This window comes from Paenarthrobacter sp. NPDC089988 (assembly GCF_044748465.1).
Classification (GTDB): Bacteria; Actinomycetota; Actinomycetes; order Actinomycetales; family Micrococcaceae; genus Arthrobacter.
Genome location: NZ_JBIVGD010000015.1, coordinates 55,460 through 113,130, shown reverse-complemented (window position 1 = coordinate 113,130; position 57,671 = coordinate 55,460). Strand labels below are relative to the sequence as shown.

At 61.1% G+C, this 57,671-nt stretch carries 44 protein-coding genes (1 of these 44 cut by a window edge); 18 read left to right on the top strand and 26 right to left on the bottom strand.

Going from position 1 to position 57,671, the window contains the following annotated elements; all coding sequences use genetic code 11:
• From ACIPV6_RS17445 to ACIPV6_RS17435, 3 genes are all read left to right on the top strand, one after another.
• Positions 1-2,450, top strand: the 3' portion of a protein-coding gene (locus ACIPV6_RS17445) for a heparinase II/III family protein (protein ID WP_400272081.1). It extends 496 nt beyond the left edge of the window; the window shows 2,450 of its 2,946 coding nt (coding positions 497-2,946); its start codon lies beyond the left edge, outside the window; its stop codon occupies positions 2,448-2,450.
• Positions 2,451-2,654: 204 nt separating this feature from the next.
• Positions 2,655-4,583 (top strand): glycosyltransferase, encoded by a 1,929-nt coding sequence (locus ACIPV6_RS17440; protein WP_400272080.1) that lies wholly within the window; start codon positions 2,655-2,657, stop codon positions 4,581-4,583.
• On the top strand, positions 4,567-6,318 hold the full coding sequence (locus tag ACIPV6_RS17435; RefSeq protein WP_400272079.1) for a heparinase II/III family protein: 1,752 nt from the start codon (positions 4,567-4,569) through the stop codon (positions 6,316-6,318). Before ACIPV6_RS17440 ends, ACIPV6_RS17435 begins: the two co-directional genes overlap by 17 nt.
• Here the strand turns inward: ACIPV6_RS17435 and ACIPV6_RS17430 are convergent.
• From ACIPV6_RS17430 to ACIPV6_RS17390, 9 genes are all read right to left on the bottom strand, one after another.
• Positions 6,311-9,001 (bottom strand): glycosyltransferase, encoded by a 2,691-nt coding sequence (locus ACIPV6_RS17430; RefSeq protein WP_400272078.1) that lies wholly within the window; start codon positions 8,999-9,001, stop codon positions 6,311-6,313. The two genes, ACIPV6_RS17435 and ACIPV6_RS17430, sit on opposite strands and share 8 nt — an antisense overlap.
• Before the next feature lie 11 nt (positions 9,002-9,012).
• Entirely contained in the window at positions 9,013-9,414 is a 402-nt protein-coding gene (locus tag ACIPV6_RS17425; protein WP_400272077.1) for a hypothetical protein, read from the bottom strand.
• 39 nt (positions 9,415-9,453) lie between these two features.
• Positions 9,454-10,749 carry a UDP-N-acetyl-D-mannosamine dehydrogenase gene (gene wecC, locus ACIPV6_RS17420; RefSeq protein WP_400272076.1) on the bottom strand — a complete coding sequence of 432 codons (1,296 nt, stop codon included), beginning with the start codon at positions 10,747-10,749 and terminating at the stop codon, positions 9,454-9,456.
• A gap of 15 nt (positions 10,750-10,764) precedes the next feature.
• Positions 10,765-12,447: a glycosyltransferase gene (locus ACIPV6_RS17415; RefSeq protein WP_400272075.1), complete on the bottom strand. Its 1,683-nt coding sequence runs from the start codon at positions 12,445-12,447 to the stop codon at positions 10,765-10,767.
• 219 nt (positions 12,448-12,666) lie between these two features.
• A complete protein-coding gene (locus ACIPV6_RS17410) occupies positions 12,667-13,512 on the bottom strand; it encodes an ABC transporter ATP-binding protein (protein ID WP_400272074.1) in 846 nt (281 codons plus the stop codon).
• 31 nt (positions 13,513-13,543) lie between these two features.
• Complete coding sequence (locus ACIPV6_RS17405) at positions 13,544-14,431, bottom strand: ABC transporter permease (RefSeq protein WP_400272073.1); 888 nt, start codon at positions 14,429-14,431, stop codon at positions 13,544-13,546.
• The gene (locus ACIPV6_RS17400; protein WP_400272072.1) at positions 14,431-16,182 is read right to left on the bottom strand and encodes a glycosyltransferase family 4 protein; all 1,752 of its coding nucleotides are present in this window, start codon (positions 16,180-16,182) and stop codon (positions 14,431-14,433) included. The genes ACIPV6_RS17405 and ACIPV6_RS17400 overlap by 1 nt, the downstream gene beginning before the upstream one ends.
• The gene (locus ACIPV6_RS17395; protein ID WP_400272071.1) at positions 16,179-17,396 is read right to left on the bottom strand and encodes a glycosyltransferase family 4 protein; all 1,218 of its coding nucleotides are present in this window, start codon (positions 17,394-17,396) and stop codon (positions 16,179-16,181) included. The genes ACIPV6_RS17400 and ACIPV6_RS17395 overlap by 4 nt, the downstream gene beginning before the upstream one ends.
• A 66-nt stretch (positions 17,397-17,462) precedes the next feature.
• Complete coding sequence (locus ACIPV6_RS17390; RefSeq protein ID WP_400272070.1) at positions 17,463-17,903, bottom strand: hypothetical protein; 441 nt, start codon at positions 17,901-17,903, stop codon at positions 17,463-17,465.
• A 439-nt stretch (positions 17,904-18,342) separates the two neighbouring features.
• Here ACIPV6_RS17390 and ACIPV6_RS17385 point away from each other — a divergent pair, with 439 nt between their 5' ends.
• Both ACIPV6_RS17385 and ACIPV6_RS17380 read left to right on the top strand, forming a co-directional pair.
• A complete protein-coding gene (locus tag ACIPV6_RS17385) occupies positions 18,343-20,031 on the top strand; it encodes a hypothetical protein (RefSeq protein WP_400272069.1) in 1,689 nt (562 codons plus the stop codon).
• A 71-nt stretch (positions 20,032-20,102) separates the two neighbouring features.
• A complete protein-coding gene (locus ACIPV6_RS17380; RefSeq protein WP_400272068.1) occupies positions 20,103-21,179 on the top strand; it encodes an LCP family protein in 1,077 nt (358 codons plus the stop codon).
• 62 nt (positions 21,180-21,241) lie between these two features.
• Here the strand turns inward: ACIPV6_RS17380 and ACIPV6_RS17375 are convergent, their stop codons facing one another.
• Complete coding sequence (locus ACIPV6_RS17375; RefSeq protein WP_400272067.1) at positions 21,242-22,069, bottom strand: alpha/beta fold hydrolase; 828 nt, start codon at positions 22,067-22,069, stop codon at positions 21,242-21,244.
• A gap of 280 nt (positions 22,070-22,349) precedes the next feature.
• Between ACIPV6_RS17375 and ACIPV6_RS17370 the strand changes: the two genes are divergently transcribed.
• On the top strand, positions 22,350-22,868 hold the full coding sequence (locus ACIPV6_RS17370; protein WP_400272066.1) for a hypothetical protein: 519 nt from the start codon (positions 22,350-22,352) through the stop codon (positions 22,866-22,868).
• A 341-nt stretch (positions 22,869-23,209) separates the two neighbouring features.
• On the top strand, positions 23,210-24,718 hold the full coding sequence (locus tag ACIPV6_RS17365) for a sugar transferase (protein ID WP_400272065.1): 1,509 nt from the start codon (positions 23,210-23,212) through the stop codon (positions 24,716-24,718).
• Here ACIPV6_RS17365 and ACIPV6_RS17360 read toward each other — a convergent pair.
• Together ACIPV6_RS17360 and ACIPV6_RS17355 are read right to left on the bottom strand one after the other, a co-directional pair.
• On the bottom strand, positions 24,712-26,037 hold the full coding sequence (locus ACIPV6_RS17360) for an O-antigen ligase family protein (protein WP_400272064.1): 1,326 nt from the start codon (positions 26,035-26,037) through the stop codon (positions 24,712-24,714). The genes ACIPV6_RS17365 and ACIPV6_RS17360 overlap by 7 nt on opposite strands.
• Positions 26,038-26,110: 73 nt before the next feature.
• Positions 26,111-27,208: a nucleotidyltransferase family protein gene (locus tag ACIPV6_RS17355; RefSeq protein WP_400272063.1), complete on the bottom strand. Its 1,098-nt coding sequence runs from the start codon at positions 27,206-27,208 to the stop codon at positions 26,111-26,113.
• A 378-nt stretch (positions 27,209-27,586) separates the two neighbouring features.
• Here ACIPV6_RS17355 and ACIPV6_RS17350 point away from each other — a divergent pair, with 378 nt between their 5' ends.
• From ACIPV6_RS17350 to ACIPV6_RS17335, 4 genes are read left to right on the top strand one after another with little or no spacing between them, the layout of a single operon-like run.
• Entirely contained in the window at positions 27,587-28,621 is a 1,035-nt protein-coding gene (locus ACIPV6_RS17350) for a glycosyltransferase family 4 protein (protein WP_400272062.1), read from the top strand.
• A 14-nt stretch (positions 28,622-28,635) separates the two neighbouring features.
• The gene (locus ACIPV6_RS17345) at positions 28,636-29,661 is read left to right on the top strand and encodes a glycosyltransferase family 4 protein (RefSeq protein ID WP_400272061.1); all 1,026 of its coding nucleotides are present in this window, start codon (positions 28,636-28,638) and stop codon (positions 29,659-29,661) included.
• Positions 29,658-30,716 (top strand): polysaccharide pyruvyl transferase family protein, encoded by a 1,059-nt coding sequence (locus ACIPV6_RS17340; protein WP_400272060.1) that lies wholly within the window; start codon positions 29,658-29,660, stop codon positions 30,714-30,716. Before ACIPV6_RS17345 ends, ACIPV6_RS17340 begins: the two co-directional genes overlap by 4 nt.
• Complete coding sequence (locus ACIPV6_RS17335) at positions 30,713-31,858, top strand: hypothetical protein (RefSeq protein WP_400272059.1); 1,146 nt, start codon at positions 30,713-30,715, stop codon at positions 31,856-31,858. Before ACIPV6_RS17340 ends, ACIPV6_RS17335 begins: the two co-directional genes overlap by 4 nt.
• Before the next feature lie 2 nt (positions 31,859-31,860).
• On the opposite strand, the gene lepB is transcribed toward ACIPV6_RS17335, so the two are convergent.
• The 4 genes from lepB to ACIPV6_RS17315 all read right to left on the bottom strand — a co-directional run bounded on the left by lepB (position 31,861) and on the right by ACIPV6_RS17315 (position 35,574).
• Positions 31,861-32,574, bottom strand: coding sequence for a signal peptidase I (lepB, locus tag ACIPV6_RS17330; RefSeq protein ID WP_400272058.1), 714 nt, complete (start codon positions 32,572-32,574; stop codon positions 31,861-31,863).
• A complete protein-coding gene (locus tag ACIPV6_RS17325) occupies positions 32,571-33,698 on the bottom strand; it encodes a hypothetical protein (RefSeq protein WP_400272057.1) in 1,128 nt (375 codons plus the stop codon). Before ACIPV6_RS17325 ends, lepB begins: the two co-directional genes overlap by 4 nt.
• Positions 33,699-33,846: 148 nt before the next feature.
• Entirely contained in the window at positions 33,847-34,491 is a 645-nt protein-coding gene (locus ACIPV6_RS17320; RefSeq protein WP_400272056.1) for a hypothetical protein, read from the bottom strand.
• Positions 34,492-34,677: 186 nt separating this feature from the next.
• Positions 34,678-35,574: a helix-turn-helix domain-containing protein gene (locus ACIPV6_RS17315; RefSeq protein ID WP_400272055.1), complete on the bottom strand. Its 897-nt coding sequence runs from the start codon at positions 35,572-35,574 to the stop codon at positions 34,678-34,680.
• 126 nt (positions 35,575-35,700) lie between these two features.
• Between ACIPV6_RS17315 and ACIPV6_RS17310 the strand changes: the two genes are divergently transcribed.
• On the top strand, positions 35,701-37,233 hold the full coding sequence (locus ACIPV6_RS17310; protein WP_400272054.1) for a polysaccharide biosynthesis tyrosine autokinase: 1,533 nt from the start codon (positions 35,701-35,703) through the stop codon (positions 37,231-37,233).
• Positions 37,233-37,853, top strand: a complete 621-nt coding sequence (locus tag ACIPV6_RS17305) for a low molecular weight phosphatase family protein (RefSeq protein WP_400272053.1) — start codon at positions 37,233-37,235, stop codon at positions 37,851-37,853. Before ACIPV6_RS17310 ends, ACIPV6_RS17305 begins: the two co-directional genes overlap by 1 nt.
• Here ACIPV6_RS17305 and ACIPV6_RS17300 read toward each other — a convergent pair.
• The gene (locus ACIPV6_RS17300) at positions 37,850-38,287 is read right to left on the bottom strand and encodes a VanZ family protein (protein WP_400272052.1); all 438 of its coding nucleotides are present in this window, start codon (positions 38,285-38,287) and stop codon (positions 37,850-37,852) included. The two genes, ACIPV6_RS17305 and ACIPV6_RS17300, sit on opposite strands and share 4 nt — an antisense overlap.
• Positions 38,288-38,954: 667 nt before the next feature.
• Here ACIPV6_RS17300 and ACIPV6_RS17295 point away from each other — a divergent pair.
• A complete protein-coding gene (locus ACIPV6_RS17295; RefSeq protein ID WP_400272051.1) occupies positions 38,955-40,646 on the top strand; it encodes an FG-GAP-like repeat-containing protein in 1,692 nt (563 codons plus the stop codon).
• Positions 40,647-40,674: 28 nt separating this feature from the next.
• Here ACIPV6_RS17295 and ACIPV6_RS17290 read toward each other — a convergent pair whose 3' ends face one another.
• Positions 40,675-41,610 carry a lipid kinase gene (locus ACIPV6_RS17290; RefSeq protein ID WP_400272050.1) on the bottom strand — a complete coding sequence of 312 codons (936 nt, stop codon included), beginning with the start codon at positions 41,608-41,610 and terminating at the stop codon, positions 40,675-40,677.
• A 245-nt stretch (positions 41,611-41,855) separates the two neighbouring features.
• On the opposite strand from ACIPV6_RS17290, the gene ACIPV6_RS17285 reads away from it, so the two are divergent.
• Complete coding sequence (locus tag ACIPV6_RS17285) at positions 41,856-43,403, top strand: hypothetical protein (RefSeq protein ID WP_400272049.1); 1,548 nt, start codon at positions 41,856-41,858, stop codon at positions 43,401-43,403.
• A gap of 55 nt (positions 43,404-43,458) precedes the next feature.
• Here the strand turns inward: ACIPV6_RS17285 and ACIPV6_RS17280 are convergent, their stop codons facing one another.
• The 8 genes from ACIPV6_RS17280 to ACIPV6_RS17245 form a co-directional block, all read right to left on the bottom strand.
• Entirely contained in the window at positions 43,459-43,746 is a 288-nt protein-coding gene (locus tag ACIPV6_RS17280) for a hypothetical protein (RefSeq protein WP_400272048.1), read from the bottom strand.
• Between the two features lie 88 nt (positions 43,747-43,834).
• Positions 43,835-44,614: an enoyl-CoA hydratase/isomerase family protein gene (locus tag ACIPV6_RS17275; protein ID WP_400272047.1), complete on the bottom strand. Its 780-nt coding sequence runs from the start codon at positions 44,612-44,614 to the stop codon at positions 43,835-43,837.
• Positions 44,615-44,623: 9 nt separating this feature from the next.
• Positions 44,624-45,829: a 1,2-phenylacetyl-CoA epoxidase subunit PaaE gene (paaE, locus tag ACIPV6_RS17270; RefSeq protein ID WP_400272046.1), complete on the bottom strand. Its 1,206-nt coding sequence runs from the start codon at positions 45,827-45,829 to the stop codon at positions 44,624-44,626.
• A gap of 8 nt (positions 45,830-45,837) precedes the next feature.
• Positions 45,838-46,386 (bottom strand): 1,2-phenylacetyl-CoA epoxidase subunit PaaD, encoded by a 549-nt coding sequence (gene paaD / locus ACIPV6_RS17265; RefSeq protein WP_400272045.1) that lies wholly within the window; start codon positions 46,384-46,386, stop codon positions 45,838-45,840.
• Between the two features lie 5 nt (positions 46,387-46,391).
• Positions 46,392-47,315 (bottom strand): 1,2-phenylacetyl-CoA epoxidase subunit PaaC, encoded by a 924-nt coding sequence (gene paaC, locus ACIPV6_RS17260; RefSeq protein WP_400272044.1) that lies wholly within the window; start codon positions 47,313-47,315, stop codon positions 46,392-46,394.
• On the bottom strand, positions 47,312-47,710 hold the full coding sequence (gene paaB / locus ACIPV6_RS17255; protein WP_397325503.1) for a 1,2-phenylacetyl-CoA epoxidase subunit PaaB: 399 nt from the start codon (positions 47,708-47,710) through the stop codon (positions 47,312-47,314). The genes paaC and paaB overlap by 4 nt, the downstream gene beginning before the upstream one ends.
• Positions 47,710-48,705 carry a 1,2-phenylacetyl-CoA epoxidase subunit PaaA gene (gene paaA, locus ACIPV6_RS17250; RefSeq protein ID WP_397325502.1) on the bottom strand — a complete coding sequence of 332 codons (996 nt, stop codon included), beginning with the start codon at positions 48,703-48,705 and terminating at the stop codon, positions 47,710-47,712. Before paaA ends, paaB begins: the two co-directional genes overlap by 1 nt.
• A 202-nt stretch (positions 48,706-48,907) precedes the next feature.
• Positions 48,908-51,268 (bottom strand): glycosyltransferase family 2 protein, encoded by a 2,361-nt coding sequence (locus ACIPV6_RS17245; RefSeq protein WP_400272043.1) that lies wholly within the window; start codon positions 51,266-51,268, stop codon positions 48,908-48,910.
• Between the two features lie 221 nt (positions 51,269-51,489).
• On the opposite strand from ACIPV6_RS17245, the gene ACIPV6_RS17240 reads away from it, so the two are divergent.
• From ACIPV6_RS17240 to ACIPV6_RS17230, 3 genes are all read left to right on the top strand, one after another.
• Complete coding sequence (locus ACIPV6_RS17240; protein ID WP_400272042.1) at positions 51,490-53,052, top strand: chitinase; 1,563 nt, start codon at positions 51,490-51,492, stop codon at positions 53,050-53,052.
• Between the two features lie 137 nt (positions 53,053-53,189).
• The gene (locus ACIPV6_RS17235; RefSeq protein WP_400272041.1) at positions 53,190-56,702 is read left to right on the top strand and encodes a response regulator; all 3,513 of its coding nucleotides are present in this window, start codon (positions 53,190-53,192) and stop codon (positions 56,700-56,702) included.
• Complete coding sequence (locus ACIPV6_RS17230; RefSeq protein ID WP_400272040.1) at positions 56,699-57,622, top strand: diguanylate cyclase; 924 nt, start codon at positions 56,699-56,701, stop codon at positions 57,620-57,622. Before ACIPV6_RS17235 ends, ACIPV6_RS17230 begins: the two co-directional genes overlap by 4 nt.
• Positions 57,623-57,671: the final 49 nt, after the last annotated feature.

Here is a 57,671-nt window from a genome sequence, read left to right as displayed (position 1 = left end):
TTGGTCATTCGAACCACGCTTTGCACCAACATCAAGCGCTTTTTGTTGTCGGTTCAGTATTCGGCAATGGGGACTGGACGGAACTGGCCGTCGAGAGGCTGGCCTCCCTGTTCGAACAAAACTATGACGACCAGGGCGTCAATGTGGAAGGTGCCATCGGCTACCACAAGAACAACCTTTTGTGGTGGGAACAAGCGTTCAAGCGACTCGACGCAGAAGGTATCCAGAGGCCCGAATCCGCCGCCAGGCTGGAGCTTGCCTACTTGGAGCTCGCCCACGCCACCAAACCCGACGGCACGTTTGAACTTATCGGCGACACGGAAGCCACCACTCCTGGCGCCCTGTCCTCACCTGAGCTCGACTACGTCAAGTCCGAGGGTGCCACCGGCCAACCCCCTGCAGAGCTGACAAAGATCTACAACCAAGGCTATGTTTTCGGCCGGAGCGGATGGGGTGACCACGAACGGGCTTTCGACAAGGAAACGTTCTATTCCCTTTCCTTCGGTAAGGCAGACCGGGTTCATGGCCACCAGGATGGGGCGTCCCTGACGCTGCACTCAAATGGGCAGCCCTGGTTGGTAGATGCTGGAAAGTACGCGTACAAAAAAGACGCAATGCGCGAGTTCTGCTTGTCCCGTCTGGGCCACAACGTGGTGGACATCGAGGGCAAGGCCTACAACCCCAAGTCCAAAGTTGTGCTGACGCGGTCCTCAACCAGCGATGAAATCGATGACTTCACGTTCACGGATTCCGGTTACGAGGGCGTCACACTGAAGAGGCGTGTCATCTACTGCCGTGGAGGCGACTTCTTCGTCGTTGTTGACAACGTTTTCAGCACGGAGGATGTGACGGCCAGGCAGCGCTGGCACCTTGATGCCGAGACGGGTTTGGAAGAGATTCCCGGAGGCATCCGGTTGGAACGCGAAGGCAAACAGTCGTTCATCCTCTGGAAAGGCAATCTTCCCGCCATCTCCACGACCAAGGGTTCGGAGGAACCCTTCGATGGCTGGATGGCCAGGAAGTGGATGGAGAAAACCCCGGGCACCGTAGTCTCTGCAACGCAGTCCGGGCAGAGGTTCAGATTCATCACTATTCTTGCCGCCCCCCAATCGGGAAGCTTCTCCGTCAAGAAACTCGATGCTACCGGCGGCCGCATGGCCCTGAGTGCCATGTCAGGACGGTACCAGTTCAACCTGGCCGTCGAGGAAGAGCGCGTATCTGTGACCCTGGGTGAGGTCGGCAGCAATTCCTCCGAACTGGAGGACATCAGGTCGGCCTGGCTCAAGACCATGGAGCTTTGCCGGGGGGCGGAAGTTCAGTGGTCGGCCCCCAAACCAGCCAACGGCACCTTCAGCACCAGGTACTGGGGGTCGCTCAAGTCCTGGGTAACCCATCAGCCTGATGTTCGAAAAGCCCGTCTTGAGGCGTTGAGCATTCTGTTGGATCTCGTCCTCGACGCAATCGACGGCTCGGGTGACGATCAAGGGTTGCGGACCGGCATCGTCGACCTCCTCTCCAATGACCTCACCGAAGTCATCGGCCTGAACAACAGCGCACTTGGCGTCATGCGGGAGCCACTTGTTGCCTGGGGCGGGCTGGACCTTCGCTCCAAGACCTACGGCCGCCAAATCCAGACAATCCGCACTCCGGAAGAGATCGGATTCGGGCACGGCGAAACGTCCAAGATCTACTCTGCCAACTTGGGGGGCTTGGTACTGCCCTTCGCCGTGGGCCGAGGGGATTCCGATCTGTTGTCCGTCAGATTCCACGGGGCAATCAACAGGACCAAGACCACGCTGCCATTTTTCCAAGGGCTAACTTCCGAGCTCATGGAAGGAGGGAACCACGCTGTTTTTCAAGATCCGGCACTGGACCTCAACAAGAACATGACTCTGTCGTGGTACCTCGGAGACGGCAGTACCAACGTCCATCGCTTCATGGCCGAGTGCATTCGCAAACTGCAGAACGAAACCGGAGCCAAGCGCATTCTGCTGTCCGGTAGTTCGGGTGGCGGATTCACTGCGCTTCAAGTCGCGGCCTATCTGCCAGATTCCGTGGCTTTGGTGTTCAACCCGCAAACAGACGTCAAGGAATACTTCCGGACGAGCGCCGATGTGGCCTTGTCCACGTGCTTGAAATCCGACGCCAGCACAGAAGAAGCACGATCGTTCAGACTCTCCACTTCCGTGGTGGAGACGTACGCCATGCTCAACGACCTTCCCAGGGTTCTCTACGTTCAGAACCTCGGTGACACGCATCACGTAACGAAGCATCGTGATCCATTCCGGCTAATGCTGGAATCCGAACACACCGGGCACAAAGACCGGATCGAATTTGTGGACGTCGAGTGGGGTGCCGGCCACGTGGCCGCAACCGCTGAACTGTATGCCCAGTTCCGTACCGCAGCCCTGGACCGCTTCAAGGCAAGTGCAAGTTCATGCAGCAGCTAATGCAACACATCACACTGACCAGATTCTTGTTGACTAGGAAAATCGTTGCAGACTAATAGAACACTCAGTTCCGATAAAGCCATTGGCCTTTCCGCGGTGGCGGGTGTGGGCGCCGTTTTCAGTGGCTCCCTCTTGGCGTTGTTGCCACATGCGGATTCGTCTGCAAACGCCGTAATTATCATTATCTTGTATGTGGTGGGGATCGTGGCCTCGAGCATTGCAGCCACCGCCTTCATAGCGAGGATGAAGGACAGCCGGCGTTTACAACGCGAGTCACAGGCTTCGATCAAGAAGTACATGCTGACTTTGCAACGGCAATTGGCGGAGCTGAAAGAGACCCAGGATGCCTCCACGGAGCAGCTGTCCGAACTGTTTCAGAACTCGCTGGCACCGGCGCCCGCACCGAACGCTGAAGACGACGATGCGGAAGCAGAGGCCGAAAATGAGCGCCTCCTGAAGCTGGTCGAAGACCTCAAGTCTGACCACGACGAACAAGTCAAGAAACTGGAAAAGCGCCACCTGGTCCGGCAGTTCGAGCTCGTGGCTATTGACGGCAACAACTGGGGCTCCTTCACTGCCTCCGAACTCAAGAAACTTGCAGAGGCCCAGTACAAGACCAGACCACTTGCTGTCTACGAGATGCTGGACGATCAGTCCCTTTTCGAAAAGATTAATACTGCTGCTCTTCGCGGCCTTGCCAATGAATTGCGCAAGCTCGGTTACACCATTAAGAGCCAGAACGTACTGCGGGTGGTGTTTGACAGGAATCCCAATGAAAAGTTGGCCAGTGCCATCGAGCTGCGGGATGAAGAAGTCAAAATCTACTCAGGCACTTTCAAGCCGCAGGTTCAGGGACCCTTCGAACTTTTCGAACCCACCCCGAACCGTGTCCTCCACGTAGTGGGCAAGGTTCTTCCAACCACGCAGTCCGGCTATACACTGCGCACGCACTACACGGCCTTGGCTCAAATCAAGTCAGGTTTGGAAGTGCACGTGTGCAATCAGGTGGGCGATGCGGTGAACAATGATGCGGCCGCACATGTAGATCTCGATGGTGTCTCCTACCACATGCCCACCGGTCCCATTCGCGTGAACACGGCGTTGACAACCTGGCTCAGTTCCAACGTTGAAGAACTCGCGCGGGTGGTAGCCGAGGTACGCCCAGCTGTGCTGCACGCGCATTCGGACTTCTTCAACGCTCTCTCAGCGAGGGCCGTCGGTGACTACTTCGGAATCCCAGTGATTTACGAATCCCGCGGCTTCTGGGAAGAATCCTGGCTCTCCCGCATGGCTCAGGCGAATGGCATCGAAGACATCGAGTCGTTCAGCGAACGCTGGGGCAGCCCGGACACCTACGCATGGCGTCGGGAGCGCGAGCATGACTGCAGGGATGCTGCGGACCATGTCTTCACCCTGGCCGAGGTCATGAAGCGCCGCATCACGGCGGAAGGCTGCCCTGAGGACAAAACGTCCGTTGTGCCGAACGCAGTCAGTGGCGAGCAGTTCCCGATTCAAACCCGCAACGCCGGTTTGGCTGCCAAGCTCGGTATCGAAAGTGACGAGATTGTCATTGGATACATCTCCTCCTTGGTCGAGTACGAGGGTGTACCTGTACTTATCGAGGCGTTCAGCCAATTGCGCCAACGCCTGAACGTTCCGATACGGCTTCTCGTGGTAGGTGACGGGCCAGTCCTGGACTCCCTCAAGGACACCGCCAAGTCGCTGGGACTCGATGACGCCCTGTTCACCGGGCGTGTGCCCCACGACGACATCCTGGACTACTACGGTCTCATCGACATCTTCGTTGTGCCTCGCACGCCGGCCGCGGTTTGCCAGCTCGTAACGCCGCTCAAGCCGTTCGAAGCCTTTGCCACAGGACGTGCCATTGTCATGTCAGATGTCGATGCACTGAAAGAAATTGCCGAAGCCAGCGGCTCCGCTGCGCTCTTCCAAGCCGGAAACAGCACCTCGCTGGCGGATGTGCTTTCGGACCTAGTCTCCCACCCGGAAACGCGCGGCCAGATGTCCGTGGACGGCGCAGCATGGGTTCGTGAAAGCCGTTCGTGGGAAGCCAACGCCGCTGTTTACAACCACCAGTATGCAAACCTCGCTGCGAATGCAATACGCGTCTGACGCCCTGTTCCAGCATTTTACGGACGGTGACCTTGAAACGCTCCGGCAACAGATCGTTACGAGCCACCGGCCGGACCTGTCCAGCGGTGTGTGGTTCGACAGCCTGGTAAGTGATTCCGCTGATGTGGTCACCAGCGACGGGTGGAAGGCCGGCGACTACGACAGGCTGGACCTCTCGTTGCCACTCGCCTGGGACGCCCTCTGTGCAGAAGACAGGAGTTGGGGTTCCCAACTGCACGGCTGGAAGTTCATGGATAAACCCATCCAGGAGTTCATTCGGACGGGTGAACGGAAGTACCTGCAATGGTGCCTTGACCGTGCCGTCTCCTGGTCGGAGAGATATTGCGAGCAGGAGACAGCCAACGCAATCGTTTGGTACAACATGGCCCTCGGTCAACGTGCCCTTCGCCTGGCAGGTCTTATCTATCTGGGTGCCAGGAACGGCATAACCGACGCGGATTTTCGTTCGCTCCTCCATGCCGTGGACAGGCACAGGGTCGAGTTCACGTTGGACAGCTCGTTCAACCCCCGCACCAACCACGGCTACTTTGTAGCGATCGGACAGACGGTACTAGGCAGGACCCTCGAGGCCGTGCCGGGGATGCTGGGAATGGCGGAGGATGGGTGCGACCGCCTGGCCATCATGATCCGCACCCAGTTCCTTACCGATGGCGGTCACAGCGAGCACTCCCCTGAATACCACCGGATGCTCATGTATTCGTTCCAGCTGGCCGTAGACAACGGCCTCATAGCGGATTCGGAACTGACCGGCCGACTGAGGAAAGCTGCAGATTTGCTCGGCTGGATGATCCAGCCGAACGGTTCGCTGGTCCCTCTGGGCGACACCCCTCACGTTCAAATGGTTGGCGCAGGCCATCCTCCTACCCTCAGCCCTGAAACGAACTTCCTGATGTCAGGTGGTTCCACCGGAAAAGCCAACCCGGATGAGCTGGGTGTGTTTCCTGAGACAGGTTACGCCTTCGTCAGGTCGCCCCAGCCCCAAGGGCGGGGTCCACAGCCCGGAGCCACCTACCTCGCCTTCACGGCAGCTTTTCATGGCCGGGCACATAAACATGCCGACGATCTAAATTTTGTTTGGTACGACCACGGACAGGAAATACTGGTCGAGGGCGGCCGCTATGGTTACGGCGCCCAATTGCCCACAGATTCGCCGTTGCGCGCCGAAGGCTTCTATTATGCCGATCCTTTCAGGCAGTACGTCGAGTCCACGCCGGCCCACAATACCGTTGCCGCCAACCACCAGAACCACAACCGCCGTCGAACCGCTCCGGGATCCGGACTAGGCACGTGCGAGCAAAAGGAGGGCCTGTTTGTCCTGCGCGGCACCATGGACCATGGGGAATGGATCCACCGGCGCACCATCGAGTTGGTGCCTGGCGTGAGTCTCACGGTCACTGATGACGTCCAGTCCATGGATGCGGTCAAGCGTGACTTTCAGATCTGGTACAACATCGCCGGTGCGCTTGAATTCACAAAGGAATCCCCAGCCATGGGGCCTTCCTGGATACTGCCGGGGGGCGTATGGAGCCTCGAACTGGAGCCGGATAACGGTCTCCAGGTCCAAGGCCCCACGCGCGAGTCCGAAGAGCCCCTACGGGGATGGCGTTCCGTTGAGGACGGTACGCGCGAGGGCGTTTGGTCGCTCTGCCTGGCGGCGGACAGAACCCGCCACCAGGTCTTTACGAACAGATTCAGCTTCGGCCGGATCAGTTAGTGCCCAGCGGCACGCTGGCCGGCTCACTATGGAGTAGAGAGGTGTCGCCGGCCATTACTGCCACTACTTCCGCGTCCTCCCACGTTATGGGTTCGTAGAGGCGCCCCAACTGCTGGATGAGCTCAACGCATTCTGCGACGTCCGACTCCGGGACCAGCTTCAGTTTACGGACGAACCAATGCTTCATGTAGGTTTGGGCACGCGTCGCCTTGTAGTCTGCCATCAGCCCCACTTCCTCAAGCCAGGCAGCCCTGGCCGCCTCGAGTGGGAGGTACTTCCGGAAGAACCGAGGGCCGAGCGAGTTCACCACGGAATTCTGCACCGCACCGTAGTAGATGTGGATGGGTACTTCCAGCACATCGATCTTGCGTGCATAGTGAACCATCTGTTGAAAGAAGAACGAGTCCTGGCCGAGCGCGCCTACCGGCTGCTCTAGGCCCTGGTCCTTCAACCAAGCAGTGTTCATGACAGCGGCTTGAATGCTCATGGGATAAAAGTCCAGGCGCGTCAGGAGACTGTCGGACGATTCTTGTGCGCGTTCAGGCGTGACATTCAATTTTTGACTGAGCTTGCGTGAATTGCGGAAGGTCCTGATGCCGTCCGAATACCTGACCATGTCTCCAACGGCCATATCCAGCGATCCGTCCTCAGCAAGTCGCACAAGCTTGGCGTAACCGTCGCATATCGCTTCGTTGTCCGGGTCCAGATAGGTCACCCAAGGTGCCGTTGCGAGTTCCAGGCCCTTGTTCCTTGGCCTGGACGCACTCCCCGAGCCGGTATCCCCAAACCGGAAAACTGTGATTTGGCTATGGCGTTCCTCCAGCTCATCAAGTATCTGCTGAGTCCGAAGGTCAGTGGAGCCGTCGTCAACCAGGATGACCTCCATCCGGGAAAAGATCGAGGACCGCTCCAGGGATCTAACGCACTTGTTGAGGAGGAATGGGCCGTTGTTATGCACCGGTACGACGACGGAAAGAACTGCTTCGGGGGGCGGCGGAGTTTCAGTATCCGCCAGCGACAGTGAATCTTCACGTCGGGCTATCCCCAAGGGATCAAGCGCGTACCCGTTGCCCTCTATCAGCGCACCCTCCAGATAGGCGTCGCCGGCATCCGAGTCGAGCCAAACGGCTCCCACTGAAGGATCGGGCATCGTTGAGAAAGTCTCATGCTCGGGAACCAGGCCAGCCACGCCCGCCTGCTGCACTGACTTCATGACGAAATCGACGTCCGCATATTTGAAGCCGTTGACCAGATCCTCAAGATATGTCGGTGCGTAGGTGAACCGATCCGAGAGGGGAACTGTGACGTCAAATTCAAGGCGTCGTGCCTGCAGCTCCTGTTGAGTCAGGATCTCCACGTTGTTGAGTGTCTGCCGCTGTACGGTCTCCTCTAGCGCCGCCGAGCGTGAATCGAGGACCGCGCAGACGCGGATCGCGGAAGCCGCGCCCATCGTCCCCGCAGTCTGAAGAATGTCAGCCATCCGGTCGTGGGCAAGGTGGTCCGAGAAAGCGCGCCGCAGACCCTCCATCTGGACTCCGTACAGGTCCCTCTTCGACATTCCGTCGAGAGTGGCGCGCACATCCTCACTCGTCTGGGCCGTGAGAACGTTGGGAAACCTGTTGTTGACCCCCAAGTTGTAGTTCGACAACACCATGGACCCCATGGCTTGCAGCTCGACCACCCTGTTCGCGTACATGGAAGAGCTGGAAATGACCGAATTCAGGTTGATATTGAAGTCGGACATCCGCTGGAGCTTCAAAAGCAGATCATGCTGGATGCTTGGCACGACATTCGGCAGATACTCTTCCGGAAAGAAGTAGCGGCTGTTCTCCAAAGACCAGTTTCGATCGATGATCACAAGGTTCCGTGATGATTCGAGGACGCCGTCGAAGATGGTCTTCGCAGCGGACCTGCGTGACTGATACCGCTGGGTATGCCACGAACCGGCGAAGAGCACATCGGGGAGACGGTGCCTGCGTGAGAAGACTGGTGAGTGGTGGTGGGGGTTGACCCCGAAACTCAGAACCCGGATCGAAGCAGCGTCAGGGCAATCCCGCGCATAATCTGCAACGCTTTCCGCGGCGCAGGTGAAAACATGGTCGGCGGACTGGGCAATGCTGAGGAATTGGCTGTAGTTCGGCGGATCCTCTTTTGAATAGAAAGCAACGGGCATGCCTTTGGCCCTGAAGTAGGGGACAACCTCTTCGAGCAAAAACTTCCGCTTTTTCGATTCCGGTGTGGCGAGCCCCTTCCATTCACCGCCGAGTCCCCGCCACGTGCTTGCAATCAGCAACAGCCCGGCCCCGTGGGCCACTTCCTGGTAATTCTTTGGGGTCACGTAAGCAAGACGCGCCGTTGAGTCGAAGCTCTTGTAGAGGAATTCGTCCGCGATGATGGCTACGTCAACCGGATGGGCGCGGAGGCTCCTCGAACCCAAAGACTCCGGGACAGCATCCAGCATGGGACGAAGGTCCTCGATGTAGCCTTGGAGATGCGACGCGTTTCGGCGGGCCAAGTATTTCTTTTTTGTTGTGGAGGGCATGACAGGTTTGCCTGCCAGCACAGAATCCACATAATAGCTTGAACTATAGAAGCCCTGCCGTGAATCTGCTGCCGTATGGCAATATTCCAGCTCTTCCAGCCGCTTTTTGGCGCGCCAGAGGCGATCTTTCTGGTGATTCACCGGTTCCCCCATTAGGACTTCCCCCGTCCGAGGCGCCGGCGTCGGCGCCAATACATCAGTTGCAGTGCGCCCAACATGGACTCAGACAGCGCACTGAGCTTTTTCTGCGCTTCTGCCAGGGTGCGCGAAAGGTCGTTCAGTTGTTCATCGCGCTCGGCCAGCAGCTTTCGTGCGCTGATCAGTTCCGCCTCACTGGTGGCAAATTTCTGACGGTACATGTCCAGCTTGAGGCGGGCAGTGAACAGTTCCTGGCTGAACTGCCGCCGTTCGGCTACCACAGAGGCCATCTCGACTTCCTGCTGATACGCGTCGCGCAGCTCAGCCTGGAGCTTCGTGATCTGGGCATCGTGGGCCAGGGCCGCGAGGCTGATCCCATGCCGGACTTGCTCAATATCCGGGATCTTATGGTCCATGAAAGTAGTGAATCTTCCTCTGTGGTAGCCGATGTGCCGTTAGTTTGCGACGGGGACTGCAGCGGCCGTCTCTGCAACTGCGTCAGGACCCCAGATACCCCGGGAGTCAATCACAGTCTTGCCCGCGTAGGCCGCAGGAGAGATGGCCTTGAATTCGTCATGGTCCACCAGGACCACAATGACGTCCGCCTTGGCGATAGCCTCCTCGGTGGCTACGAGTTGGACGTTCGCCCGGTCACGAAGGGCCGCCGGAAGGGCCTCCACGTGAGGTTCCACAACAAGGAGTTTGGCAGTGGGGAGTTGTTCTGCGAGTTCAGCGGCGATGCCGATTGACGGCGACTCACGGAGGTCATCGATGTTCGCCTTGAAGGCCAGACCAAGCGTAGCGATGACGGGTGTCGCGCCGGCTTCTTCAGCGGCCTTGCGAGCCTTTGCCACAACCCATTCCGGCTTGGAGTCGTTGGTTACGCGGGCCTGACGAATGAGCTGGGCTTCCTCCGGAGCCGCGGCCACGATGAACCACGGGTCCACGGCGATGCAGTGTCCGCCTACACCGGGGCCCGGCTGCAGGATGTTGACACGCGGGTGGTGGTTGGCGAGCCGGATCAGTTCCCACACGTCAATTCCGAGTTTGTCGCTGATGATGGACAGTTCGTTGGCAAAGGCGATGTTGACGTCACGGTAGGAGTTCTCCACCAGCTTCGCCATCTCAGCCGTGACATCATCCGTGACCAGGATTTCACCCTGGCAGAAGACTGCGTACAGGTCCTTGGCCAGTTCTGCAGCAATCGGCGTCACGCCACCAACGATTCGGTCGTTCGTGACAAGTTCGATCATGACGCGGCCAGGGAGAACTCGCTCCGGGCAGTGGGCGAAATGGATAACGGGTGCCCCATTGGCGCCGTCAACCGACAGGTCGGGGCGGAGGGCCAGGATATAGTCGGCCAGGTGACGGGTTGCGCGCGGCGGCGAGGTGGACTCAAGGATGACCAGTTCGTCACCCTTCAACTGGGGAGCGATACCACGCGCGGCGGCTTCGATGTAGCTCAGGTCTGCCGAGTGGTCCGCACGGAACGGGGTTGGGACAGCGACGATGTAGGCCTCTGCCGCGGGAGTTTCGGTTGTGGCGCGCAGGTGTCCCTGACTCACGGCGCCGGCTACGTGCACTCCAAGATCAGGCTCCACAAAGGGAACCTCTCCGCGGTTCACTGCGTCAACGGTGTTTTGGTTTACGTCGACGCCCACAACGTCAATGCCGTTGGTGGCAAGGATCGCCGCAGTCGGCAAACCGATGTACCCAAGGCCGATAACGGCCACAGTCTTGATGCTCGTCATTATTTCCCCTTTTAGTTAAACAGTGATGTGTTCTTTGGGGTCCCCAAAGAATTTTATTTCGCCGGAAGCGGCCAGCTCTTCGTCAGAGACATCCCAGGTGTGTCCGTCACCTTTTCGGTACTGGCAAAAATTGAATCGGTCTCCCGAGTAGATCAAACCGCCCGCAGTGGAAACGGCCTTGAGGAAGGCAGTGTCCTCTCCCCTGTTCAGCGCTTCGAAAGGATGTGATTCGAACACCTCCCGGCGAGCGGTTATGGTGGGCCCCATAACAAACCGCGTTGTGCGGTGTTCCATATGCGGAATCCTCAGCATGGTCGCGTTGGTCGCCGCAAAGTACATGTAATGTGCCTGCTTGCCCACAACATCCGCCTTCGAATAATCGAGGGCGTGGAGGAGGTCCACCAAATACCTTGGACCGTAGTAGTCGTCGTCGTCCATCTTGGTCAAGACTTCACTCGTTGATGCGGCAACGCACAAATTGAGGCACTCACCGAGGGTGACATCCCTGGACGCTGTCAACAACTTGAAGCGGTTCACGCCGTGCTTCACTGCGAGCTCATTCACTTCGCTTTCCGGCACTTCAAAGCCATGTGTCAGCAGGACCAGTTCCACATCGACATCTGCCTGGCTGCCAACCGTTGAGAAGACATGCTCCAGCTGATGCGGACGGATTGTGGGAACCAGCGCGCTGACTGTGGGCACCTCAAGCGGCTGGAAACGGTCAGGGAGAACCGAGGCCACCACCGACTCGGCGCGGTGGGCGTACGTGTGTTCGCTCCAGATCCGCCTCTGCCCGCGGTGGACCACCCTGTCATTGAGTTCCGAGCTACGGGCGAGCATACGGATCTGGCTCTCTGCCTGCTGGCGCGAGCCGGCAACAAAAACCTGGTCCGCATCAAAGAAATGGCTGATTGCCGCACTGGGAGTTGAAACTACAGGCGTGCCAGAGGCAGTAATCTCGAATATCCTCCGGGCGCACATGCTGGGAGAATCCACCACAGAGTTGACATTGAGGAACACTTTGTAGGCCCGGTAAGCGGTCAACATCTTGGCATAGTCAAGGGTGCCGACCACATGTTCGTTGAACGGCACCGGGAACTGATAGTTCGAATCGCCACCCAACTGGCGGGAGAAGATTTCAAGTTTCGGTCCCGACTGTGCCGAGGCATCGCGTGCCGCAGACAGCAGTACATCCATTTGTTGCCGGCGTTCGGGATACTTGTGCGCAAAATACATGCCTGCAAATGCGACCCCGCGTGCGTGGTGGCCCTGACCCACCCGGATGGGATTGTGAATGGCCGGTTGCGCGCCAAATGGGAGCGCCGCCACGCGGTCATGGCCCAGGTCCTCGCGGTAGGACGAGATGCGGTCTGAGTCACTGGTGAAGACGACATCGAACTCCCGGGCGGCCGGAAGGAAGTCGTCGTAATGGGGCGGATCTTCCTTGTTCCAGAAGACCGTCGGGATTCCTTGGTCACGGCACCAAGCCATGAGGTCCAGGAAGTCCTGTTTGGGTCCGGAGGTTCCCATGAGCTGGTACTTCCAGGAGCCTTGGTTTCCGTTCCATGCAGACTCCACGAAAAGGAAGTCAATACTGGTCTCTTCGAGCTGCTGACGCCACGTGTCCTTCCGCAACTGCAGCAGGTTCCATTCAAACGAGAACGACGCGATCGAGAAATCGTCCAGAATGACGCCCACGGTCAGATCGTCCCGCCGCGGACCCCTGTCCGGAACCCGGTGAGGTGCAAAGGCAGGGGGAGCTCCATTTCCCCCGGAGCGGGCCGGGGACGCACCCCTGCCGCTGCCTCCGCTGAGGCGTCTTTCGATTTTTTGCCTTCTCTGCCACTCCAGGACCTGGGCGGTACCCCCCTGCCTGAAGTGCCAGACGGCCTTGCGGATGCTATCGATCAAAGAAACTCAACGCCCTTCCATGCGGCGCCCACTGGCCCGCTCCAACACACGCGTGGCAACAAGATTTGCCCGTGCTTCATCCTTGATCCGCGATGCTGTCAAATTGTTGCCGCGGGAAAGATTCGACGAAAAATCCTTGTAAACAGCAGCTGTCTCGTCCGGCGGCCCATCCATGATTAGTTCGCCCTTGTCCAGCCAAATCGCCCGGCTGCACATATCGCGGATGGTGTCCAGGCCGTGGCTGACAATGAATACACAACCGGCTTGGGCCCGAAGTTCATCCATTCGTGCCTTGCTCCGGTTGTTGAACTGGGCATCGCCTGTGTTCAGCGCTTCGTCCACCAAAAGGATCTCTGGATTCACTGCTGCGGCAATCGCAAACCGCAGCCGTGACGCCATTCCGGACGAATAGGACTTCATTGGGAGATAGATTGCCGAATCAAGCCCGGACACAGTCACGATGTTGGCGAACTGCGCGTCGATCTCCTCCATGCTCATGCCCATGGCGAGACACCCCAGGACCACGTTTTGGTCTCCTGAGAGCTCCGGCACCAGGGCCGCGTTAACGCCCAGCAGTACGGGCGTACTCGAGGCATATACAGCCCCTTGCGTCGGCGCTACCTGGCCGCTGATGAGTTTCATGATGGTGCTCTTGCCGGAACCGTTTCGGCCGATGATACCCACCGATTCGCCACGTTCCACCACCAGCGAGATTTCCTTGAGGGCACTAACGGTCACAAGGTTGGGCCGCTCGAAGATCTGCCGGACCCGGTTACGCAGGCCCCTGCCATTAGGGGTTTTGCCCTCCGAAGTCGGCACCCTGTAGGTCATCCGTACTTTATCGATCACCACGCACGGGGGTCCGTCCAGGAAAGTTGCGGTATCAATCGCGCCCATAAGTCTCCTCCCCTTGCCAGAAGAAGATGAAGCCGACCAACAGTGCACCAAGAGCGACAACCCCCAGCGTGGCCCATGACTCCCAGGAGGGCACGCGGTCATAAAGCAGACAGCTGCGCGCTATGTCGATGACGTTGTACAGAGGATTGAATTTCAAGATGGCAATCAAGGTCGGATCCTTAACAAACCGTTCATACGAATAAAAGACCGCAGAGCCATACATCCACGCCCGAATAAAGAACGGCAGGAGATGCGTCACATCGTGGACCCTTGAGATGATCCTGGCCAAGATCATGCCAATTCCCAGGTTGAAAATTCCCTGCAGGAGAACCGCAGGTACCAGCAGGAACCAGAGCAGGCTGATGTTCTCCGCCGGAGGAACGATGACGATCAACAACAGCATGCCAAGGATCAAAGGCACCGCGGAAAGCATTTCACGGATATTGGCACCCAGTGGCAGTGCAGCTCGGGGAAAATTGAACGCCTGGACCACGGACTTACCGTTTCGGATGGAGCGAGCCCCGGAAGTGATGGCACCTGCACTGTAGTGGAACAGGAACACACCGATCACCAGGTAGCCGATGAAGTTTTCGATCCCATGGCTCGTCTGCAGCAACAAGCCGAAAATAACGTAGTACGTCAAACCGTTGAAAACCGGGTTGAGGAGCAGCCATGCGCTTCCCAGGCGATCCTTGCGCGTGCCGCTCTGCACCCGCGCCCGAGCGTCGTAAAAAATGAACTGCCGATAATCCCACAGCTGAACCAGGTAGTCCAGGAAACCGGGCCGCGATCCAACACGGGACAGCTTGCGAATATCCACGGACATGCGCTGAATTGCCGCCGGCGGCGGAAGCTTGGTCTTTTTCGCCGACATCAGCTGGCCCTCCTCATATAGTTAGTCGCCAAAGTCTCGTATGCCCGAACGTAGGCTTCCGCGTTCGCCTTCCACGTTCTCGTGGCCAGCACGTCCTGCCTGCCGGCTGCCCCCAGTCGAAGCCGAAGCCCGCTGTCTTCAAGCAGGCTCCTCAGGGTTTCGGCCAACTCTGACGGATTCCCCGCTTCGGTCAGGCGGCCGTTGACGCCGTCGTTCACTATCTCGCGCAGGGCATCCAAGCGGCTGGCAACAACCGGCCGGGCAGAAGCCAGTGCCTCCACCGGTTTCAGCGGTGTCACTGAACGCGTGACCGCCAGGTCCTTTCGGGGCACAACAAAAACGTCCAATGCTTGGTGATGGATGCGTGCTTGGTCCGATGGAACCCGCCCCGTGAAAATGGTGCGCCCAGACAGTCCCAACCGTCGCACTTGCTCTTGAAGGGCCGGAGCTGCCGTCCCGTCCCCCACTACAACCAGCCTCAACTCTGGCACCCGTGGCGCGAGCAACGCAAATGCCGTGACGAGGTCATCGAGTCCCTCGTAATCAACCAAGCTGCTGACAGTGCCTATATAGAGCCCCTCTGGATCGAGGCCCACAGACTGCCGTGCGTCCCGTTGCGTCATGGGCTCGCGAAGATAGTCCCCACCTACGGCGTTCGGAGCAATAAGTATCCGCTCCGCAGGAACTCCGGCGGCGAGGATGTTCTGCTTCATGGACTCGCCAAGGGTCACCACCATGTCGGCGCTCCGCACGAGTTCGGCCTCGCGCTCGACGAAGAGCCGGTAGCGCTCGCTGTTCCGTGCTTCCGGTCCCCTGGTCGAAGCCCAAGTGTCAGCAAGTTGTCCCCGGACTTCATAGACCCATGGAATGCCCAGCGCATTGGCAACTTCGCGGGCCACAAGGCCGTTCACGAAATGCGTTGTGGTGTGGATGACGCTGGGACGGAACGCACGTGCAACCTGCAGCAGCGCCTCCGCCTGCTGCTGCAGCCTGCCGTCCATGGTTCTTGCCATTTTGCCCTGCAGTAAACGCTGGTAGGGAACGCCGTCGACGACGTCCATCCCTTGGGCGGCAAGAACACCGATTTGGACGGGGTAGCCCAAGCGGGTGACCGCCAGAGTCTCCCATCCTGCCTCTTGCTGTGCCGTCAGGATCGAGTGGCTGCGTCGAGCGTAGCCACTGGCCGTGTGCGGAACAGAATTCGTCAGCAGGTGAAGGACACGGCAGGGCTCCGGCTTGATCTCCACCTTGCCCAGCGAGGGTCGCCAGCCTTGGAAAACGCGCAGCTCGGATTCAAGTCTCACACGTAGTTTGGCACGGCTCTTGCTTTCGCCTTCCAGGAGCGCGACGGCGCCCTGCATGTCACCGTCGTACCACTGACGTCGCGCTGAAGCCGCCGGGAAGTGCTTGCTTGCCGTCGCGTTTGCCAAGAACGCATCAGCCCAGCCAGCCTGTCCTGCGGCCAATGCGACTTCGGCCGCCTTCCGAGACTGGTCCGGGGATCCGGGTCGGTTGAGCGCATTCGTAAACCGACGAACCAATGCGGCCTCGTCCCCGGCGGCGTGACTGGCCATCATGAAGACCGGACGACTGGAACCTGGCGCGGCGGCCGAAAAACTCCGAGCCACAGGACGCACAATCGTGGAAGGCAGGCGCCTCAAGACCTGAAGCGCCAGCACGAACGGGGCCTCTGTCAAGTGCTCGGCTACGGTGTTGGCTGCCAGAATCACATTCTTCAGCACTGGAATCATGAGACATCGTCCCCAAGCCGCGCAACCGCGTCCCGACCAACAAGGCACGCAATTTTGGACATGTACTGATTAGCCAGTTCGGCGTAGTCCGCGTGCTTTTGGACCCATTCCCGTCCGCTTTGACCGGCAGCCAGTCGCGAGCGGTCCCGTGCAAGCTCACGCCACAATTCCGCGACGGCTTCCGGATTGGCGGCAACAACATCGCCGCCCTTTGCGTCGAGGATGATTCGTTTGGCCTCGCCCCGTACAATCGCTGTCACATGACGGCCCACAGCAAGCACTTCATACGTCTTGGACGGGATGGTGGTTTCGAAGGACTTCCAGTCATCGCGTAACGAAACAATGCAAGTATCGGCATCGCGATACTTTTCAAGCACGGCTGATCCGTGGACTGAGGGGAAAAAGGTCACAGGCGCGTTGAGCTCCCGAGCCAGTTTGACCAGTTGGGGCCTGGTTGTTCCTTGGCCAACCAACGTCAGATGGAAGCCGTCTCCAAGCAGGGCACTCGCACGAATTGCTATGTCAAGTTTTTGGCTCTTGCCATGGTTGCCAAGGTAGAGAGCATGAAATCCATCGCGTTCCAGCGCAGGCGGTTCAAGGAACGGCACTGCTCGCAGGTCTAGTCCGTTGCTCACGGTGGCAACATTTCGCACCCCCCGTTCCCGCAGAGTCTCTGCAAAACCCTCAGTGACAGTAATCACCAGGTCTGCCCTGTGTTGGACGAATTCCACGGCGTGTTCCGCCAGGCTCTTGACGCGGCCCTGGACCAAGCGCGCATCTCTGGCAAGGTCGGGCCATGCATCCCTCATCTCCACGATCAGAGGGACTCGGCGCAGGCGGGAGAGCACAAAGCCCGCAGCCAAGGTCGGAAGACTGGGCGCAGTCGCAATGATCGCATCCGGCTTCGGGCCCGCGAGCCCTGACGGCACGGACATGATCGCCGAATACAGCTGATCAATGAGCCGGGCCACTGCCGATCGGCCCATATGCCGCAGATAAGGAACGCGCCGGATCCGTTCGCCGTGCGGCCCGGTCTGGGTGGTGAACGCATAGCCAGCCTCACGGCGTGGCAAGTCACGTCGGCCATTCGGGTAGTGGGCGACGGGCGTAACAACATCAACTTCCCAACCGGCAGTTTGGAACTCTCGTGTCAGGGAAGACCACCGGCGTTGGGGTGGGCTGTGTTCGGGCCAGTAGGAGTGCGAGAGCAACATGAGGCGAAACGGTGCCGAGGTTGGGTCCGTCTCAGCACTATCCCCGGGGAGGGAGGTATTCATAAGCTACTTGTCATTGAGACGGGGTCGGCGAATCCCCTTGGAACGCAGAGCACGGAAGTATGCGGTGCCGAGGAGGAGCAGGACCAGAACGGTTAAGCCTTGGACAATGGGGTTGTTTTCGGCGACGGGAGCCAGCGCAGCCTTGAGCGGACCAGTTACATCAGCGCTGGCAACGACCGGGGCTTCGGCCGCCTTGGAGGGCGGGGGCGACGGTGCAGGCGAGGGCGCTGCGGGAGCAGAACTGGCTTCTTCAACCGGGAGTTCCGCCTGTTCTTCTCCCACGTAGTACTCGTTGGCCGGTGTAGTTGGCAACTGCTGCTCCACGACAGCGGGCGCCGACGGTACGGGGTCGCTGACGGGAGGCACTACCGGAGCTGGAACTGTCGTAACGGGTTGAGGCTCAACGGGAGCCGGAGTCGTCACCACCGGGTCTGTGGTGGGCAACGGTTCAGGTTCCACTGGACCCGGGCCCGGGAGCGTCGGAAGAACGATTTCGGGGAAAGATGGCTGCGGTGATGGGCTCGGCGAATCTGTTGGCGCGGGCACCGGGTCTGTTTCGGTAGCCAGCGCAGGTTGGGTTCCAAGGAACCCGAGAATGCCGAGCACCAAAGCCAGTACCGCAGCTTGAACACGCCTGATTCCGGTGCCCAATGTTCCCCCTGTAGTAAAAGATCAGATTGCCCCGGCGCCCGACTGCTACTCGCCACCGTGGACAAAACGGCCTGAGAACCGTTCCACGCAGGGAAGCGCCGTGGGTTAGTTTATCGTATGGATAAGGGTCCGCTTGGGCCTCGGTCGACTGCCCGGCCGTTGATAGATACCTATGCCAGGGCTTTCTTGCCTCTCATATGTCAGTTCCGCTGTTGTCGACACGAAGGACTCCATGCCGATCCCCAGCGAAATCCCGGGCTCCACGGCGCGTTCACACAAGGACCGATTTCCCTTCCGGTCTGCGATCGCATTCGTGGCCGTAGCCGCGCTCTTGATCGTTTTGAACTATGGCCCCGCGGTTATCCCTTCCCCGGACAGCACACAGGCGGCGCCCGAACTGCCTAGGTACCCGATCAGCGGCTTCTTCATTTCCTCGAGTGCCACAGATGCCAAGAACCTTCGGAACTTGGAGGAGATCAAGGCCTCTGGCGGCGATACGGTCATCACCTTCGGCACCTCCATAGTTCCGGCTTCAGCGGACTCTCTGCCAACAGACTGCAAGATCGACGGCGACGATTGCGCCTCCGTTATCGGCGCTGGACTCAAGATCAATCGTTACTTCACGTACTCGGACGGAGGCCAGTGGGGCAAGGCTGCTTTGAAGTGCCCCCGCGACCGCTACGTTGAGAACCAAGGAAAGTCCTACACAATCATGGTCTTTCCGAGCAACGACACCGGCTGTACAGCCAAAGACGGTAGGTACGACATCATCGTGGCAGGCGGCAGCCCGCTCTCTGCCACGGACCGCACTGTTTCGTTGGCATCGGCAGCTTCCAAACTGGGTATGAAGTTCTACGCTGGCATGCCGGCCCCGGCAAAGCGGACTGATTTCGAGTACCTGCCGGACACCAGCTTCCTCAACACCTTCACAGCCTTCACGGATCGGTTCCTGCGTTACCAGGCCCAGGCCAATAACGCCGACGGGCTCACAGGGTTCTACCACCACCTCGAAATGCCCGTTACAGACAACCCGTTTTTTGAACCGGTGCTGTCTTTGTACAAGATGCAGAACCAGGCGATACATCGGATCCTGCCCGGTCGCTCAGCCATTGTAAGTCCCTACATTGAGGCTCGAAAAGACTCCGCAAATATCACCCCCGAGAACGCCAAGAATGGGATACGCAAGATCGCGCAGACGTCCGGAGGCCTTCACCTCTCTATCGCCATACAGGACGGCATGGGAACAGGAAAGGGTGCGGCCTACTCCGCCGCCGAAGCGGGGAGCCCAGTCGACGAGTTTGCAGCCAGCATCGTCGGCAACGGAACGTGGGCAGAGAAGTATGTGGCTCCCAATAGGGATTATTTCAAGGCCGCAGCACAGGGAATTGTGGGAACAGGTGCAGACCTGTGGGCCAACATGGAAGGCATGGCTCCGGCCACAAAGGCTAACCCCTGCGATAAGAGTCTCAGGGGACAAACTACCGCCGACCGAATCGGCACTCAGCTCCAACAATTGGGAAGCGCCCAGAAGATCATCTCCTATATGTGGGATCCCTACTTCACTTGCAGCGGCGCGAACCCACCACTCAGGGACACCCTGTTACATGGACTGGGCTCGCCGCTCGTCACGGACTCCAGCTACGACGCGGCCACAGGCGAGCTGAGGATGGAGGGATTCAACCTATCGGGAAGTACCTACACATTTGAGTTGACCGGCAGTGGCGAAGCCGACCAACGGATTTCCGGCGAGCCCGACACTGTTGAGGCATCTTCTGGGGAACCCCAAACCCGAAATCCACGTCTGGAAACAATCACCATCACAACGAATCTCAAGCAACGGACTGGAGACGATTCCTATGCCGTTTCGGTATCCAATGAGTGGGGCACTAGCAGTGACACAGGTCGCCCCAAGTCCGGATAGCGCACCGTTGAACCGGTCCGCACCATCGAATTGATAGAATCGTCCCTGCTGACGCCGACACCTAGGAACCCATGACGCTGCCGACTGACACCGAATCTTCCTCGACCGAGTCCCGGCCCAGACGCCAAAAGAGTGGCAAAAAGACCGCCCGGAACGTACTCCTTGGCTTCGCCGCCGTGGTTGTTGTGGTTGGTCTGGTGTGCGGCCTCTATCTCTTCAACTTGGCCCAGACCTTCAACAACGGGTCCAGCAAGATTGACGCCGCCTTCCCCGAGGAATCCACTCGTCCTCAGAAGGCGGAGCCGGTCAACGGCACTGCCGCCATGAACATTCTGGTCATGGGCAGCGACAGCCGCGGAACGGACCAGGTGGACCTGGAAACCAATGCGGCCACGGACCAGCGCTCGGACACTCTGATGCTGGTGCACATTCCTGCAGACCGCAAGAACGTCTACGCTGTCTCCTTGATGCGAGACCTCTGGGTCAACATACCGGGGAGGGGCGAGTCCAAGATCAACGCCGCTCTTGCCTATGGAGGAGTGCCACTGGTAGTCCAGACCGTGGAATCCCTCTTCAACCAACGCATCGACCATGTTGCGATGATCGACTTCGAGGGCTTCAAGGGCCTGACGGATGCGCTCGGCGGAGTCGAAGTGGATGTGAAGATTCCATTCTCTCCCAACGGGGGGCCCATGAAGGGGCACTACTATGCAGCCGGCAAACAGACCTTCAATGGCGATGAAGCCTTGGCATTCGTGCGGGAGCGCAAGTCGTTCAGTGACGGTGACTACCAGCGCGTGAGGAACCAGCAGGCATACCTCAAGTCCATGCTGAGTAAAATCATTGCCCGCGACACCCTCACCAACCCGGTGACCGTGAACAACATGGTGTCTGCGGTGTCTCCGTTCGTCAGCGTGGACAAGAGCTTCGACGCGGCGGCAATCGGAAGTCTGGCTGTGAGTCTAAAAGACCTGAAAGTCAATGACACCGTGATGTTCACTCTGCCTACACTCGGCACTGGCACATCCGCGGACGGCCAATCGATCGTAGTTGCGGACACTCAAGCCATCTCGGACATCGCAGCGGCACTATCCAAGGACCAGTTGGGTACGTACGTCACGGCGCATTCCCTGCAAAAGGGCAACTGAGGCCTGACCGAAGATTCCGTTCAACCCCGGCTCCCGCTGACTGCGGCAGCCGGGGTTTGACTTTAATTGCCGGCTTTTTGAGTTACCTCGCGTACAAAGGCCCACGCGTCAGCAGCCACGCGCTCAGGGCATTCCCACAAGATGAGGTGCCCCGTCCCCGGATAGATCGTGAACCGTGCACCAGGAATCCGTGAAGCGAGGGTCTCTTGGTGGGATCGGGGCAGCAGATGGTCGTGCGCGCCCCAAAGGATGAGTGTCGGCGCCGCGATCGAGCCGAGCTCCGTGGGAGGCACGGCTTCATAAAGACCCCTCAGTGAGGCCTTCCAGACAGCCGCCGGCATGGCCAGCCCGTCCTGGACCCTGTCTTCGATGTAGTCCGATGCGACGGCATGGAGCAGCCGGTACCAGACCAGCGAGTCACGCACCCATTCCACGGAAATCGGATCAACCAGCTGCTCAACCTCGTCAGCGAAGGGAGGACGCGTCTCCAAACTCAAGGGAGCACCCACCAACACCAAGGAGAGCACCAGGTTGGGATGGGTCACGGCTAGCTGCTGGGCCACATATCCCCCGCTCGAGGAGCCCAGAACATGGGCGCGCTTCACCCCGAGGCACTCGCACAAGGCGGCCACGTCGTCAGCAACGTCAAGGAGTGAATAACCCCCATCCGGCTTGTCGGCACCACCATGCCCTCTCAGATCAGGGGCAACAATCACCGCCGAGGGAAGCGCGGCAATCAGCCTCACGAAACTCCGCCAGGATTCGCCCCAGGCGTGCAACAAGAGCAGCGGCGCGGCGCCGTCGTCGTCCGTTTTTCCTATAGAGCCTTGCACGAAGCACGTCACGCGGATCCCCGTGCGCAAAGCTACAGCCCTGATTTCGGCCTCCATGGGGCCACCCTACGCCGCCACCGGGCGCCTGCATCAGTTGTTCCGCAGTGCAACAACGACTCGGTGAGCTCGGCTTGGTTGCTTCCCAAGCCGTGCAGCCCCGGGTTGCGTATCTCATCTGACTAAAACGATGATCAAAATTACCCGACTGAGTAGCCATTACCCATTTATGCGCTATATTTCTTGACAACTAAAAAGAATTTTTCGTTTACCAGTGTAGGCTCATTGGCAGAACAAATAAGTAACCTGCGGAAAACTTGCTTCTCGCAGGAAAATATAGATGGGGGAACCGTTGGGGGCGGATGAGCTATCGGCACGGCTGTGGCGCGAACGAAGGCAACTCGATTACTTGCTCTTCGCCCTGGAAACGCAGCTCCTGCATCTCAAAGCAGGGAATTGGCATCGTCTGGGTTTTACCGCCGCGGAACTCGAAAAAGTCATCGAGAACCTGAGATTCGATTCACTGGCACGGGGCGTTGAAGCCTCCTCGCTGTTTTCCGAGTGGAACGAGCCCAACGAGCAGACGCTTCCCGCCGTGGTCACCGTTGCGCCATCAGGGCTGTGGCAGGAACTGCTGGAAGAGCACAGGCGCTCCATGGTGTCCCTGCTGGCCTGCATTGATGCAGCCACAGCAGCGAATAGGTCGCTCCTGGTTCAGGGGCCAGGAAATGCTGCCCGCATGCCGGAGAGCGGGACAAACGAACTGGCGGATATCGCCCTGGAAGCCAACATCCAGCGCGCCCTGACGGCCGTGGCCTCCGCTGGCCTCCCCGCAGTGAGGGAGTTCTTGGGGCAGTGACCTACTTGCGCGGAAATTACCTTTTTCTGCGCAAAACAGAGCCATCAGACGCCTTTGTAATGCGCGCAAATTATCAGAATCTGCACAAAATGAATCCCATAAGACACCTTTGTATTACTGACATATCACACCGGCTACCTTTTTGCCATGCGTCGTTTGTCGGTTTGAGATGTAAGTAAAGTCCATTTACGATGGAGCTTGAAGTGTCAAGTCACTCGAAAGGTGACGTTGATACTGCTAATTTACGTTCGGCGCCCGCAAGGGCGGTAGGGGCAGCTATGGGGGCTGATTCGTGAATAGATTCGTTGTGTTGTTGAGTTCCAGAGCTGCACGCTCCGGACATGCAGTCCTGGCACATTCGCAGCTCACGAGCTGACGTCATGACCACGTTCTTCTCTGCCACGCGGACCATCGAAGTCGAGTCCGTTGCGGGCTCTACGTGGCTACGGGCCCAAAGCATCAAAATGAGGTTTCTTGATCTCGTCTGCGTGATCGTTGCCGTAGCAGGTGCCCACTTGCTCCGCTTCGGAACAGAGGACGTGACGGTGGCCGGCGGGGACACGGAATTGTCCTACTTCACGCTCTCCATAGTCCTGGTCATCACGTGGACGGCCATCCTGGAGTTCGGAGGCACGCGGGACCGGAAAGTCCTGGGCACCGGCACGGAGGAATACAAGCGCGTCGCCGTCTCATCCTTATGGCTCTTCGGAGCCCTGGCTGTGGTCTCCTACGTCTTCCAACTGCAGACGGCCCGCGGGTATGTTTCCGTGGCTCTGCCTCTGGGCGTGGCACTCATCCTCGCAGTCAGGTATGCCCAGCGACGTGCATTGCACAAAAGCCGCCTGACGGGACAGAACCTCCACCACGTGCTCCTCATCGGGGCCCCGAACAACGTCAACCACCTTTCGGAGAAACTGAACCAACACATCGTGTCCGGTTACAAGCCCGTGGCTGCGCTCCTCACCGAGTCCGGACTGCCTGTCAGGGATGACGTGCGTGTCCTCGGCTCGGCGCCGGACGTAGACATGGTGATTGACTCGATCAAGGAGTCAGGTGCGGACACTGTGGCTGTGTGCGGTGGAGCGAAGTTGGATCCGGCCTTTCTCCGCCAACTCGGCTGGGCGTTGTCCGCTCGCGACGTGGGAATGATCATGGCCCCTGCGCTGACGGACATCTCAGGGCCTCGAATCCATATGCAGCCCGTAGCCGGGCTCCCATTGATCCACGTCACCACACCAAAGCTCAGTGGTTTGAAGGCCTTCGCCAAACGGGCTTTGGACATCGGTCTTTCGTCTATCCTGCTGATCCTGCTCGCCCTACCCATGACCATCATCGCCATCATGGTGAAACTGGACAGCCCAGGCTCGGCCTTGTTCTACCAGGAACGTATAGGCAAAGGCGGCCAATCATTCCGAATGATCAAATTCCGTTCCATGCGGAGCGACGCCGAGACTCTGATTGAAGCCTTCCAGGCACAGAGCCAGGAAAGTGTCATCTTCTTCAAGATGAAGGACGATCCCCGGGTAACCCGACTCGGTGCTTGGATCCGTCGGTACTCCATTGACGAACTCCCCCAGCTGATCAACGTCCTGAACGGCACCATGAGCCTGGTGGGTCCCCGTCCGCAGGTTGCCCGCGAAGTGGAAATGTATGACTTCGCTTCCGTCCGTCGACTCCTGGTCCAGCCTGGTATGACTGGCCTTTGGCAGGTAAGCGGGCGCAATGACCTCTCACTGGAGGAATCGATCCGGCTGGACCTCTACTATGTGGAGAACTGGTCCTTGGCGCAGGACCTCATGATCCTCTTCCGTACCGCCAAGGCCGTCATCGGCAAAGACGGCGCTTACTGAGCCTGGGTCACGGGGACCCCGGCAGGCTGCGCGGAAGACCGTGGATCATCGGCCGCCAGGAGACCGAAGAACATCCAGATGGGCAGGAACGTCCACGACGACTGGGTGGACACACCAAGTGCCACGAAGAAGGCGACCATCAGCAACAGTGATGCCGGCCGACGGTTACGCCAGATGAGGAACAAGATCAGCACCGCGAAAGCCAGCAGGGCAAAAATACCCAATTCTGCAGCAACGTGGGCATAGGCGTTCTCCGCAATAGGCCTCGTTTGATCAGTCGAGTAAATCCACGGCAACTGGCGTCCACTCACATATTGATCGAAGTAGGCCCCATACCTTCCCGGACCTACTCCGAACAATGGATTGTCTGCGCTCATGTCAAAAGAGATCTCCGATTTGACGTTCCGCAGGTTCAATGACGTGGTGGCAAACTGGTAATCGGGCGCAAATTCCGTGAAGCCAAGTTTGGCCAGCTGACGTCCGAAGGTGGTACGTAAACTGTCGGAAAAGAGCAGGGCAAGGACGCCCACCAAACCCACCGCCATCAAAGGAATGGCAACCCTGGAGAATTTGAGCACTACGATCACAGCCAGACCCACCGCAATTCCGGCATACGCCGTGGTGGACTGCGAATACAAAATCGATAGGCCGGCAACAACCGCAGCAGCATAACTGCGGTTATACAATGCAACCAATATTGCCGTCCCCGCGAAGAAGCCCAGATGCTGGCCCTCCAGGAACGGTCCCGAACGGAGCGTCTCCACCGACCCGTCCACGCCGAAGGTACGGAACCCCAGAACCCGTATGAGGTCCGTGGAACCGGTGATGGAGGAGACCCACTGGAGCAGGACGGCCACTCCGCAGAGCCAAATTGAAAGCGTGATGGCCCTTACGATCTTTGTTCGGTCGATCCGCCGAAGCACAGACCAATAAGAGAGAGCGAGCAGGGCGTAGCCCGTGTACAGGAGAAGGTCCGTCGCAAAGCCACGTTCATACCCAACCTCGCGGAGGCCACCGGCGTCGGGCGTGAAGTTGACCAGCGCCGAGAACAGGGTAGCAAGAGCCAAAAGAGCGACGGCGACGCTCGCCAGGTCCCGCCGTCGTGCAGTCTTCCGCGGACCCAGGACAAATACTGCTATCCCCAGAACGCCCAGGATCTCGCTGATCTTAAGGGGAAAGCCCACAGGCAATGTCAGCGCGTACTGGAATGGCATGAACACCACGCTGAGCAGCATGAAACGCTCGAACCACCGGCCTGACAGCAGGGCAGGCCGGGCCATGCCCGCCGTCGGCTTCTCGGTCATCTTCAGCGCGCTCATGGCCTACTGCTCCCGAACACTTGCTCCCCCTTCAAAATTCTGTTTCAGTTCCCACAACGTCAGCGCCCGCAGACTACCTGCGGAGCAGCTTGCCAAACCGTCTGAACCGCGCCCCAACAAGGCTCATGGTGGACCGCCCGGCGCGCGCCTCCGACGCCGCCAGGACGTCGGCTTGGGGCCAGACCGCCCGTTTGATGAACCGTAGGCGTTCCCGGGGCTGGAGGGACCTGAAAATCATCATGTAAGCCCGCCACCACCCCTTGCTTTCGCGCCACTTCCAATTCAAAGGAGGCTCATGATCGACTGCAAAGGAGACCTCGGGAAAGGCCAGGCGCAGGCTGGGTTCCAAGACGGCAGTAGCCCTGACGTCCTGGGAAAATTCAAGGGCCGGCCTGCCACCCAGTCGCAGGACTTCAGCCAATTCCTCAGCATGACCCGAGGCTTTGCTGTGCCGGGATTCAGGCCGCAAGTCATGCAGTGCAAAGATGACCGCGTGCGTTGGGAGGTCCGGCGTGAGGACCGGAACTCCCGCGAAGTCAGTTTTCACACTGCCTCGCAATAGCCGTGCGAATACAACGGGGTCAGATTCAGAGCATCCGGGTACGTGTCGATGGACATCAATTTCGCAGCCCCATGGTCTGGGTTCCAATGCCACGGAATGGTTGAACGTCAGGCCCGTCCACTGGTCTGCTTTACCGTTCCAACCCCACGATTCCAGCACACTGCACAGCTGCTCCAATCGTGCCGGATCAACCCACACATCCACGTCGCTGGAGTGTTCTCGCTCCCGCAGGCCCTGTCTGTGGAGCATGGGTCCTTTGATGCAGACGGCGTCGATTCCGTGGTCGCGGGCGATGCTGCCCACCAGCGAATAGACCATTTCGTGGACCGGTGAGGACAACCACGGAACGTTCAGTCGATGGACCCGCGCCGGATGTGCCACATCACGGGAGGCGATACCCGCGGCCTCAAACTCACGAACCAAGGCTCGGTCATCGGCATTCAGGTCAGCATCCGGAACAGCGGCCGCCACCAGCCGATGCCACAACCCAGCGGGTCCGCCGGCAAGTCCCATGGGTTCGGAGGGCTGGGTGGCCAACAGCATTATTTCCACATCGGTTTGGTTCTCATGCCAACTGCGGAGGTCCAAGGCGCCATAAGAAGTAGCCACCCAACTTGTCATTTGCCGCCCTCCCCCTGGACATCCGCATAAATGGCCACCAGGCTGACGAATGCCTAACCGGCCTAAAACTTCTCCCATAAGAAGCTACAGCAAATAATTGACAGTTGCCTTACGAGTAAACAATCCACACAAAACCCCAAGGGCAGGAAGATCAGTTACCCTTAATCTTAGTCTGAAATCGGACTCACGCCGCCACAGCTCGTAGCAAGTAAACTATTTGCTCAACATTGGGCCGTGCCCGGCAGTGTTCAACTGACGCGCCAATGAATGGGGGAACATGGCGATCAGCTTCTTTATGCTCGTGCCGCACCGTACTTACTCCCCTAATCAGAGCGGATTTAGCAGGCAGGTGAGCGGGATTTGAAGATGACCAGAGTCCTGCATGTGGTTGACCGGGTTGACGGCGGAGTTCCCAAAGCCGTCCGAAGTTACATTGAGAACAGTCCCGCGGAATTCGACCACCACGTTTTGTCTCCTTTCCAATCAGGGGTTCCCGCTCCGGTCTGGTCCGGGTTGGCCGTCGCGCATCATGACCTTGGCACGGGACTGTTGAAGAGAATCGCCATGGTCCGGGCAACAGTTGATTCCGCTTCGCCGCACGTGGTCCACGCCCACTCAAGCTATTCCGGGCTCTATGCGCGCATCAAGCGTCTGGCGGCGCCAGTGGTCTACGAACCACATTGCTTCAAGCATGACGACCCCCACACCTCATCCGTTCAACGCATTCTTTACCAGGGCGTGGAGCGATACCTTTCCCGTCGGACCTGGAAGTTCGGCACGCTCACCTCCCACGAAGAACGCTTGGTGCGGGCGCTGGACCCCGGTGCTACGTGCATCGCAATTCCCAATCTGCCTACCGTGGCTGTGTGTGCACCCGACAAGACCTCTGCGGGCGAACCCACCGTCTCCATGGTGGGCAGGATTGCGCGACAAAAGGACCCCGCCTTCTTCCGGGATGTTGCAGCTCTGCTGGGCTCACGGAGAACCGGGGTACGGATGCGGTGGATCGGCGACGGCGAGCCTGAACTGCGCAAGTCGCTTGAGGACTCCGGCATTGAAGTGACCGGTTGGCTCGATTCAGCCGGAGTTGCCGAGGCCCTGGCATCCAGTGATGTGTACGTCCACACGGCCGCATATGAAGGGTTTCCGCTCAGCATCCTCGATGCTGCGGCCCAGGGCGTACCGGTGGCAGCACGGTCCATCAATGCCCTGGAGGGCTCCGGACTGCTGCAGGCAAGCGACCCGCACGGACTAGCCGATCTGGTGGAAGCCATCCTGGGTGATGCCGAAACACGTGAACGGGCCCTTGATGCCAATCGTCAACTTCTGGCACGCATGAACCGGACAACACTGCACACAGCCCTGCGCGATCTGTATGACTTGAAAGGCTCCGACCGTTGACCACACTGAAAAGGGTGTCTTTCCCTTCCCGCATCTTGTCCCGCCATGTGGGCGGCAACACCACGTATGCGCGTGAGATCGCCAAGGGCCTGGAGCTTCGAGGGATCCAGATCGGGCAGCTTCGCTCCAGCAAGCGGGCGGCGCTGACCGCCGTCAGTGAGACCTGGCAAGGACTGACCTTGCCGGCAGTACCTGGCTCCGTGCTCCACTACAGCGCAGACACCGGTCCGCTCCTACCCACCCGTGCACCTTCGGTGGTCACTGTCCACGGCGTCGCCAGCCGTTGGATCACCACCGCACGATCACCCCGGCAAGAGAAAATCTGGCGCACGCGGGTACAGCGGGCCATCGCCTCGACGGATGCCGTGATCACTGTTTCCAACTCCAGCGCGAATGATGTGGCAGAGGTCTTTGGCGTCGACCCGTCGCGGATCACCACCATCCCGCACGGCATCGACACGAACTACTTCTCCGCGCCCCGCGAACTGAGCCAAAGACTCCAACACCTTCGCAGTACTCCCTACGTGTTGTACCTGGGAAACATCGAGCCTCGAAAGAACCTGGTGGCACTGGTTGAGGCTTTCTCCCTGTCTCCGCTGAAGGAACTCGGAGTGAAGCTGGTCATTGCCGGAAAGCCCGCATGGAACGCTGAAGAGTCCATGGCTGTCATCACTGCGGCAGGCGTGGAACACCTGGGTTTCGTTGACGACGACGAGAGGGTGGCACTCATGCAGCACGCCACATTGTTCGCCTTCCCGAGCCTGTATGAAGGGTTCGGGTTCCCGGTCCTCGAGGCCCTTGCCGCCGGAACGCCGGTCATTTGTTCGGACCGCGGATCGTTGAAGGAGGTCGCCGGGCCTTCCCTCCTGTTCGAGGACACCGACGCCGAATCGATTACCCGGGGCATCGCCGATGCACTGGGAAGCTCTACTGCCCTGGATGACGTTCGCCGCACTGGCCTGGAATGGGTCCGTCAATTCAGCTGGGATGCGAGCGTCGACGCCCACACCACCGTTTACGAAAGGGTGTTGCAGCGGTGAAAGTCCTGATTCTTCATGCGTACAGCGCCAACAACATCGGCGACGGCATGCTGGTTACCGAGGCGATCGAGCTCCTCACTGAGACCTTCCCCGGCGAGGAATTGCAGCTCACGCTCTGCGCCTCCGATCCGGACAGCTTCGATCTTCCCGGTGTGACGCTTCGTGGGAGCAAACCCACCCGACGCGGCTATGATCGCGACTACCTTGCTACTTTGCGCAGCATGACGGACTTCGACCTGGTTGTGGGTGTGGGCGGCGGATATCTCCGCGGCGGGAACTGCATCGAACTCGCCAAGGCGCTGTTGGTCCACGGTGTCCAGCTGCGCGCGGCCAGCCGCCATGGCCACAAGGTAGTGTACCTTCCGCAAAGCATCGGTCCTCTGCGGCTCAGCAGCGCCCCATGGTTCCGGCGCCATCTCGGCAAGCTAAGCCGGGTGTGGGCACGGGATGATCGCACTGTCTCTGAACTGCGACTTACCCCGGTGATCCAACGCGCGCCGGACATGGCTGTGCTCCGCGTCCCCGCACGGAACAGCCATTCCGTGGAAGCCATACCCGTGTATTCGGTACGCAACCTCCGCGGTGGCCTTCCCTCCCCCGTTACAGAACTCGCCGGGCTGATTGGTACGTTCGACGGTTATGTGCAGAGCCAAACGGGCGGCAACCAGGACCTCTTGCCCATGCAGAGCCTGAATCCGCAGGAGATTCTGCGCCGCGAAGACCTTTTGGAAACCGGGACACCGAAGCGGGTTGTGGTGGCCGTCCGCCTGCACGCTGCGCTGATGGCATTGCAGGCCGGGCACTACGTGATCCACCTGTCCTACGAGCGCAAGGGTTTCGCCGCTTTCGAAGACCTGGGCCTGCGGGAGCACGTCCATAATGCATTCAGCTTTGAACCGGACGCAGTACATCAACAGATCCAAAGGCTGCTAAACAGCGCGGATGCCCGCCAAGCCTACGATGCCGCCGTGAACAGCGCAGCCGCCTCGACGAGCGGTGTATATGCCACGCTAAGCGAAAGCCTTAAGGTCGCAGCCCGGAGCGTTCGGGTATGACCGCAACCGCCACCAAGGCTGCAACTCGGCACTCCGCTTGGCAGTCGCTCGTCATGGTGGCTTCCGGCGCCGTCACAGCAATAGTCCCCGCGGCCTTCCAAGCTGTGGCGGCACGGTTGCTGGACCTCGACGCACAGGCCAACCTCGCGGTGATTCTGAGCGTGGGTTCCTTTTGTGCGGGAGTGGTGGCAGCCGGGTTGCTGGAGCCCCGGATGGCAGATGCCAACCTGACAGACAAGACATACATCCCTCTGTGGGCCACAGTGTTAGGCGTGGCCGGGTGTGCAGCAATGATCGTCTTCCCGGGTTACATCCTGGTTCTCGCGGTGGCGTTGCCGGCAGCCATGATGGCTCTCCAGATCGGCAGGATGCATGCGGCCTTCACAGCGGGGTGGGCCATGGAAGCCTCGACGGCAAGCGCCCTTGTTCTCGGCTCTGGCGCCGCACTGCTGCTATCCCAGCAGGGATCCGCTGCGGCCATCCCTGTGTTGGGTGCAGCGATCATGGTGGCCATCCTGGTCCGTGCGTTCAGGACTCCTTGGAAAGTATCCGGACGGCCGCGCTTCGCCCCCACCGCATGGATCACCCTGGAAACAGCCATGGTAGCCCTGGTCCCCCTGGGCATCGTAGCCACGGTATACCTTCTCCAGCGACAAGAAGAGGCGGTTGCGCTCAAAGCGACCATCACCGTGCTGGGAGCGCTCCAGCCCATCCTGGGCTACATGCGCACGCGGCTCCTGGGAGCGCACTCCAGGAGTCTGACCCTGGGCATGTCCGGGCTGAGCGTCCTGGCGATTGGCTTGATTCTAGTTCTGGATCTACTGGGTTTTTTCCAGTCCCTGTTCGGCTCCTCATGGACCGTGGTCACGTTCGGCGCATTGGCGCTTGCCTGCCTTTGGAAGCTCGTGAGCATCCCGGGCACGCTGCCGTTTACCTATTTGCGCCGGGCGGGCCTGGTAGGGCAAGTGTTTTGGATCCGGGTGGTCTCTTCCCTGTTGTATCTCGCAGTCAGCGTTGTCCTCCTGCTGGCGAGTGACTCGCTGGTGGTGCTGTTCCTCGGCCTTACCTTGGTTGAAACCGCCACTGGGCTCCTGCTATATGCCAAGTACAGATCGGTGGCGCGCTCCCTCGCAGCGTCTTAGCGTCAGCGGGACGAACTGCTGGACAGGGATCCATTGAGGGACCACTTGTCGAAGGGGAACAAGAACCACTCCACGCGTCCCGTAATGTCTTCCCGGCGTACCGTCCGGACACACTCCTCGGCCGCAGTCAGGCCACGGCAGGCCGCCAAGGAATCCGCCGACTGCGATCGATGATCACCCAGGACAAGGTATTGGTCCTCGCCCAGGCGTATCGGCGCGAAGCAGCGCGGTGACGCCACCGTCGTCGAACAATCCAAGGTCCCGGCGTCGAAGGCAAAGTCCTGGAAGACGTAGGGCTCTTCGACGGCATCGCCGTTGACCTTTACCCGGCCGGCGGCCTCGCAGCACTCCACGGTGTCTCCCGGGAGCCCGATGACCCGTTTGACGAGGTACTCAGTGTTGCCGGGTCCTATCCCTGTGAGCTCTCCAAACCAGCCTACGGCCGTTCGAAAGACCCCTCGCTCGGGTGTTGGCCCCCACGATGCGGGCTGGCGAAAGACCACCACATCCCCCCGTTGCGGCTCGGGCGCCAGGCGGTTCACAACCACCCGGTCTCCGATGTTGAGGGTCTGCTCCATGGATGCCGAAGGCACTTGATAGACCTTGAGAAAAAAGCCCTGGACAAGTGCTACGAGCAGGAGGGCCAGCACAGCGTGCATCCAAGGCGAGCGGAACAAACGACGAAGGCGGGTGGGTTGGGAAGTTTCGGTGGTCATGAGCGTGCTGCAGATGTGCGGACCAAGACTCCCGCATCCGCCAACTCTCCAAGAATGCCCACAATGGCATCCTCCAGCGGCTGCTCCGGTGGCGCACCGAAAAGCTCGTCGACTTCCCGGACCAAGCCCGCGAAGTCGAGGCCATCGCACACCGACCGCCACACAACAGGCCCTACTCCATCAAGGACATGAACCATGCGGTTGCTGTCCAAAATGGCAGTCTGTCCCCCTGTTTCCACCGCGTCAACGACCAAGGCGGGAACGAAAACTTCATCACCGTAGGGGCTCCGGACGCCATCCAGCGCATTACTGGGAAGGACCACATCCCAAAACTCGGGCTCTTCCCTGGCCAAAAGCTCGGGAACCAGCGGGAGCACCTGCGCAGCATCTTTGTAAGTGACCTGCTTGAACGCACCACACCTGTCCACGAGACTCGCCACCAATTGCAATGGCCTGTCCAGGTCAGCCAGATAACTGACTTCCGGGACTATCGCCGCGAGTGCATGGCAAAGCCCCAGCGAGCTAATCACTGGTGGCCCATCCAGGTCCTCGACACGGGACACCAGGACCAGGGCACCAATGTCCAACATCCCGGCGGGGAGGTCCATGAGTCCGAGAACCGACGGCGCAATCTGCTCCTTGTAATCCCGCTCCGGCCTGATCACCGACAAAGGCTTCCGGTAGGGATGCACCGTTCCGTTTGCTTCAATTCCCACGGTTTCGTCAGTCACGTACCCGTAAGCGGCGCCCAGGGCCCGGGCCAAGGTGGTCTTACCCCGCCCCGACGGTCCGATGAAAGCGGCAACTCTTCCGGAATCATCGGCGATCCCGGCAGCGTGCAGCATCAACAACTTGCCGCGCCTGGCCTCGATCGCGGCAAGGGTGGCGTATGTGGACAGCTCCGCAATGGAGCCCGCAAGACCGTTCTCGTCAGGGAAACGCCACACCATCTCCGCGACGGGACGCACGACGTCGTTGGCCGGCTCGCTGCTACTGGGCGCAGCGTCCCGCCACGGCCCAATGAACTCTTGGAACCGATCCTCGTTGAATCCATGGTCGGCGAAGTCAAGCCTGATCCTGACCAGTCCGCCCAAGGCATCCACCAGAATGTCACTGCCCTGCATGTCCCCCACCTGCCCTCGTCGGGCCCTTCGAAGGGAGCGCTTCCACGTCCCGGGCCCTCAAATACTTTATTCGACTCAACAACGCACAAAACGCGTCAGCCGGAGCGGCTGACGCGTTTTTGCCGGAAGGATGTTCCTTGCGGAGGCTTTAGAGAATGCCTGCCCCAACCGGAACAGAGATGGTGCTGGTGGCGGTGAGGGTGCGGCCGGCCACGACCACGGTGATGGTCACCGGGAACGAAGCAAGAGCGCTGATGGAGACGCCAGTGCTGATACCCGCCAGGCCCCACACGATCGGGACGTTCAGGGTGCCGTTGCTGGCAACGGTAACCGTGGTGGTGCCAGTCCACGTGGTAGCGGGGAAGCCATACTGTCCGATGATCGGCGCGCTCTGGTAAGTGGCTGTACGCTGGCCGGCAGTGGTAGCCGTTCCGTTGAAGGAGGCAACACCGAAGCCACGCGCCCGGCCAACAGGGAGGTTGATGCCGGCGGGGCGCCCCACCGCGACGGTGACTGTAGCAGTTTCACCGGTGACAGCTCCCGGACCGTTGCTCACCGAAACCTGGGTGGGAACAGTGACCAAAGCCGTCGCCGTCAGCGTACCGCCGCCGTCGAGCAAGTTGAGGCTGAGCAGGGACGTTGAGGAAGCCGTAAATGCCAGAGTCAGGTCATTCACGGAAGCCACCGCGGCCGGCGCTGCAACAGCGGCCGCAATTACCGGGACAGACCATGCTGCACCCTTAACGACAGCACGCCGGCTATGCGGCTTGGAAACGGTAACTTCGTCGCTCATCAGTTCTTCTTTCAACTCGGGATGAAAACCATCGGTTGGAATTCAGCGAGTGCCGATTTCCCCCATCAGGCATAGAGACTACCGAGGCATTTTCGTGCCAAATGACAGATTGGGCATTGCTGAGGAGATTGGCGCTAAATGGCTTAAGGTATGCACGGAACGTCCCCTGACGCGGACGGCGACGCGTCATTTTGCGACCACAATTTCCTCGCCGCCACGTTTGTCCCGCAAGTCCTTCGGTCCACAGCCGTAAAGCTCGTCCAAAGCCCTGCGCAGGGCCGCCGTGGTTCCGAAACCGGTCTGCTCTGCGATCTGTTGGACGCTGAGAACGTCATACCGGGTGTCGGTGAGCAGGGTGCGGGCCAGCCTGCCGCGTTGCCTCCGGATCTCAGCAGCAATGGAGTTTCCTACCTCAGCAAAGGCGGCCTGCACCCGCCGCAACGAAGACTGCACCGCCCTGGCCACGGCGTCCGGATTGAAATCCCTGTCCGCGCAGCGCTGCGCGATGACGGCCATCGCCTGGTCGCGCAGCACTGACGTCACTGAGGTGGAACTCCATCTGACCCCGCAGTGGTCCAGCAGCAGGCTTCCCGTCAGCTCCAACAGGATCTGTTCGGTTGCATAGGACTCAATGGCCGAACTTTCCCGGGATGGCTGCTCCAGGATGGCACCGACGAAAGCCTCGGCCGCGGCATCCAGCCTGGATTTCACCCGGGCAACCGTCACGCTGTCCAAGGCGTGTGGCACGAATGTCTCTGCCGCAGCCCGCTGGATGGAGATACTCCTGGCCTCGCCCTCCCCCACGAAGGGCGACGCCAATTCCAGTCCGCCGGGCACTATGACCACCGTTCCTTCACCCGGGATCATGGTGCCGTCGTTTGGATCGCGGACACCCCCGGAAGTGACGAAGTAGAGATTCACGTTGTCCGGCGAATCGCTTGGATCAAGCAGCTCCAGATCGCCTGAAATCCAGCCCAGGGAAACGGCACCGAATATGCACTCTTGATGGCCCCTTGACGTTACCCGCTCAAGTCCGGTATCCGCTGCGTCCCGTTCGAGACAATCAGTATCCTGCATTGTCATAAATCCCCCATCCCACCCACTGGTGAGTCGCCCCTATAGAACTGCACGTTACGATATCCGTGACGCAGTTCAAGAACCGCGTTCTTTTTTGTGTCGTGGGCACACAACTTCAGGGGGACATTTTTTATGGAGCTGACGGACTATTGGAAGGTCCTCCGGGCGCATTGGATTTCCGTTATCGCGATCACCATCCTGGGCGGAATTGCTGCCTTCGGCTGGACCCTGACCCAAGCCAAGGTCTACAGCGCTGACGCCAGCGGAATCATTTCGGTGGGCGTCAATAAGGACCTCGGAACGGCCATGGCAGGCGAAACCTACTCCAAGTCCCGGGCCAAGTCCTACCTCGACGTTGCGAAGTCGCGATCCGTTGCCGAGACCGTCATCCAGGACCTCAATCTTCAGGACACCACCCCGGAGAAGTTGATCGCCCGGGTTTCCGCGCAAAACCCGCAGGACACCGCCACCCTGAAGTTCACAGCCCAAGCCAACAGCCCCCTGGCGGCCCGCGACCTCGCCGAGGCCTGGGTCCGCGCCGTGGGCAAGCAGGTGGGCCAACTCGAAAAGGGCGACGCCAACAGCACCGATACGTCCATCGTGAGCTTCCGTTCGCTTGATGCGGCCCAGCTTCCTACCTCGCCGTCCTCCCCGAATACAAGGTTGGCCTTGGCTATCGGCCTGGTCGCCGGCCTGCTCCTTGCCATCGGCTACGCGCTGCTGAGGAACGTCTTCGACCGCCGTGTCCGCTCCGCCGTGCGCCTGGAATCCGAAACCGGTGTGGCCGTGATCGGCACGGTCCCCTTCCACAAGAACTTCGACGGTTCCAACCGCATCGTGCTGTCCCAGGGCGGTAACGACCTGGAGAACAAGAACCACCAGGACTACGCCGTCGCCGAGGCCATCCGCGAGCTGCGAACCAACCTGCAGTTCATGGACGTGGACAATCCCCCGCGCATCATCGTGGTCACCTCAGCACTCCCCGGCGAAGGAAAAACCACCGTCATCGCCAACCTTGCCCAGACCATCGCGGCGTCCGGCCAGCGCGTGGTTGTGGTGGACGGCGACCTCCGCCGGCCCAAGCTGGCCAAGACCTTCGGGCTCCTCACCAACGTGGGCCTCACCGACGTGCTCATTGGACGCGCAACGCTCAACGACGTCCTGCAGCCGTGGGGCGAAAGCGGCGACTTGTTCGTGCTCGGCGCCGGCTCCGTCCCGCCCAACCCCAGCGAACTGCTCGGGTCCAACGTCATGCACACGCTGCTTGAGGACATCGCCAAGCATGCCATCGTCCTGGTGGACGCCCCACCGCTCCTGCCGGTAACAGACGCCGCGATCCTCACGGCCCGCACTGATGGCGCCATTGTGGTCAGCCGGGCGGGCAAGACCACTTACGACCAGTTGAAGAGGGCGCTGCAGAACCTTGAACGGGTCAAAGGACGACCCCTGGGCCTCATCATCAACGGCGTCTCCCGGAAGTCCTCGAAGGGCGAGGATTACGGCTACCAGTACTACACGTACTACAACCGCAAAGAAGCAGGCAGCGAGGCCCCCAATACCACCCACGTTCCGGCCTCCGAGTCACAGCCGGTGGCTCCAACGGATCACGTGCCCCTTGAAGGCCAGCGCCGCGGCCGCCGTCGCGAAAGCACCCCGGCACTGTGATGCCGTCCAACGCCGGCGCCCAGCCGCCGTCGTCGATCCTGACGGTCTGCACCGGCAACATTTGCCGCTCACCGCTCGCGGAACAGCTGATCCGTGCCCGGCTGGCCAAGGCCGGAATCGGGAACTTCTCCGTGGCCAGCGCAGGACTGCACGCTGCGGTCGGCGCCCCCATGGAGCCCTTGCCAGCTGCCCTGTCCACGGAGTACGGAGGCAACCCCGAGGGCTCGGTTGGCGAACAGATCACCGACGAGTCCGTGGCAGCAGCCAACCTGGTCCTGACCATGACCCGCAAGCAACGTGACGAACTGGTCAAAAGGTTTCCCGGCGCAGCCCAGCGGACCTTCACCGTGGCCGAATTCGTGAAGGCCGCGCAGACTTTGCCAGTCACCATGAGCCAGCCCGCGGCGCCCAGCTGGGCCGCCGTGACCGGCAGCGGTGCCGATTCCGCCGTCGCGCGTTTGGTGCGGCGAACCGCGGCCGTCCGGTCAGCCGCCGAATTGATCGACGCCGACGATATCCCGGACCCCATCAACGCCACCGAGGCAGTGCACCGCGAGGTGGGCCACAGTATCGCCGGTTACTGTGATGACGTTGTGGCGATCCTGGGCAAGCACCTCTAATTACTCCGGCGCAGCCACCAGCGCGAGGCAGCAGCGCCGATCACTGTGCCGGCCGTGTTGGCGATGACGTCGGACAACGCGGTCACCCGTCCGGGAACCAACAGCTGCGTGAGCTCAATGAACGTGGACGTCGCGGCTCCCAGAAGCAGGATGCGCCACCAGTTCCAACGCTTTGGCCAGAGGAGCCGGACCAGTCCGCCGAACGGGACGAACATGACAATGTTTGAGACGAACTCGACGGCGACGGCCGCTTCCTTGAGGGGCAGACCCAAGGCCGCGAGCCAACCGGCGATGATCCCGACGAACCCCGTAACCGCGCCCGCTTCCTTGGACGGCAGGAAGACCACAAAGGCCAGCGCCACCAAGTAGGCCCCGAATGCTGCATGAAGCCACCTTTGGGCGCGGCGGGTGGCGGAGTCCTCGGCGGTGGTCATTCGCCAAGCCTAATCGGCACGCCGACCCGCTGCAGACGTTCCAGACATCACCACTGTCTTGGAGCCCATAAGTGTGAAAACCACGGGTTCGCACGCGCTCGGTACGGTGAATAGACAAGGACAGCGATCAGCGGCCGCCAGCGTCAGCAACGCAAAATTCGCCATCAGCATCGACGCCGTTACCCAGCCACCCCTGGTCCCTGAGTAACGGCGGCACGCCCACCATCTCACTGTCGACGAAGGGTCGATACGCTGCCGTGTATCGGCGGTAGAGCCTGGCCAACGGCTACGATGGCGGGCGCGGGCCAGAACGTAATGCCCCTTGTCCTCTGATCTAAACTGCACGACTCAAGGCAGCCGGGCCTGATGAACAGCCGGGGTAGTTCTTGGCGTTTCCGCTATAGACTGCCCGGTACAGACGTACTTGGCGTCACGACTTCCGGGGGACTTCATGAGTGTTGATTTAGCTGGTTCGCGCGCGTTGGGGCTGAAGGACTTACGACGCCGGAGACAGGCGGCGGGGACAGTGGCCACCGGTTTGGCGATGGCCTTGTTGTTGGGAAGCACGGCTGGATCGGCAAGCGCGGACGTAGTGACGGACCGATTCCCGATCAGTCAGTGGACAAGGACAATTGCGGTGAATCCCTTAACGGATACAGCCTATGTCGTGTCCAGCCAGGGCGTACGCAGCATTGGGAAAGAAGGAGCCCAGGAGATCTACGGCAGTATCGGCGACGCTGGACAGCTTGCGGTCAACGCAGTGACCAACAAGCTGTACATCAGCAATCCAAACGGCTCGGTAGTTGTATTCGACGGCGTAACCAAGGCAACCACTGAAATTCCCCTCGACCCCGGCCCAGCCGCAATCGCAGTGAATGAGAAGACCAACAAGGTCTATGTCAGTACAGACAGCGGCCTTGTCATTATCGACGGCGCAACGAATACGACCACTCCGGTCCCTGGTTCCACCGCCGCCCAGGACATCGCAGTCAATCCGGTCAACAACACGGCCTACGCCCTTTCCACAGGAACGCTGAAAGCCATTGACGCAGCGGGCAAAATATCGTCCACAGTATCCGTGGGCGCAGGTGGCTTCCTGGCTATGGCAGTAAATCCGACGTTGAACAAAATCTACGTCACCACGGCACCGAAATACGGCTCAAGCGTGAAGCTCATTGATGGTTCCAGCAACACCATCACGGGCACCGTGGCGTCGAACGCTCCTCTTGGAGCCCTCGCAGTAAATCCTGTTACCGACAAGATCTACGTCAGCTCCGGCGACGCCGCGAGCACTTCGATCAAAGTGGTGGATGGGGCAACCATGAAGGAGTCCGCCAACGTAGTCACCGCCAGCGCGGTCCGGACCATGGTGGTCAATCCCTCGAACAACAAGATCTACGCCACCATGGCAGTTCGGGGAGCCACCATCATTGATGGCCGGAACAACAGCAGCAGCGTCCTTTACACCGGGTGGGATCCTGGGTCCGCGGCCGTCAACCCCCGCAACAACAAGGTTTACGTTGTCAACACCGCCGAATCCGGCTTCCAATTAGCGCAGTTCACAGTTGCCGTCATTGACGGCAATGCTAAGAAGCCGCTGAAGAACGACTTCAATGGGGACGGCACGGCCGACATCCTGGCACGTGACACCTCCGGAGTGCTCTGGCTTTACCCCGGCAACGGCTCTGGCGGGTGGCGGCCCCGGGTGCAGGTGGGACAAGGCTGGAACGTCATGACGGCCCTCATAGCCCCCGGCGATTTCGACGGGGACGGCAACGCCGACGTATTGGCCCGCGATTCTGCCGGGCTGTTGTGGTTCTACCCACGTAATGGTTCCGGGAGCTGGAATCCGCGGGTGCAAGTGGGCCACGGTTGGGAAACGATGAACTCGATGGTGACCCTCGACTTTTACGGCGATGGGTATCTGGACCTCATTGCACGCACCGGCAGCGGATCATTGACGCAATACATAGCTGATGGGAAGAGCCGATTCCTTCACCCTGCGTGGGCAGGTTCCGGTTTCTCCAGCGCTGCAGGGCTGTCGGCTATCACCGGGGTGGAAGACTTCAACGGTGACGGCCTCGGCGATCTGGTTGCCCGGGACGCCACCGGAGCGCTGTGGCTCCACGGCGCCACCGGATTTGGAAGCTGGCTTCCCAAACAACAGATAGGCCAGGGCTGGAACTACATGAACTCGCTCGTCGGTCCGGGCGATTTCAGCGGCGATGGCAAGGCAGACATTCTGGCCCGCGACGCTGCCGGCAACCTGTGGCTCTACGCCGGCAATGGCCCGCGTACCTGGCCGTCCGCGGGCGTCAAGGTGGGTACCGGCTGGAACGTGATGACGGCCATCCTCTAGGAGCACGTGCGGGACGGGTCAGGCCGCCCTAGGAACCATCGAACGTGGCACTCGTGCTCCCCTGCGGCACCACAACGTGGACAGCGTTCCGCTGCACGCTGAAGTCCGTGGGCGTTTCGGTGGCGATCTCGCCGTCGAGGTTCACTGACATCGACGGCTCGGTGAACAGCCGGACGTTTCGCGTTTCCAGGTGGTACACGCGATCGTGCTCAATGAAGCTCCCATCCTTCAGTAGCCGCGCGATCTTGACGTGCTCCCGGAGTGGCGCCGCGAGGATGGCGTAGATGTCCAGGGTGTGGTCGTCTATTCCGGCCATGGGCGAGACGGTGTTCCCGCCCCCGTAGTGCCGGCCGTTTCCCACGGCCACCTGGAGCAAGTCCTCAAGCTCCAGGGTTTGGTGGTCCCCGTCCGGGAACTCCAGGCGGGCCCGGAATGGCTGGTGCCGGGCGTACGCCTGCACCGTGGCGATGCCATAGGCGAGAGGGCCGATGTGCTTCTTCAAGCGAGGGCTCAGGGCCTCGGTAACACCCACCGAGAGGCCCACTGAGGCGACGTTGAGGAACGGCTTGCCGTTGGCGCGTCCGAGGTCGATGTCCACGATTTTCCCGTCGGCCACCACGGCACACGCCTCTGCGAGGCCACTGGGGATCTCGAGTGTCCGGGCAAGGTCGTTCGCCGTGCCGAGCGGAAGGACACCGAGGGCGATCTCCGTGCCGGCCAAAAGCCCCGCCGCCAAGCTCACCGTGCCATCCCCGCCGCCGACCACCACAAGGTCGTGCTGCTCCGCGGCCACCCGTTCAAGTGCTGCCCCCAGCTCCGCACCGGAGGAAACCGCGTGCACCGAGGAAAGGGGCAAGCCTGCCTGCCGCATCGCAGCGACGGCGGCGTCACTGGCAGCGGCACCACGGCGTGACGCGGCATTAATCACCACGGCAGCAGAGCGTACGTCCCGGGCAGAAGTCATGTGGTCCATGGTAGGTGTTTCCACCTGGGAGAAACCTGCGTACTGGCTGGACGGCCTACTGCCTGGCCCAGCTACCACAGCCGTGGGCGGTGAATCTCGGTTCCGGACGCAACCCCGCGCCGTCGCAGCAGTAACAACGCCGCGGATGTCCGCTATCCTCTATCTCAGCCACGTCCAGTTGGCAATCTCTGGTTTGGAACAAACACCGAACAGGTGCTGAACCTCAAACGTTCCTTGGGGGAACCATGATGTCATCCGCCTCCACTGCCGGTGGGCGAAAGCGCTTTAAGCTTCTCGGTGTGGGCCTGGCCACTGTGGGAGCGCTGCTGTTGTCTTCCTGTGTTGCCCTCCCCTTGCCGGGAATGCCGAAGGCAACACCCACCTCGCCAGCCCCAACCAAGGCGCCCAATGCGCGGAACACCGAAACCACGACGGCGGCATGGGAGGTTCCGCTCGAACCCCTGGGACAGCCTGTGGTTTCCGACGGCGTCGCACTGGTTTACGCCAAGGCTTCCGGTGGAGTGGAGGCGCACGCCATCTCTGTTTCCACTGGCAAGGAGCTCTGGAAACAACCCGTGCATCCCGGCTACGAAGCTCCCTCGGTCCCCTTGGAACCTGCCGTGACCAAGACCGCCTCGGGCAGGAGCGCTGCTATTTTCCTGCAGGCGAGCCCGCCGCCGAAAGACACCGACGGCTCCATTTCGTGGTGGACAACTGCTGTGGCGTTTGACCTGCAAACAGGCAAGGAGTTGTATCGCGGACGGCCGGAACTGGTCAGCACGCGTCCCTTTGCCTGCGATGACATCGAGGACATGTGCTTCATTGCCTACGACGAGACAGCGACGACACTGGAACATTGGGTGGACCTCGATGCAGGCGAGGAGTTTGCCGGCCCTGACGTCAACCCGCTCACCGGCAACTTCAGGCCAGTGGGCAAGCAACTCTACTCAGTGGTGAAGGGCGGGGTCGAGAAGCTTGCCCACGTCTCCTATGGCGAGGTCCTGTGGGAGGTCGACCTGGAGACGTTGTTCGGCAAGGGCGCCACCACGGACATGGGAGGCTACTTCACGTACTCCGAAAAGCTGGACTTGTACGTGGGGTCAGTTGGAATCAATCCGACAGACACACCGCCCGACAAGTTCATGGAGCGGACCTTCACCTTGAACCTGCGCGAAACCACCAAGACAATCGGCTTCCGTGCCTCCAGCGCCAGGCTTCTGTGGTCTGCCGAGGGGTCGCATCTGGACTGCGCCAAATCTGTTGGGACCGCAGCTACCAAGCTAGGAGACGGTGAGGCTCTGCCTGTCCGTTGCGAGTACATCGACGGTTCCGTCGAGTTTCCCTCCGCAACGTATCGGGGCGGCCATTCGAAGGTGGTCGGCTACGATCCGCTGACTGGCCACGCAGAGTGGGAAAGCAAGCCCGTGGAACTGCGGACATGGGATACCTACGGTCTGCTGCCCTCGGCGACCCGCGGCGACAGGGTAATTGCGGGGACGTTCTATAGCGCGAATCTGTTGGACACGCGCACCGGGAAGTACGGAGGGACCACCTTCGAGGACGTCTTCGTTTGCCTGAAGCCCACCACGTACACCACTCCGCCCAACGGCCCATACGAAAACGTACCCGGAACCGGCTCCTTTTCCGCTTTCCCCTGCACGAAGGGCGGAACCGCCGTACCATCGTTCACCTTCGGCGCCCTCACCGACGTCGACACCACGGACGACGGAATGGCCGTCATTTCGCTGGAGGGCAAAGTGGCCGGCTACAAGCTCCTGAAAGACTTCACCTAAGCCGCCCCCGGCGCCGCTTCGTCGGCATCCACCGGAGTGCTCTGGTAGTGGGGATTCATTCTCCCGCTTTGCCCTGCAATTTCCGACGACGTTCGGCGGATCGGGCAACGACGCTGACTATCAGGCTCTTCGAAGCGTCGGTGGGCCTGACGTGCAACGTGGAAGAGAGCCCCCGGCCTTCGACCGCCATCGACGCGCTCACCTGGTCAGCGATGACCTCAAGCGGAACCCGCGCAGGTGCAACTGAAGTCAGACGGTGGTTGCCGCTCATGGGCTTGGCGGCGTCGCGCGACTTTCTTCGCACGGCTTCCGCTAGCTCTGGGGTGTAACTGACTCTCTTCATCTCACATCCTGATATGCCGCAGCTGGCTTGAATGGCGGGCCATCCCTTGGAAGGGCTTCACCATCATTCTGCCACTCCCGACTGCGGGCTATCCCTTGAAAACCGAGGGCCGCTTCTCCTGGAACGCGCGGAAACCCTCGGCGTAGTCGTCGGTCTTGCACAGGCGTGCCTGCTCGGTATTCTCCTCGGCCATGGACTCCCAAAGCCCCAGCCGCTGGTCGCGGATGTGCGCCACGAGATCCTTGGAGGCAACGAACGCCTGGGTCGCACCAACAGCCACCCGCGCAACGATTTCGCGGGTTGAATCCAGCAGGACCTCCGCCGGCATGGCTCGGCTGAACAGCCCTTGCGCCACGGCCTCCGAGCCTGAGATGAGGTCCGCCGTGTAGATCAGGTCCAGCGTGCGGTGCATGCCCAAGCGCTCGGTGAAGTACCAGTGGCCACCCGAGTCGAGCGTGGCCCCGAGCTTGGCAAAGGGAGATCCGAACTTGGCATTTTCCGCCACGTACACCACGTCCGTAGCCAACAGCAGCCCCAATCCAACACCCAGGCAGGCCCCGTGCGCGGCCGCGAAAGTGGGCGCAGGAAAAGAAGCCATCTTCTTCAATAGCGGTTCAACCAAGCCACCAAGGTACGCCTGGGCATCGTCCGTTTCGGGCGTGACTCCGGCAATGTCGCGACCTGCGCAGAAGGCACGTCCGTCTCCGCGAAGGAGCAGCGCCCGCACTTCACCGCGGGAGGCGGCGGCAGCAGCGTCGTCGTACGCCTTGCCCAACTCAATCAGTGCGTCCTCGTTGAGCGAGTTCAGCTTTTCCGGGGCGTTGAGGACAATTTCGGCAATGCCGTTTTCAAGGGAGAGTTCGATCATGGGGACTCCTTAGACGTCGAAGTCGACGGTCACTTCTTCGCTGGTGGGGTGGGCCTGGCAGGTGAGGACGTAGCCCTTGTCCAGCTCGTCCTGTTCCAGGGCGTAGTTCTCATCCATGGTCACGGTTCCGGTCACCAGCTTGGCACGGCAGGTGCCACACACGCCGCCGGCACACGCGAAGGGCACGTCCGGACGGACACGCAGCGCGGCGTTGAGGATCGATTCGCGGGCGTGCGTCGGACTCGCGACGTCGCCGGTGAGGCCGTCCAGCTTGAACGTGATCTTGAACGTTTCCTGCGACTCGTCCTCCACAACTGGACGGCCCGCATGACCCTCGGGACGGTCCGGGCGGCCGGTGGTGAACAGCTCGAAACGGACGTGCTCAGGCTCGACGCCGCGCGCAGCGAGCGTGTCACGGCACAGTTGGACCAGCTCGAACGGCCCGCACAGGAACCATTCGTCCACGTCCTCCGCGTGGATGGCTGAAGAGAGCAGCGCCTGCAGCTTCTCCGCGTCGATGCGGCCGGTCATGAGCGGCGCAATTCGCTGTTCGCGGGACAGCACGTGGTGCAGGGCCAGGCGCGACGGGTACTTGTCCTTCAAGTCCGCCAGCTCCTCCAGGAACATCACGTCCATGGCTGCCTTGTTGGCGTAGATCAGGTCGAAGCGGGTCTCCGGGTTAGCGGCGAGCAGCGTCCGGGCAATCGCGATGACGGGTGTAATTCCCGATCCAGCGGCAATGGCCACGAAGCTGCCCGCATCCCCGGCAAGCTCCTCGGGGTGGTTCATCGAGTTCATCACGTTGTGCTGCACGGCCGCGCCATCCTTGCCGTGCCGGGAGATGAACGCACCCTGCGGGCTCATGACGTCCAGCACGTCACCGGCCTTCAGCTCGGCATTGGCCCACGTGGAGAAGACACCGCCCAGGTCCTTCTTGATGGCCACCCGGATTTCGCTGCTGCCATCCTCGAAGCTACGCGGCTCTGCGCAGATCGAGTAACTGCGGCGGACCTCGTGCGGCTCACCGTTCTCATCCGGCAGCGTGGTGCGCAGGGCGACGTACTGGCCTGGAAGGTAGTCGTACTGACCAGCCAGCTCTGTGGGCACACCGAACGTTACCTCGATGGCATCGTCCGTGAGGCGCCGGACTTCCGAGACGGTCAGGTTGTGGAAAGACGCACGACGGCGGCTGGCCGTCTGGGTTTCGGTGGTCATGGATTTCCTTAGAGGACTTTGAAGTAGTCGAACGGCTCCTTGCAGTCCTGGCAGACGAACAACGCTTTGCAGGACGTGGAACCGAATCGGGTGAGTTCCTTGGTGTTCAGCGACGAACACTGTGGGCATTTCACGGCGAGGCTGAGCCGGACGGGCCCTGAATGGCCACCGGCTGCGGCGCGGCCCGAAGGCGGGGCGATGCCGTACTCCTCCAGCTTTGCTTTGCCGGACTCGGTCATCCAGTCCGTGGTCCAGGCCGGCGAGAGCACCAGGTTCACGTGCACGCTCGCATACCCGGCGTCGCGGAACGCGGTCCGCAGGTCGTCGCCGATCGCGTCCATCGCCGGGCAGCCCGAGTAGGTGGGCGTAATGGTGACCTCGACGGCGGTACGTGCGGCGCCGCCGTCGTGCGGACCCTCAACCTGGGGTACTTCCACAACCCGCACGCCGCGCAGGATCCCCAGGTCCTCGATGGTGAGCACGGGGATTTCCGGGTCGCAGACCGTGGACGCGATATCCCAGGCCCGCTGCTCTTCAGTCCTTGAGAGGGTTGCCATGATGGTCACCAGCTCGCGCCGGGGTGTTCACGGGCCAGGACCTGCATTTCGGCAAGGACGTAGCCAAGGTGTTCTGAGTGCTTGCCGCGACGTCCGCCACCGAGCGACTGCGGGACGTCCGGTGTTTCCAGTTCTGCTTCGGCCAGGATCTCCCCGGTAAGACGGTCGAACGCCTCGCGAAGGCTGGACGGCTGCACCGTGACCCCGGCCTCGGCCAGGCGCGTGGTGAGCTCGTCGTCCTCGAAGAGTTCGTCCACATACGGCCACACGAGCTTGAAGCCCTGGATCATGCGGGCCCGGGACTCGTCCGTACCACCGGCCAGGCGCAGCACCCACTGGGCACTGTGGTCGCGGTGGTAGTCCACTTCCTTCACGGCCTTCGCCGCGATGGCTGCGATAGTGGGATCCGTGGATGCCACGAGCGCGGTGTACAGCTCGAACTGGTAGAAGCTCACAATGAACTGGCGCGCAATGGTCACAGCGAAGTCACCGTTGGGTTGCTCGAACAGGTGCGCCGAGCGGAACTCGTGTTCGCGGCGGAAGTAGGCCAAGTCGTCCTCAGACTTGTCCCAGGCGGCACCGGCGTAGGTCAGGAAGGAGCGGGCATGCCCCAACTGGTCCAGCGCGATGTTGCCAAGGGCAATGTCTTCCTCCAGCTCGGGGGCACGGGAGATCCAGTGGCCCAGGCGCTGGGCGAGGATCAGTCCGTCGTCGCCGATCCGCAGGGCGAACCCGGCAACGTCTTCGCTGGGCTTCACCTGGCCGCGGCGGATTTCAAGGGCGATGTCCTCGGGGCGCAGCGCGTTGCCCGGCGTGATGCGGGTGGCACTGGCCGAACCGTCACCGGAGGCACCGGCGCCGTGGACGCCCACCGAAATATCGCCGTGGCCGTCGATCGCGAAGTCAGTGTTCGTTTCGTGGGAAGTCATAGGTGCTTCACGCCTTCGCTCTTGGTGTAATACGTCGCGTGGCGGTAATCCTTGCCCTGGGGCGACTCGAAGAACGCGCCCTTGGAATCCGGATCACTGGACGCGATGGCCTCGGCCGGGACAACCCAGATGGACACGCCTTCGTTGCGGCGGGTGTACAGGTCACGGGCATTCCGGAGGGCCATGGCCGCATCCGGGGCATGCAGGGAGCCGGCGTGGACGTGGGACAAGCCACGGCTGGAGCGGACAAAGACCTCCCACAGGGACCACGGTGTTTCGTGCGCCGCGCCGGAGGTGGCCGGTGCCGCCGTCGTGCTTGCCGCAACCTTGGGTGCCTCGCTGGCGACTTCGCCAGCGGCGCTGGCCGGTGCTTCGGGGTTTCCGTGAGGAGCCATTATGCTGCGTTCACTTTCTCTGCTTGCTTGCGGGCGTAGGCTGCGGCGGCTTCCCGAACCCAGGCACCGTCCTCGTGTGCCTCACGGCGACGCTCGATGCGCTGCGAGTTGCAGGGACCGCGGCCGGCCAGGACTTCCTTGAACTCGTTCCAGTCCAGGGGTCCGTGCTCCCACTTCTTGGTCTCTTCGTTGAAGCGGACATCCTTGTCCGGGAGGGTCAGGCCCAGGACCTTTACCTGCTCCACCATCATGCCGACGAACCGGCTGCGCAGTTCGTCGTTGCTGAACCGCTTGATGTTCCACGCCATGGACTGCTTGGAGTTGGGTGAATCGTCATCCGGCGGGCCGAACATCATGAGCGACGGCGCGTACCAGCGGTTCACTGCGTCCTGGGCCATCTGCTTCTGCGCAGGCGTGCCGTTGGACAATTCCAGCAGGATCTCGAAGCCCTGGCGCTGGTGGAAGGACTCTTCCTTGCAGATGCGCACCATTGCGCGGCCGTAAGGACCGTACGAGGCACGGCACAGGGGCACCTGGTTGCAGATGGCCGCGCCATCAACAAGCCAGCCAATGGCACCCATGTCCGCCCAGGAAATCGTGGGGTAGTTGAAGATGGACGAGTACCGGGCCTTGCCGGCAATGAGGTCTTCCATCATCTTGTCCCGGGTCTGCCCCAGCGTCTCCGCTGCGGAGTAGAGGTACAAGCCGTGGCCTGCCTCGTCCTGGACCTTCGCCATGAGGATGGACTTGCGCTTCAGGCTCGGTGCCCTGGTGATCCAGTTGGCCTCCGGCTGCATGCCGATGATTTCCGAGTGCGCGTGCTGCGAGATCTGGCGCAGCAAAGTCTTGCGGTAAGCCGCCGGCATCCAGTCGCGCGGTTCGATGCGCGAGTCTTCCGAGATGATGCGATCAAAGTACGCCTGACCGGCTGCCTCCCGCTCCTGTTCCTCCGGGGACAGCTCAGCGGGCACAGACTGCAGATTCTGCGATGCCATGGTTGCTCCTAATAAATTACCGACCGTTCGTTCAGAATATGCGGAGCCGGCGTTTTCAGTCAACCTTTTGGGTGGGATTCGGGGCGGGCTTGACATTGGGCTGGATCAATACGGCAACACCTTCGAAGCGGGAACGAGAAAACCCGGGCCCGGCAAGGTGCCAGGCCCGGGTTTCAGTCGGGGTGCGTCAGCGCAGCGAGCGTCAGCGCAGTGAGATTCGACGCCGGCGGTCGGTTCCGCCGCGCAGGTCACGGTTGAGCCTGCGGTCACCGTGGTACAGGATGGACTTCCAGTCCACTTCCTCCGCGGTTTTGGGAACCACGAGGGACACCTCCGGTGCCTTGGTCTTGGGCGTGACGTAGAGCCAGTTGACGGCACCCAGGGCGATGTCCACCACGGAGTTCCAGATACCGATGTAGGCCTGGATGCAGCTCATGGCCAGCACGGCGTTCAAGGTGGCGAAGGCTACGTTGCCCCAGTTTTGCTGCTGCACGTCCCGCCAGATGGTCAGGACGGAGAACGCGACAATCAGGTACGGAATGAGCACGTAGATGGCCGGCGCGGCGGTCCGGTCCTTGACCTTGGGGGTGCGGACGAACGGAATCTTGTCGCCGGTCAGGCCCTGCTGGAGGGACTTGAGCACGCCGGCAAGGTTCACCGGAAGGAGGATGAGGTTGAAGCCGTAGATCCGGAAGATGTCACTGAACCGGTGGCCGCAATCCCGCAGGTCCGAACCCATGCACAGGAAGTAGGGCAAGGCCGCGATGAACACGGCCGGGCTCAGGAGCCTGCTGTCGTAGGGGTATGCGAGCAGGAACAAGAGTCCAAAGCTGGCCCACGTGATGGAGGCCATGTAGTTCACGCGCAGGAGCACCTCGCGGATGAGGATCCGCTGGCGCTGCATGCGCCGCTGGGAAAGCTGGTTCCACAACTTGGGCAGGATCAGGAGGCCGCCGTTGGCCCACCGCCGCCGCTGCACCACCAACGAACCGAAATCCGGTGGGGTGGCGCTGTAGCTCAGGCGTTCGGGGTAGTTCACCAAGGTCCAGCCATGGGTTCCGAGGTCGATGCTGGACTCGGTGTCCTCAATGACCGTCCGGTCCTGGATGTAGGTCCGGACCTCGAACCCGCCCACGGTTTCCACTTCCACGATGTCTTCCAAAGCACACTTGCGGATGATCGCGTTGGCTCCCACCCAAAAGGTGGCGCCGTAGTAGGACATGCCCTGGTGCAGGATGTGCTGGATGTCCGTGGTGGCTCCGGCAATGCGCTCGATTCGGGTAGGTGCGCCGCGGAACGAGGAATACGGGGTCTGGGTGACCGCCACCCTCTCATTGCCGGCCGATTCCAGGAAGTACACCAACCGCAGGCAATAATCGCGCAGCAAGAGGGAATCGGCGTCGAGGGTCAGCAGGTACGTGCTGTCCGGCACCACCAGGTCATCCTCGCGCTCTGTGGTGGTGGGCCGCAGAACCACGCTTCCGTCCGTATGGTCCTTCCGCCAACGCTTGCCCATGAGCGAGATGTACGCGTTGAGGTTCATGGCCTTGTTGGCCTCGTGGGACAGGCTGGCGTAGGCCTTCCGCTCGAACGTGTCCATGCGGACGTTGAAGATCCAGGTGAGGCGCAGGTACAACTGCTCCATGCGCTCCGGGCTAGGCGCAGTCTTTTGGGCCTTCGCCGCCTGCAGCGCCAGCAACACGAGCCTGAGTTCCCGGGCCAGGCCCATGATCACCAGATCAACAAAGAATTCGTCCACGTGGTCCTGGACGGACTCCGCCTCCGCCATGGCCTCCAGCCATTCCACGGCGGCCTCGTACTCCGCGATAAGCAACTGGAGTTCCTTGGCGGAGGCCGACGGGGCGTCAGACGTGGCGGGCGAATGGCCGTAGGCCGCACGGAAACCTTCCAAGGCCTTGCTTGCACGTTGCGCCGGCTCGGACATGGCTTTCTGGATCTGGCCCGCCAGGGCCCGCGTCTGATCCAGCCGCTGGATCTTTGCCGGGTCTGTGGGGTTGGGGGGATCGTCCAAGAGCAGGACAACGCTCAAATCAGGGAATTCCTGCAGTGCTGCGGACCAGAGCGTTCCGCGGACCACCCCCGGCTCTTCCGCGTAGGAAGGCACCAGGACGGTAATGCCATCCGAATAGTTGGTGAAATGATTATCCAATTCACCCCGCGGTACCCGGCGGTGCTCCTTGAACCTGTAAAGCGCTCCTTGGCGTGCCAGGAGGTACATCAGGGCAGAAAAGGTCAAGAAAGTAACTACAACAAGGTAAGAAACCGATTCCAGGCCAAAACGGAATCCGGAGTTCGGGTTATCCACGAACTGCCGGATGATGGTGGAAACCACGTAATAAATCCACGAGGCGATCGTAACCAAAATAGCCAAACGGCCCAGGACGATCTTTCGCGATGACGGCGTCGGGTGCACGATAGCGAGCGGCTCCGACCTGCGTTCGGAACCCCACTGCCTCTTGCGTCCCTTGCCTTCCGCTGCTTCTTCCGGCGTTTCCGCCGAATTTCGCGCAAGATCAGGTGAATCAACCAGCTGGTCTGTCATGTTTCCCCATCAGACTGCATTACGGGACGGTTTGCCCGATGTCCGGTTCGACGTGCACGCTCTATGCCCCAAGTCACGTCGATTGCCCTTATAGTAATCGACGTTGGGCATCTGTTATTTCCTGTCTCTAAGGGTTGACAGCGCTGGTCTTATTCGGCGGCTCCGCACCACGCTATGTACCTTGTTCCACCTCAAAATTCCCCTCAACGTTTGGGTGTTCCATGTCGAAGTATTTCCCGGGGCGCAAGCTGTCCATTGTGAGGCTTTCCGTCCTGTTGCTCGTTCTGGGAGGACTCGTAACTGCTGGAGTCGTTTCATGGCGCAGTTACACCGACACCCGGGCCGCGGCAGCTTCACCCTCTGTATTTGCCGGATACGTGGACGTCACGGCCACCCCGCGGTATGCGTTTGAACAGCCAGTTAATGCAAACGCCAAATCCGTGGTCCTGTCCTTCATCGTCGCCGATGCCAAGGATGGTTGCACCCCGTCGTGGGGGACCTTTTACAGCCTCGATGCGGCAGCCTCACAGTTGGACCTGGACCGTCGCATCGCCAGGCTGCGTCAGTCCGGAGGCAACGTCAGCGTCTCCTTCGGCGGCTTGACCAACAAGGAACTTTCCACTGCCTGCACCGACGAGACCAAGCTCAAGGCTGCCTACGCCAGCGTGGTGGACCGATACGAATTGACCTCGATCGACCTGGACATCGAGGGCGCCGCACTGTCAGACAAGGCCGCATTGGCGCGGCTGGCCAAGTCAGTGGGGGAACTGCAGAAGGACAGGGCCGCGGACAAGGGCCTTGCCGTGTGGCTCACCCTTCCCGTGGCGCCCAGCGGCCTTACCGCCGAAGGAACGGCCGCGGTGAAGCAAATGCTGGACGCCGGCGTTGACCTGGCCGGCGTGAACATCATGACCATGGACTACGGCGACAGCCGCGTTCCCGGCCAGTCGATGCTCCAGGCTTCCGTTGCTGCAGCCGAGGCAACGCACGCCCAGTTGAGCGACGTGTTCAAGGCCGCCAACCAGGACCTGGGCGCCCAGACCCTGTGGCGGAAGATCGGCCTGACCCCCATGATCGGCCAGAACGACGTTGTTGCCGATGTCTTCACACTGGCCGACGCCCAGGGCCTGCACGACTTCGCCGAAAACAAGGGCGTGGGCCGCATGTCCATGTGGTCCCTGAACCGCGACGCCGAGTGTGGCCCCAACTACCCCACTATCTCCGTGGTCTCTGACGCGTGCAGCGGTGTCTCCCAAGGTGGTGCCCTCTTCTCCGCGGTCCTTGGTGCTGACATTTCGGAGCAGGGTGCCCCTGCCACCACGGCGGCGGTCCCCACGGACACCGGCACGGCGAGCGCAGTGGTTGACGATCCCGCCACGAGCCCGTACCCGATCTGGTCGCCCATCGCCACGTACTCCAAATCGGACCGCATTGTCTGGCAAGGCAACGTCTACGAGGCGAAGTGGTGGACCAAGAACGATGTGCCCAACAACCCCGTGGCCAACGGGGCAACTGCGCCATGGACATTGATCGGGCCGGTTCTCCCCGGAGACAAGCCCCAACCGGAAGTAACAGTCCCGGTGGGGACCTATCCGGAATGGTCGTCCGCCGCGGTGTACCGGAAGGGTGACCGCGTCATGTTCGACCAGAAGGTCTTCGAGGCCAAGTGGTGGGTCCAGGCCCAGAGCCCGGAGGCTGCGCTGCAGGGTTCCTCGGACACGGCGTGGACGAAGCTCTCCAACGAGGAACTGGCGAAACTTCTCTCCACGGCTTCACCCAAATAGTGCTCAGCATCTATCGGGACGACGACTGATGCCGATAGGTGCTGATACTCAGGTCGGTTTCACGTATGCTCGCATCAGCGCGAGGGCAAGAGGCGCTGTTCGCTTTTGGTGGGGCCACGGTTGAAGGCAGGGGTTCAGTGGCAGAAGTGAAGCTTGGGGTTGGTCCGGTACGCCCAACCGGTTGGCAGGGTTTGCCGCTGTTCCTGATCGCTGCGGGCGTCTGCGCCGTGTTGCTCGCCGTCGGTCTGGGTAGCGGGATTGGAAGCACGACGGCGCAACTCGCCGGCGATCTGGCCATCCTTTTGGCGGTGCTCACCGCACTCGCCACGCACGCGCGGGCCGCTTACAAACGGCCGGGCAACGCTGTGGGGCGCTGGTTCGTGGTGGCCGGGTTGGCTGTGTGGAGTGCGGGACAAACTGTATGGGTGGTCAATGGGATCACCCTTGACCACCAGTACCCTTTCCCGTCACTCGCGGACATCGGGTTCGTTTGGTATGCCCTTCCAACGGCCGTCGGGCTGGTCCTGTTGCTCCGGGGGCAGGGACTGAGGTTGTCGTTACGGCGGACCATCCTGGATGCGGGTGTGGTTGCCAGCGCAACCTTCTTCATTGCATGGAGCTCTGTGTTGGGCCCCCTTGCGCAGGAATCCAACCAGGACGCCTTTGCCCAAGCCACGCAGATGGCGTACCCAATCGCAGACGTGTTCATGGTTTCGGTGGTCATTGTCCTGACCATGCGCGCGGCACGGGGCCGCCGCCTGCCGTGGTTGTGCCTGGGTATCGGCTTCTGGATCCTCGCCATCACCGACCTGACCTACGTGCGCTTCACCCTTGAAGGCATTACGGGAGTCACCGGCTCCCCTTTGGCGTTTGGCTGGGTGATTGCGTTCCTCTTGGTAGCACTGAGTCCGCTGGTCCCGGAAGCAGACCGGCAGCGCAAGGACGGGAGGGCCTATGCTGCGATGCTGGAGCTCCTCCCCTACCTCCCTGTCTTCAGCGCTGTGTTCTTCTCGCGCAGCCGCCCCATCGGCACCGACCCGATCCTTCTCGTTACAGGCTTGGTGGTGGTCGCGTTCGTCATCGTGCGGCAGGTGCTGATCGTCGTCGAGAATGTCACGCTGACCCGGGAGCTGGAGACGAAAGTCGCCGAACGCACGGCCGAACTCGAGGGCCTCGGTGCGATCGTCAATTCCTCCGGCGATGCGATTGTTGGCAAGACCACCGATGGGATCATCACCAGCTGGAATCCGGGCGCCGAACGGATCTACGGCTACCCGTCGTCGGAGGCCATCGGCCGGAACAGCACCTTCTTCATCCCAAACGAACTGCTGGTGGAGGAACGCGACGCCATCGCCCTCACCGCAGCCTCCGGAACCATCCAAAATTACGAAACCAAACGCACTCGCCGGGATGGCAAAAGCATCCCGGTCTCCATCACCATGTCCCCCGTCCGTGGCCCGGATGGAATCCGCGGTGTGGCAACCATTTCCAGGGACATCACCGAGCGCAGGGCAGCAGAGGCCGAACTTCTGGACGTCCGCGAAGCCGCACTCGAAGCCAGCCGGCTCAAGTCGGAGTTCCTGGCCACCATGAGCCACGAGATCCGTACCCCGCTCAACGCCGTGATCGGCCTGACCTCGCTCATGATGGACACAGAGCTCAGCGAGGCCCAGCGCCAGTACGCCCAGGGCGTGAAGGGTGCCGGCGAAGTGCTCCTGACGCTGATCAACGACATCCTGGACTTCTCCAAGCTTGAGGCCGGGAAAGTGGACCTGGACATCGCCTCCTTCGATCCGCGTGCCTTGGTGGACGAAGTCGCCGGACTGGTGGCCGAGGCAGCGCAGAGCAAGGACCTCGAACTCATTTCCTATTGCCACCCTGACGTTCCAGCGCGGCTCATGGGCGACTCCGGACGTATTCGCCAGATCCTGCTGAACCTGTCCTCCAACGCGGTCAAGTTCACCGCCAACGGTGAGGTGGAAATCCAGGTGGCGGTCCTTGAGCAGGATGGTGAGGACGCCAAACTGCGTTTCGAGGTGCGTGATACGGGCATCGGCATCCGGCCGGAAGACCACCGCCGTCTCTTCGATTCTTTCGCCCAGGCAGACGCGTCCACCACTCGGCGCTACGGCGGGACCGGATTGGGCCTCGCCATTTCCCGAAAGCTCACCGAAGCCATGGGCGGCGACATCGGGCTCGACAGCCGCGTAGGCGTGGGCAGCAAGTTCTGGTTTGTACTGGATCTGCCTGTCGGTCCGGTTTCCCCGGACACCGAAGCCCTTCCGGCATCGCTCTCCGGCCGGAAGGTCCTGGTGGTTGATGACAACGCCACCAACCGGCTGGTCCTGGAGAACCAGCTCGCCAGTTGGGGCATGGTGCCGGTGGCCGTCGCCGACGCCCGCAGCGCGCTGGACGAGTACCACGCCGCCGCCACCGCCCACAGCCCCTACGACCTCGCCGTGGTGGACATGTGCATGCCGGACACCGACGGCCTGGAGCTCGCCCGCCGCATCAAGGCCGAAAGCAACGGAACGCCGTCGCCGGGGATCATCCTCCTCACCTCCACCATGGCCGTGGACAAGGCAGACCTCACGTCCGCCGGGATCCGCGAATACCTCACCAAGCCGGTGCGCAGCTCCGAGTTCTACAACCGGTTGTTGAGGCTCATGGCCACCAAGACGAGCCCACGCAAGGCAGCCGAACCCATCGCACCGCAACTTCCCGTGCCGGCCCTCCCGCGGCTCGGCACGCTGCTGGTGGCCGAGGACAACGAAGTCAACCAGCTGGTGGCGCGGGGCATGGCGAACCGCCTGGGCTACGACGTGGAGATCGTGGACGACGGCGCGCAAGCAGTCGCTGCCACCCTGACCGGCAAATACGCTGCTGTTCTCATGGACTGTCACATGCCCGTGATGGACGGCTTCGAAGCAACCCGCACCATCCGGACGCGAGACCACGGCACTTACAGGATCCCGATCATCGCCATGACTGCCGGGGCGCTGGACGAGGACCGCGAGCGCTGCTTCGCCGCCGGAATGGACGATTACGTCAGCAAGCCGGTGGACGTGGACAAGTTGGGCGCGGTCCTGGCCAAGTGGGTCCCGGCCGCTTCTGCCGGCGCCGCTTCAGGAGAAAGCACGACGCCGGCTGGTCGGGACCCGGTGCAACCGGCGGTGGGTGCCGGGCACCTTCCGGATGCCGCGCCGCAGCAATCGGCGGGCGAACCACCCTCGACCGCGGCAGCACCGGCGTCGGGCGTTAACGCGGTGCTGGACGTTCCAGCGGTGCTGGACGGTCCCGCGCCCTTGGACGCCGAGCGGCTGCAGCTGCTGCGTGAACTCGGCCCCAGCCTGCTGCCGGCAGCCGTCACGGCCTTCCGCGACGAAGCCGAACGCTCCTTTGCCCACCTCAGCAACGCACTGTCCACTGGCGACGGCAAGGCCCTCCAATTGGCGGCGCACAAACTGTCGGGAGCGGCAGGCAACATTGGAGCGGTGGGCGCCGCCGGCCTGGCCAAGGACCTGGAACGACTGGGCCGGGAGGACCGCCCGGGGTTGGAAGCCGACGCCACGCCGCTGATTGAACAGTTGAAAGACGAACTCGCCCGGGTTGACCAGGCGCTCGAGCGGACCTTGTTGGGAGCCCCATGAAAGTCCTGATCGCGGACGACGACCAGATTTCCCGCCTCATCACCAAAGCCGCGGTGGAGCAATCCGGCCATGAGTGCATTGTGGCGCTGGACGGGGACCAAGCCTGGGAGCTGTACCAACTGCACCGCCCTGAAGCGGTGGTCACGGACCTCATGATGCCGGGCATGAACGGACTGGACCTGTGCAGGACCATCCGTTCTTCCGAAGGCGACTCGTACACGTACCTGATCCTGGTCACTTCCCATGGTTCCCGGGACGATGTGCTGGCAGGCATGGAAGCGGGCGCGGACGATTACGTCACCAAACCGCTGGATCCCTTCAACCTGCGCATCCGCCTGCTCGCTGCGCAACGGATCACTTCCCTGCACGCCGATCTGGCCCGGTACCGTTCCGCGTTGACTGAGCAGGCCCGCACCGATCCGCTCACCAAGCTGCACAACAGGTTGAAGCTCACCGAGGACCTGGCAGAGCTCCACAGCCTCAGCGACCGCTACGGGCAGGAGTACTGCCTGGCCATGGTGGACGTGGATAACTTCAAGAGCTACAACGACCTTTACGGACACCAGGCGGGAGACGCCGCGCTTGTGGCCATCGCAGCCACGCTCGCCGCGGAGGTGCGGGAGACCGATGGCGTGTACCGATTCGGTGGGGAAGAGTTCCTGCTGGTCCTTCGCGGGCAGGGTGCTTCAGGTGCCGAGGGTGTCATGGAGCGCGTCCGCTCGGCCGTGCACGCGCTGGACATCGAACACTCGGGTGATCCGGACGGCGTGCTGACCATCAGCGCGGGGGTCGCCGCGCACAGCCACGAGCACCCTTCCGGAACAGAGCAACTCCTCAAGGAAGCGGATCTGGCGCTGTATGCGGCGAAGGCCTCAGGCAGGAACCGGGTTGCTGTCGCCAGCGCACCCCCTACTGACTGAAGTCTCCAATTCACTCATCAGGACGCCGCCCTGACAGCCCGTTCAGACT

Excerpts from the sequence above, each read along its gene's own strand:
- ACIPV6_RS17435 (WP_400272079.1), top strand. The coding sequence starts at position 4,567 with ATGCAATACGCGTCTGACGCCCTGTTCCAGCATTTTACGGACGGTGAC.
- ACIPV6_RS17425 (WP_400272077.1), bottom strand. The coding sequence starts at position 9,414 with ATGGACCATAAGATCCCGGATATTGAGCAAGTCCGGCATGGGATCAGC.
- wecC (WP_400272076.1), bottom strand. The coding sequence starts at position 10,749 with ATGACGAGCATCAAGACTGTGGCCGTTATCGGCCTTGGGTACATCGGT.
- ACIPV6_RS17405 (WP_400272073.1), bottom strand. The coding sequence starts at position 14,431 with ATGTCGGCGAAAAAGACCAAGCTTCCGCCGCCGGCGGCAATTCAGCGC.
- ACIPV6_RS17400 (WP_400272072.1), bottom strand. The coding sequence starts at position 16,182 with ATGATTCCAGTGCTGAAGAATGTGATTCTGGCAGCCAACACCGTAGCC.
- ACIPV6_RS17395 (WP_400272071.1), bottom strand. The coding sequence starts at position 17,396 with ATGTTGCTCTCGCACTCCTACTGGCCCGAACACAGCCCACCCCAACGC.
- ACIPV6_RS17385 (WP_400272069.1), top strand. The coding sequence starts at position 18,343 with ATGCCGATCCCCAGCGAAATCCCGGGCTCCACGGCGCGTTCACACAAG.
- ACIPV6_RS17380 (WP_400272068.1), top strand. The coding sequence starts at position 20,103 with ATGACGCTGCCGACTGACACCGAATCTTCCTCGACCGAGTCCCGGCCC.
- ACIPV6_RS17375 (WP_400272067.1), bottom strand. The coding sequence starts at position 22,069 with ATGGAGGCCGAAATCAGGGCTGTAGCTTTGCGCACGGGGATCCGCGTG.
- ACIPV6_RS17370 (WP_400272066.1), top strand. The coding sequence starts at position 22,350 with ATGGGGGAACCGTTGGGGGCGGATGAGCTATCGGCACGGCTGTGGCGC.
- ACIPV6_RS17365 (WP_400272065.1), top strand. The coding sequence starts at position 23,210 with ATGCAGTCCTGGCACATTCGCAGCTCACGAGCTGACGTCATGACCACG.
- ACIPV6_RS17360 (WP_400272064.1), bottom strand. The coding sequence starts at position 26,037 with ATGAGCGCGCTGAAGATGACCGAGAAGCCGACGGCGGGCATGGCCCGG.
- ACIPV6_RS17350 (WP_400272062.1), top strand. The coding sequence starts at position 27,587 with ATGACCAGAGTCCTGCATGTGGTTGACCGGGTTGACGGCGGAGTTCCC.
- ACIPV6_RS17335 (WP_400272059.1), top strand. The coding sequence starts at position 30,713 with ATGACCGCAACCGCCACCAAGGCTGCAACTCGGCACTCCGCTTGGCAG.
- lepB (WP_400272058.1), bottom strand. The coding sequence starts at position 32,574 with ATGACCACCGAAACTTCCCAACCCACCCGCCTTCGTCGTTTGTTCCGC.
- ACIPV6_RS17325 (WP_400272057.1), bottom strand. The coding sequence starts at position 33,698 with ATGCAGGGCAGTGACATTCTGGTGGATGCCTTGGGCGGACTGGTCAGG.
- ACIPV6_RS17320 (WP_400272056.1), bottom strand. The coding sequence starts at position 34,491 with ATGAGCGACGAAGTTACCGTTTCCAAGCCGCATAGCCGGCGTGCTGTC.
- ACIPV6_RS17315 (WP_400272055.1), bottom strand. The coding sequence starts at position 35,574 with ATGACAATGCAGGATACTGATTGTCTCGAACGGGACGCAGCGGATACC.
- ACIPV6_RS17310 (WP_400272054.1), top strand. The coding sequence starts at position 35,701 with ATGGAGCTGACGGACTATTGGAAGGTCCTCCGGGCGCATTGGATTTCC.
- ACIPV6_RS17305 (WP_400272053.1), top strand. The coding sequence starts at position 37,233 with ATGCCGTCCAACGCCGGCGCCCAGCCGCCGTCGTCGATCCTGACGGTC.
- ACIPV6_RS17300 (WP_400272052.1), bottom strand. The coding sequence starts at position 38,287 with ATGACCACCGCCGAGGACTCCGCCACCCGCCGCGCCCAAAGGTGGCTT.
- ACIPV6_RS17290 (WP_400272050.1), bottom strand. The coding sequence starts at position 41,610 with ATGACTTCTGCCCGGGACGTACGCTCTGCTGCCGTGGTGATTAATGCC.
- ACIPV6_RS17285 (WP_400272049.1), top strand. The coding sequence starts at position 41,856 with ATGATGTCATCCGCCTCCACTGCCGGTGGGCGAAAGCGCTTTAAGCTT.
- ACIPV6_RS17280 (WP_400272048.1), bottom strand. The coding sequence starts at position 43,746 with ATGAAGAGAGTCAGTTACACCCCAGAGCTAGCGGAAGCCGTGCGAAGA.
- ACIPV6_RS17275 (WP_400272047.1), bottom strand. The coding sequence starts at position 44,614 with ATGATCGAACTCTCCCTTGAAAACGGCATTGCCGAAATTGTCCTCAAC.
- paaE (WP_400272046.1), bottom strand. The coding sequence starts at position 45,829 with ATGACCACCGAAACCCAGACGGCCAGCCGCCGTCGTGCGTCTTTCCAC.
- paaD (WP_400272045.1), bottom strand. The coding sequence starts at position 46,386 with ATGGCAACCCTCTCAAGGACTGAAGAGCAGCGGGCCTGGGATATCGCG.
- paaC (WP_400272044.1), bottom strand. The coding sequence starts at position 47,315 with ATGACTTCCCACGAAACGAACACTGACTTCGCGATCGACGGCCACGGC.
- paaB (WP_397325503.1), bottom strand. The coding sequence starts at position 47,710 with ATGGCTCCTCACGGAAACCCCGAAGCACCGGCCAGCGCCGCTGGCGAA.
- paaA (WP_397325502.1), bottom strand. The coding sequence starts at position 48,705 with ATGGCATCGCAGAATCTGCAGTCTGTGCCCGCTGAGCTGTCCCCGGAG.
- ACIPV6_RS17245 (WP_400272043.1), bottom strand. The coding sequence starts at position 51,268 with ATGACAGACCAGCTGGTTGATTCACCTGATCTTGCGCGAAATTCGGCG.
- ACIPV6_RS17240 (WP_400272042.1), top strand. The coding sequence starts at position 51,490 with ATGTCGAAGTATTTCCCGGGGCGCAAGCTGTCCATTGTGAGGCTTTCC.
- ACIPV6_RS17230 (WP_400272040.1), top strand. The coding sequence starts at position 56,699 with ATGAAAGTCCTGATCGCGGACGACGACCAGATTTCCCGCCTCATCACC.